This window comes from Streptomyces sp. NPDC104096 (assembly GCF_055584385.1).
The window spans coordinates 376,218-433,202 of record NZ_JBVJMD010000002.1 but is presented as its reverse complement, the minus strand read 5'-3'; the positions used below and the strand labels follow the sequence as shown (position 1 = coordinate 433,202).

Annotated in this window: 49 protein-coding genes and 1 tRNA gene (1 of these 50 cut by a window edge); 12 read left to right on the top strand and 38 right to left on the bottom strand. The window is 71.6% G+C overall.

Annotated elements, in window-relative coordinates; translation table 11 throughout:
• The 9 genes from ACZ60B_RS04375 to ACZ60B_RS04335 form a co-directional block, all read right to left on the bottom strand.
• Positions 1–61 carry the beginning of a cytochrome P450 gene (locus ACZ60B_RS04375; RefSeq protein ID WP_469384043.1) on the bottom strand. It extends 1,157 nt beyond the left edge of the window, so 61 of the gene's 1,218 nt are visible here — the first part of the coding sequence; its start codon is at positions 59–61; its stop codon lies off the left edge, out of view.
• Positions 62–163: 102 nt separating this feature from the next.
• Positions 164–829 carry a response regulator gene (locus tag ACZ60B_RS04370; RefSeq protein WP_469384042.1) on the bottom strand — a complete coding sequence of 222 codons (666 nt, stop codon included), beginning with the start codon at positions 827–829 and terminating at the stop codon, positions 164–166.
• Complete coding sequence (locus ACZ60B_RS04365; protein ID WP_469384040.1) at positions 826–2,202, bottom strand: sensor histidine kinase; 1,377 nt, start codon at positions 2,200–2,202, stop codon at positions 826–828. Before ACZ60B_RS04365 ends, ACZ60B_RS04370 begins: the two co-directional genes overlap by 4 nt.
• Before the next feature lie 114 nt (positions 2,203–2,316).
• On the bottom strand, positions 2,317–3,483 hold the full coding sequence (locus ACZ60B_RS04360) for an acyltransferase family protein (RefSeq protein WP_469384101.1): 1,167 nt from the start codon (positions 3,481–3,483) through the stop codon (positions 2,317–2,319).
• 55 nt (positions 3,484–3,538) lie between these two features.
• Positions 3,539–4,576 (bottom strand): alpha/beta hydrolase, encoded by a 1,038-nt coding sequence (locus ACZ60B_RS04355; protein WP_469384038.1) that lies wholly within the window; start codon positions 4,574–4,576, stop codon positions 3,539–3,541.
• 256 nt (positions 4,577–4,832) lie between these two features.
• Entirely contained in the window at positions 4,833–5,735 is a 903-nt protein-coding gene (locus ACZ60B_RS04350; protein ID WP_469384036.1) for an alpha/beta hydrolase, read from the bottom strand.
• A gap of 267 nt (positions 5,736–6,002) precedes the next feature.
• The gene (kynU, locus tag ACZ60B_RS04345; protein WP_469384034.1) at positions 6,003–7,223 is read right to left on the bottom strand and encodes a kynureninase; all 1,221 of its coding nucleotides are present in this window, start codon (positions 7,221–7,223) and stop codon (positions 6,003–6,005) included.
• Positions 7,216–8,055 (bottom strand): tryptophan 2,3-dioxygenase family protein, encoded by an 840-nt coding sequence (locus tag ACZ60B_RS04340; protein WP_469384033.1) that lies wholly within the window; start codon positions 8,053–8,055, stop codon positions 7,216–7,218. Before ACZ60B_RS04340 ends, kynU begins: the two co-directional genes overlap by 8 nt.
• 155 nt (positions 8,056–8,210) lie before the next feature.
• Complete coding sequence (locus tag ACZ60B_RS04335) at positions 8,211–8,624, bottom strand: DUF3151 domain-containing protein (RefSeq protein ID WP_450661248.1); 414 nt, start codon at positions 8,622–8,624, stop codon at positions 8,211–8,213.
• A 128-nt stretch (positions 8,625–8,752) separates the two neighbouring features.
• On the opposite strand from ACZ60B_RS04335, the gene ACZ60B_RS04330 reads away from it, so the two are divergent.
• The gene (locus ACZ60B_RS04330; protein ID WP_469384031.1) at positions 8,753–9,310 is read left to right on the top strand and encodes a hypothetical protein; all 558 of its coding nucleotides are present in this window, start codon (positions 8,753–8,755) and stop codon (positions 9,308–9,310) included.
• Here ACZ60B_RS04330 and ACZ60B_RS04325 read toward each other — a convergent pair.
• The 9 genes from ACZ60B_RS04325 to ACZ60B_RS04285 form a co-directional block, all read right to left on the bottom strand.
• The gene (locus ACZ60B_RS04325; protein WP_469384029.1) at positions 9,307–10,827 is read right to left on the bottom strand and encodes an MFS transporter; all 1,521 of its coding nucleotides are present in this window, start codon (positions 10,825–10,827) and stop codon (positions 9,307–9,309) included. The two genes, ACZ60B_RS04330 and ACZ60B_RS04325, sit on opposite strands and share 4 nt — an antisense overlap.
• A 74-nt stretch (positions 10,828–10,901) precedes the next feature.
• Positions 10,902–11,924, bottom strand: a complete 1,023-nt coding sequence (gene fbaA, locus ACZ60B_RS04320; RefSeq protein ID WP_469384027.1) for a class II fructose-bisphosphate aldolase — start codon at positions 11,922–11,924, stop codon at positions 10,902–10,904.
• Positions 11,925–12,126: 202 nt separating this feature from the next.
• Positions 12,127–12,675, bottom strand: a complete 549-nt coding sequence (pyrE, locus tag ACZ60B_RS04315) for an orotate phosphoribosyltransferase (RefSeq protein WP_469384025.1) — start codon at positions 12,673–12,675, stop codon at positions 12,127–12,129.
• A 143-nt stretch (positions 12,676–12,818) separates the two neighbouring features.
• On the bottom strand, positions 12,819–13,607 hold the full coding sequence (locus ACZ60B_RS04310) for an aldose epimerase family protein (protein ID WP_469384024.1): 789 nt from the start codon (positions 13,605–13,607) through the stop codon (positions 12,819–12,821).
• A 71-nt stretch (positions 13,608–13,678) separates the two neighbouring features.
• Entirely contained in the window at positions 13,679–14,569 is an 891-nt protein-coding gene (locus ACZ60B_RS04305) for an SRPBCC domain-containing protein (protein ID WP_469384022.1), read from the bottom strand.
• 75 nt (positions 14,570–14,644) lie between these two features.
• On the bottom strand, positions 14,645–16,282 hold the full coding sequence (locus ACZ60B_RS04300) for a polyamine aminopropyltransferase (protein WP_469384019.1): 1,638 nt from the start codon (positions 16,280–16,282) through the stop codon (positions 14,645–14,647).
• An 89-nt stretch (positions 16,283–16,371) separates the two neighbouring features.
• Positions 16,372–16,917 (bottom strand): DUF2617 family protein, encoded by a 546-nt coding sequence (locus ACZ60B_RS04295; RefSeq protein ID WP_469384018.1) that lies wholly within the window; start codon positions 16,915–16,917, stop codon positions 16,372–16,374.
• A 377-nt stretch (positions 16,918–17,294) separates the two neighbouring features.
• On the bottom strand, positions 17,295–17,618 hold the full coding sequence (locus ACZ60B_RS04290; RefSeq protein ID WP_469384015.1) for a hypothetical protein: 324 nt from the start codon (positions 17,616–17,618) through the stop codon (positions 17,295–17,297).
• A gap of 188 nt (positions 17,619–17,806) precedes the next feature.
• Positions 17,807–18,667 carry a hypothetical protein gene (locus tag ACZ60B_RS04285; RefSeq protein ID WP_469384013.1) on the bottom strand — a complete coding sequence of 287 codons (861 nt, stop codon included), beginning with the start codon at positions 18,665–18,667 and terminating at the stop codon, positions 17,807–17,809.
• Positions 18,668–18,848: 181 nt separating this feature from the next.
• Here ACZ60B_RS04285 and ACZ60B_RS04280 point away from each other — a divergent pair, with 181 nt between their 5' ends.
• Both ACZ60B_RS04280 and ACZ60B_RS04275 read left to right on the top strand, forming a co-directional pair.
• The gene (locus ACZ60B_RS04280; RefSeq protein WP_469384012.1) at positions 18,849–20,039 is read left to right on the top strand and encodes a pyridoxal phosphate-dependent aminotransferase; all 1,191 of its coding nucleotides are present in this window, start codon (positions 18,849–18,851) and stop codon (positions 20,037–20,039) included.
• Between the two features lie 204 nt (positions 20,040–20,243).
• Positions 20,244–21,404, top strand: coding sequence for a hypothetical protein (locus ACZ60B_RS04275; RefSeq protein WP_469384099.1), 1,161 nt, complete (start codon positions 20,244–20,246; stop codon positions 21,402–21,404).
• Between the two features lie 43 nt (positions 21,405–21,447).
• Here ACZ60B_RS04275 and ACZ60B_RS04270 read toward each other — a convergent pair whose 3' ends face one another.
• Positions 21,448–21,978, bottom strand: a complete 531-nt coding sequence (locus ACZ60B_RS04270) for a YbjN domain-containing protein (RefSeq protein WP_469384011.1) — start codon at positions 21,976–21,978, stop codon at positions 21,448–21,450.
• Between the two features lie 138 nt (positions 21,979–22,116).
• Positions 22,117–24,714 carry an ATP-dependent chaperone ClpB gene (gene clpB, locus ACZ60B_RS04265; protein ID WP_469384009.1) on the bottom strand — a complete coding sequence of 866 codons (2,598 nt, stop codon included), beginning with the start codon at positions 24,712–24,714 and terminating at the stop codon, positions 22,117–22,119.
• Between the two features lie 130 nt (positions 24,715–24,844).
• Here clpB and ACZ60B_RS04260 point away from each other — a divergent pair, with 130 nt between their 5' ends.
• Positions 24,845–25,258 carry a pyridoxamine 5'-phosphate oxidase family protein gene (locus ACZ60B_RS04260; RefSeq protein ID WP_469384008.1) on the top strand — a complete coding sequence of 138 codons (414 nt, stop codon included), beginning with the start codon at positions 24,845–24,847 and terminating at the stop codon, positions 25,256–25,258.
• 176 nt (positions 25,259–25,434) lie between these two features.
• On the opposite strand, the gene ACZ60B_RS04255 is transcribed toward ACZ60B_RS04260, so the two are convergent.
• Positions 25,435–25,770 carry a hypothetical protein gene (locus ACZ60B_RS04255; protein ID WP_338017542.1) on the bottom strand — a complete coding sequence of 112 codons (336 nt, stop codon included), beginning with the start codon at positions 25,768–25,770 and terminating at the stop codon, positions 25,435–25,437.
• A gap of 297 nt (positions 25,771–26,067) precedes the next feature.
• Between ACZ60B_RS04255 and ACZ60B_RS04250 the strand changes: the two genes are divergently transcribed.
• Positions 26,068–27,105: a helix-turn-helix transcriptional regulator gene (locus ACZ60B_RS04250; RefSeq protein WP_469384007.1), complete on the top strand. Its 1,038-nt coding sequence runs from the start codon at positions 26,068–26,070 to the stop codon at positions 27,103–27,105.
• 25 nt (positions 27,106–27,130) lie between these two features.
• Here the strand turns inward: ACZ60B_RS04250 and ACZ60B_RS04245 are convergent, their stop codons facing one another.
• A complete protein-coding gene (locus ACZ60B_RS04245; RefSeq protein WP_469384005.1) occupies positions 27,131–28,168 on the bottom strand; it encodes a helix-turn-helix transcriptional regulator in 1,038 nt (345 codons plus the stop codon).
• Between the two features lie 278 nt (positions 28,169–28,446).
• On the opposite strand from ACZ60B_RS04245, the gene ACZ60B_RS04240 reads away from it, so the two are divergent.
• A complete protein-coding gene (locus tag ACZ60B_RS04240; RefSeq protein WP_469384003.1) occupies positions 28,447–29,010 on the top strand; it encodes a DUF4352 domain-containing protein in 564 nt (187 codons plus the stop codon).
• Between the two features lie 84 nt (positions 29,011–29,094).
• Here the strand turns inward: ACZ60B_RS04240 and ACZ60B_RS04235 are convergent, their stop codons facing one another.
• The 6 genes from ACZ60B_RS04235 to ACZ60B_RS04210 form a co-directional block, all read right to left on the bottom strand.
• Entirely contained in the window at positions 29,095–30,192 is a 1,098-nt protein-coding gene (locus ACZ60B_RS04235) for a sugar ABC transporter substrate-binding protein (RefSeq protein WP_469384001.1), read from the bottom strand.
• Positions 30,193–30,571: 379 nt separating this feature from the next.
• Positions 30,572–31,024, bottom strand: coding sequence for a heat shock protein transcriptional repressor HspR (locus ACZ60B_RS04230; RefSeq protein ID WP_450661420.1), 453 nt, complete (start codon positions 31,022–31,024; stop codon positions 30,572–30,574).
• 5 nt (positions 31,025–31,029) lie between these two features.
• The gene (gene dnaJ, locus ACZ60B_RS04225; RefSeq protein ID WP_450661227.1) at positions 31,030–32,211 is read right to left on the bottom strand and encodes a molecular chaperone DnaJ; all 1,182 of its coding nucleotides are present in this window, start codon (positions 32,209–32,211) and stop codon (positions 31,030–31,032) included.
• A 36-nt stretch (positions 32,212–32,247) separates the two neighbouring features.
• Complete coding sequence (gene grpE, locus ACZ60B_RS04220; RefSeq protein ID WP_450661226.1) at positions 32,248–32,904, bottom strand: nucleotide exchange factor GrpE; 657 nt, start codon at positions 32,902–32,904, stop codon at positions 32,248–32,250.
• Positions 32,901–34,745: a molecular chaperone DnaK gene (dnaK, locus tag ACZ60B_RS04215; protein ID WP_469383999.1), complete on the bottom strand. Its 1,845-nt coding sequence runs from the start codon at positions 34,743–34,745 to the stop codon at positions 32,901–32,903. The genes grpE and dnaK overlap by 4 nt, the downstream gene beginning before the upstream one ends.
• Positions 34,746–34,839: 94 nt before the next feature.
• Entirely contained in the window at positions 34,840–35,859 is a 1,020-nt protein-coding gene (locus tag ACZ60B_RS04210; RefSeq protein ID WP_469383997.1) for an MraY family glycosyltransferase, read from the bottom strand.
• A gap of 239 nt (positions 35,860–36,098) precedes the next feature.
• Between ACZ60B_RS04210 and ACZ60B_RS04205 the strand changes: the two genes are divergently transcribed.
• Positions 36,099–38,375, top strand: coding sequence for a (Fe-S)-binding protein (locus ACZ60B_RS04205; RefSeq protein WP_469383995.1), 2,277 nt, complete (start codon positions 36,099–36,101; stop codon positions 38,373–38,375).
• Between the two features lie 331 nt (positions 38,376–38,706).
• On the top strand, positions 38,707–39,636 hold the full coding sequence (locus tag ACZ60B_RS04200) for a Yip1 family protein (RefSeq protein WP_469383993.1): 930 nt from the start codon (positions 38,707–38,709) through the stop codon (positions 39,634–39,636).
• Between the two features lie 98 nt (positions 39,637–39,734).
• Here ACZ60B_RS04200 and ACZ60B_RS04195 read toward each other — a convergent pair whose 3' ends face one another.
• Positions 39,735–40,250, bottom strand: a complete 516-nt coding sequence (locus ACZ60B_RS04195) for a phosphoribosyltransferase (protein WP_469383991.1) — start codon at positions 40,248–40,250, stop codon at positions 39,735–39,737.
• Complete coding sequence (gene dcd / locus ACZ60B_RS04190) at positions 40,247–40,822, bottom strand: dCTP deaminase (protein ID WP_162468433.1); 576 nt, start codon at positions 40,820–40,822, stop codon at positions 40,247–40,249. Before dcd ends, ACZ60B_RS04195 begins: the two co-directional genes overlap by 4 nt.
• A 587-nt stretch (positions 40,823–41,409) precedes the next feature.
• Between dcd and ACZ60B_RS04185 the strand changes: the two genes are divergently transcribed.
• A tRNA-Gly gene (locus tag ACZ60B_RS04185) sits at positions 41,410–41,483 on the top strand.
• A 318-nt stretch (positions 41,484–41,801) separates the two neighbouring features.
• On the opposite strand, the gene ACZ60B_RS04180 is transcribed toward ACZ60B_RS04185, so the two are convergent.
• Positions 41,802–43,904 carry a PKD domain-containing protein gene (locus tag ACZ60B_RS04180; protein WP_469384098.1) on the bottom strand — a complete coding sequence of 701 codons (2,103 nt, stop codon included), beginning with the start codon at positions 43,902–43,904 and terminating at the stop codon, positions 41,802–41,804.
• Between the two features lie 671 nt (positions 43,905–44,575).
• On the opposite strand from ACZ60B_RS04180, the gene ACZ60B_RS04175 reads away from it, so the two are divergent.
• Entirely contained in the window at positions 44,576–45,148 is a 573-nt protein-coding gene (locus ACZ60B_RS04175; RefSeq protein ID WP_469383989.1) for a DUF1963 domain-containing protein, read from the top strand.
• Between the two features lie 355 nt (positions 45,149–45,503).
• Here the strand turns inward: ACZ60B_RS04175 and ACZ60B_RS04170 are convergent, their stop codons facing one another.
• The 3 genes from ACZ60B_RS04170 to ACZ60B_RS04160 form a co-directional block, all read right to left on the bottom strand.
• Entirely contained in the window at positions 45,504–45,914 is a 411-nt protein-coding gene (locus ACZ60B_RS04170; RefSeq protein WP_469383987.1) for a PIN domain-containing protein, read from the bottom strand.
• On the bottom strand, positions 45,911–46,132 hold the full coding sequence (locus ACZ60B_RS04165; RefSeq protein WP_225808576.1) for a type II toxin-antitoxin system VapB family antitoxin: 222 nt from the start codon (positions 46,130–46,132) through the stop codon (positions 45,911–45,913). The genes ACZ60B_RS04170 and ACZ60B_RS04165 overlap by 4 nt, the downstream gene beginning before the upstream one ends.
• A gap of 81 nt (positions 46,133–46,213) precedes the next feature.
• Positions 46,214–46,687: a hypothetical protein gene (locus ACZ60B_RS04160; protein ID WP_469383985.1), complete on the bottom strand. Its 474-nt coding sequence runs from the start codon at positions 46,685–46,687 to the stop codon at positions 46,214–46,216.
• Positions 46,688–46,921: 234 nt separating this feature from the next.
• On the opposite strand from ACZ60B_RS04160, the gene ACZ60B_RS04155 reads away from it, so the two are divergent.
• Entirely contained in the window at positions 46,922–49,972 is a 3,051-nt protein-coding gene (locus ACZ60B_RS04155) for an FG-GAP-like repeat-containing protein (protein WP_469383983.1), read from the top strand.
• Between the two features lie 87 nt (positions 49,973–50,059).
• Here the strand turns inward: ACZ60B_RS04155 and ACZ60B_RS04150 are convergent, their stop codons facing one another.
• On the bottom strand, positions 50,060–50,953 hold the full coding sequence (locus tag ACZ60B_RS04150) for a hypothetical protein (RefSeq protein WP_469383981.1): 894 nt from the start codon (positions 50,951–50,953) through the stop codon (positions 50,060–50,062).
• Between the two features lie 428 nt (positions 50,954–51,381).
• Here ACZ60B_RS04150 and ACZ60B_RS04145 point away from each other — a divergent pair, with 428 nt between their 5' ends.
• On the top strand, positions 51,382–52,155 hold the full coding sequence (locus tag ACZ60B_RS04145; protein ID WP_469383979.1) for a polysaccharide deacetylase family protein: 774 nt from the start codon (positions 51,382–51,384) through the stop codon (positions 52,153–52,155).
• Positions 52,156–52,224: 69 nt separating this feature from the next.
• Here the strand turns inward: ACZ60B_RS04145 and ACZ60B_RS04140 are convergent, their stop codons facing one another.
• From ACZ60B_RS04140 to ACZ60B_RS04130, 3 genes are all read right to left on the bottom strand, one after another.
• A complete protein-coding gene (locus ACZ60B_RS04140; RefSeq protein WP_469383977.1) occupies positions 52,225–53,574 on the bottom strand; it encodes a COG1361 family protein in 1,350 nt (449 codons plus the stop codon).
• Between the two features lie 148 nt (positions 53,575–53,722).
• Positions 53,723–54,361 (bottom strand): hypothetical protein, encoded by a 639-nt coding sequence (locus tag ACZ60B_RS04135; protein WP_469383975.1) that lies wholly within the window; start codon positions 54,359–54,361, stop codon positions 53,723–53,725.
• 177 nt (positions 54,362–54,538) lie between these two features.
• Entirely contained in the window at positions 54,539–56,923 is a 2,385-nt protein-coding gene (locus ACZ60B_RS04130; protein ID WP_469383972.1) for an ATP-binding cassette domain-containing protein, read from the bottom strand.
• Positions 56,924–56,985 lie beyond the last annotated feature (62 nt).

Genomic DNA, 56,985 nt, shown 5'->3' with positions numbered 1-56,985 from the left:
AGGGGTCGGCGACGAACGCGGCGTCCCAGGGATCGAAAGCGAGGTCGGAAGCAGCTGCCATGCACGGACGCTAGCCCCATGACCCCCCGTCCGACCAGGGGTGCCTCCTCCGGCCGGGAGCGGCCGCCGGGCCCGGCGGCCGTTCCCGGGTGACCGGCCCGGCTCAGCCCGGGGTGACCAGCCGGGCCTCGTAGGCGAACACCGCCGCCTGGGTGCGGTCCCGCAGGCCCAGTTTCACCAGGATGCGGCTGACATGCGTCTTGACCGTGGACTCGGCGACCACCAGCCGGCCGGCGATCTCCGCGTTCGACAGGCCCTGGGCGATCAGCACCAGCACCTCCGTCTCCCGCTCGGTCAGGTCCCCGTGGGCCGCCTGCGCCGCGGGGGTGAGCCGCGGGCCCCCGGACAGCTTCGAGAACTCGGTGATCAGCCGCCGGGTCACCGAGGGCGCCAGCAGCGCCTCGCCGGAGGCCACCACCCTGACCCCGTCCGCGAGCTGCCGCGCCGACGCGTCCTTCAGCAGAAAGCCGGAGGCTCCCGCCCGCAGCGCCTGGTAGACGTACTCGTCGAGGTCGAACGTCGTCAGCACCAGCACCTTCGCCGTGCCGTCCGACGCGACGATCTCCCGGGTCGCCTCGATGCCGTTCACCTCGGGCATCCGGATGTCCATCAGCACGACGTCCGGGGCCAGTTCCCGCACCCGCTCGACCGCCTCCCGCCCGTTGACGGCCTCGCCGACGACCTCGATGTCCGGCATCGCGTTCAGCAGGACGGAGAAGCCCTCGCGCACCATCATCTGGTCGTCCGCGACCAGTACCCGGATGGTCATGCGTCGCTCTCGATCCCCGCGCCGGCCGTGGTCACCGGCAGGAACACGGTCACCTCGTAGCCGCCCTCGTCCGTCGGGCCGGCCGTCATCTCGCCGTTCAGCATGGCGACGCGCTCGCGCATCCCGGTGACGCCGTGCCCGGCGCCGGGCGAGGGCTTCACCGACGACGGGTCGGGCACCGGCCCGTTGACTATGCGCAGCCCCAGCCCGCCGAGCACGTAGCCGATCTCGACCCGGGCGTCGGACCCCGGCGCGTGCCGCAGGGTGTTGCTCAGCGCCTCCTGGACGATGCGGTACGCCGACAGCTCCACGCCCTGCGGGAGTTCACGGACCGCGCCGGTCACCACCTTCGCCACCTCCGGCCCCGCCTCCCGCACGTTGGCCAGCAGCGCGTCCAGGTCGGCGAGCGTGGGCTGCGGGGCCTCCGGCGCCTCGTAGTCCTCGGCGCGCACGACGCCCAGCACCCGGCGCAGCTCGGTCAGCGCGGCCACCGCGTTCTCCCGGATGACGGCGAAGGCGCGCTCCAGCTCCGGCGGCGGGTTCTCCACCCGGTAGGGCGCGGCCTCCGCCTGGATGGCGACCACCGACATGTGGTGGGCGACCACGTCGTGCAGCTCGCGGGCGATCGTGGTGCGCTCCTCCAGCAGGGTGCGCCGGGACCGCTCGTGCGCGGTCACCGTCTGCTGGGCGCTCACCACCTCCTCGGCGTCCCGGCGGATGTGCCAGACCGTGACCACGAGCAGGATCAGCGCGGAGAGGACCAGCACGGGGGCGGTGTCGCTGCTGCCGAAGGGCCCGACGCCGAAGAGCGCCTCCGCGAAGGCGCCGTAGCCCGCCGTGAACAGCCACATCCAGGCCGCCGTGCGCGGCCGGGTCCGGACGGCCACGACCGTGAGGACCACCAGATGGGAGATGGCGCTGCACTGCGTCCACGGCCGGTCGCCCCACGGCCAGCTCAGCACGCTCACCACCAGGGTCGACGCCAGCGACAGCCAGAAGGCGCCGACCGGCCGGACCAGCGTCAGCGCGACCGGGGCCACGGCGAGGAGGCCGCACAGCAGGCCGGTCACGGTGCTCCCGCCGAACGAGGCCGTGGCGGCCGTCATCGCGAGCAGGCCGCCGAACGCCACCGTCGCGTGCGGGGCCCAGGCCGCGTACTCGCGCGCCCGGCCGGACAGCCGCCGGATCAGCTTGCGGTCGGGGCCCAGCCGGGGCAGCGAGCGGTAGGCGAAGGCGTCGTGGAAGAGGTCCTGCCGCATCCCGCGCACGGCGTCGGCGGCCAACCGGAACTCCGGGCTGCGCGGCTTGATCGCGCTGAAGGTCTCGTCCGCGCCCTCCGGGGGCGTCGGCTGCGTCTGGGTCGTGTCGGTCACGTTCAGAACCGTAGGCGCAGGGGGCGGCGCGGTCGTCACCAGTGAGAGGGGTCCTTGCGGGTCCGTCTCAGGTACTACGGGTGTCGGCGCCACGGGGATCAGGGGCCGCGGCTGTCAGGCTCTGCGGGCAGGGGGCGAGGCCGGTCGCCGGCGGGGCGCGCCGGGTCCGACCCGCGAGGGCGGGCGACGGGTGCCCCGTTCGTGGCGGCGGAACGCGGTCCAGCACAGGGCCAGGGCGAGGGCGAAGGCCGGCAGCCAGGCCAGCCGGGCCGCCACCCAACCCAGGCCGTCGGGCGGGGTGTGCAGGCCGGGCAGCCGCCCCACGGTCAGCGCGGTGGCCGTGGCCGCCATCAGGGCCGTCTGGTGCCAGAGGAAGACGGTCATCGCGGAGAGGTTGACCAGCGCCACCGCCGCCCAGGCCGTCGGCCGCCGCATCGCGTGGCGCAGCCGGTCGCGCAGCAGCAGCGCCAGACCGCACTGGGCCAGACCGAAGGTCACCGCGGCCAGGGTCGGCGGGTCGAGGTTGGAGACCTCGGCGCCCGGCACGCCGACCATCGACGCCGGGTAGCCCGCGAAGGCCACGAGCAGCGCCGTCGCCACCGCTCCGCCGGTGAGCAGCACCCAGCCCGCGCGCGGCCGCTCCAGCTCGCCGCGGGTCCAGGCGGCGCCCAGGGCGAAGGGCACCAGCCAGCCGGCGGCCACGTTCACCCAGCCGAGCCAGGACGGCCCGCCGAGGCCGAAGCGGACCAGGTCCACGTGCAGGACGACGGCCAGCGGCCACAGCGGGTCGAGCCGGGCGACCAGCGGGGTGAGCGCGGTCAGGCAGGCGAAGACCACGAGGAACCACAGCGGGGAGAGCGCCAGTTCGACCAGGGTGCGGACCGTGCCGGTGTCCGCGCCGGCCGGCAGGAGGGCGAGCGTGACCACCGTCCACAGGCCCAGCACGGCGGCCACCGGGCCCAGCAGCCGGGACAGCCGGGCGCGCAGCCACCGCCCGTAGGTCACGCCGTCGGCGCGGGCACGGGCGTGGCTCCTGGTCGCCACGTGCCCGCCGACCAGGAAGAAGACCGCGAGCGTCTGGAAGGCCCAGGAGACGGGGGCCAGCCAGGGCATGTGCTGGAGCGGGCTCGCCGTGTGCAGTGCCCCGCCGTCCGCGACGAGCGCCGTCACCAGCCAGTGGCCGAGGACGACACCGAGGATGGCGAAGGCGCGCAGGGCGTCGACGGCCCGGTCGCGCGACGCGGGGGTCGAGCGGTCGATCCGGTCGGCGCCCCGCCGTATGCCGTCGAGCGCGTCACGCGGGCCGGGCGCTCGCCGTAAGGGCGTGCGGGCGGAGTCAGTCACGGGTCACCTCCGAGGTCTCGCCCAGGACGATCCGGGTCAGGTTGGCGAGGGAGACCGAGCCCGGGGTGAAGTAGGCGCTGTGGCCGCCGGGGCCCGCCGCGAAGAGGCGGGCGCCGAAGACCGGGGACACCGGGTCGGTGCCGAAGCCGACGGTCGTGCCGAACAGGTCGGTGCTGAGGTGCGGGACCTCGGCCACCCAGTCGTCGGCGCCGCGGGCCGCCCACACCCGGGCCCGGGTGCGCAGCCCGCTCACGGATCCGGCGCCGGTGCCGGGGCTGCCGACCAGCACGATGTCGTCGACGTCCAGGCCTGCGGCGGCCCGGCCGCAGACGACCGAGCCGTAGGAGTGGCAGAGCAGGGAGAGGTGCGCCCCGGGGCCGGCGAGCGCGCGCAGCTGCCGTACGAACGCCCGCAGCCGCGGGGCCGCCTGCTCGGCGCGGCCCGTGGTGGTGACCGCGGCGCTGACCGTGCCCGGCGTGCGGTAGCCGAGCCAGGCCACGACCGCGGTCCGGGTGCCCTGCGGGACCTGCCGGGCGAGCTCCGCGCGCAGGACCACGGCGGTCGCGCGGAAGCGTCCGTAGGTGTCGAGGGAGGTGTCGGAGCCCGGGACCAGGACCGCCACCCGGTCCGCCCCTGCCAGGTCGCCGACGACCTCCGTCACCAGGCCGGTGCCGCGCCCGTCGAAGGCGAGGAGGTGCCGGTCGGGTCCGGCCAGGGCACGGTCGGCGGCGGCCCGGCGACGGTCGCCGTGGGCGGCGGCCATGCGGGCCGCCTCGGCGGCGTCGTCCCGGTTGGCGGCGTACACCTCGTCGAGCGAGGCCGCCGTCACCCGGCCGAGGGCGGCGGGGGGCGGGGCGGGGATCTCCGGCCGGGCGGCGGCGGAGAGCGGCACCACCACGGCCGCGGCGACGAGAGCGGCCAGCAGACCGCGCCGCCATCGGCCCGGGTGCCGCCGGGCGGCCGTCCACCCGGCCGTCGCGCCCGGGGCGGGCCCTCCCCCGGTGTCCGCCGTCTCCGTGTCACGGCCCATGGCCGCCCCCTCCCGGTCCGCCCCGTGGTCCGGCCGTCCGGCCTTCGGGCTGGTGTGGAGGGGAAGTTACGGATCCGCGCGCGTCGTCCGCGTCCCGCCGGGGAACGCTTCCGCGGCATGGTTCTCAGGTACTACGGGTACTACGGGACACCGTTCGGAGGTGCGGCCGGGCGCGGGCCGGCACGTCGTCGGACGGTCACGCCACCGCCCCGACGGACCGTCGCGCCCTGGCTCGACGCTTCGTCAAGCCCGCTGTTCACCAGGCCAGTTGGGCGATCTCCTCCGCCACCACCGCGCAGGCGTCCGCCGCCGGGTCGATCAGCGGGAAGTGGCCGACCTCGGCCAGCAGCGTCAGTCCCACCACCTCGCCGGCCTTCGCCGCCGCGTCCGCGAACGCCTCGGCGACCGCCTGCGGGACGTCGAGGTCGTCGCGGCCCTGGACGAGGGTGGTCGCGATGCCGGTGGGGAGCAGCAGCGCCGGATCGGCGTACGGCTGCCGTATGCCGAAGTGCTCCTCGCCGCCCAGGAGTTGTCCCGCCGCGCCCCCGCACACCGCCAGCTTCCCGGAGACCGCGAAGTCGGCGATCGGGGCGAGGGCGACCACCCCGCGCAGCGGGGCGGGGCCGTCGAGCCGCCAGGGGGCGTCGGCCGGCAGGACGTGCCGGGCCGCCGCCCACAGGGCGAGCTGACCGCCCGCCGAGTGACCGACGACGACCGTACGGCGCGGGTCCGCCTGCGGGAGGGCCTCCCGGACGAGCGCGGGGAGGGCGTCCAGCGCGGCGGCCACGTCGTCGAAGGTGTCCGGCCAGCGCCCGGCGACCGGGGCGGTGCCGTCCTGCGCGGGGACCGCGGAACCGCGTCGGTACTCGACGTTGGCCACGGCGAAGCCCCGGCGGGCGAGGAAGTCCGCGAACGGGGTGATGTGCCGCCGGTCGTACGGGGCGCGCCAGGCACCGCCGTGCAGCAGGACGACCAGGGGGGCGGAGGCGTCGCCGGCGGTGTCCGTGCGCGGGAGGTAGAAGTCGATCACCTGGTCGGGGTGGTCGCCGTACGCGGCCGTGCGGTCGGGGTCGACGGCGGGGTGCGAGAAGGCCGACTCCTCTTCCGCGGCGGCACGGGCCGCTGCCGCGGCGTCAGGGGCTGCTGCGTCGTCCGGCATGCTCCAACCTCTCAGCGACGAAACGGACTTGCCGGCCGGGACCGGGCACACCGAGGGGATTCGGCCGTTTGCGGGGACGGTATCAGGCCAGCGACATGGGCGGACACACAGATGTCACCCTCGGTGAGAGCTCGGGCCCGCACTTCGTCCGACCCCGGGGACCGGTCCGGCGCCCCGCCCGGGAAACACCCCGGGCGAGGTGCCGCACAACGGCCCGCTGCCTGTCGCCTGTCGCCTGTCGCCTGTCGCCTGTCGCCTGTCGCGGCACTAGCTCTGCGCGAGCACCTCGTCCAGCACCTCGGCCAGCACGCGTGCCGCCCGCTCCGCGTCCGCGAAGCCGACGTACAGGGGCGTGAAGCCGAACCGCAGGACGTCCGGGTGCCGGAAGTCGCCGACGACCCCGCGCTCGATCAGCCGCTTCATGACCTCACCGGCACCGTCGCAGCGCAGCGCCACCTGGCTGCCCCGCTCCTCGTGCGCCTCCGGGGTCACCGACAGCACGCGCCCCTCGGGCACGTACGCGTCGACGCACTCCAGGAAGAAGTCCGTCAGGGCCAGGGACTTGGCGCGCACCGCCTCGACGGTGACACCGTCCCAGACCTCGAGGGCCGCCTCCAGCGCGAGCATCGACAGGATGTCCGGGGTGCCCACCCGGCCCCGCACCGCACCCGCGGCGGGCTCGTAGGCGCCGCGCATGCCGAAGGGCTCGGCGTGCGAGTTCCAGCCGGGCAGCGGGGAGTCGAAACGGTCCTGGAGGTCGTGGCGCACATAGAGGTACGCCGGTGAACCCGGGCCGCCGTTGAGGTACTTGTAGGTGCAGCCGACCGCGAGGTCCACCCCGTGCTCGTCCAGGCCCACCGGCAGCGCGCCCGCGCTGTGGCACAGGTCCCAGACGGCGAGCGCGCCCGCCGAGTGCGCCGCGGCGGTGAGGCCGGGCAGGTCGTGCAGCCGGCCCGTGCGGTAGTCGACGTGGTTGAGGAGCACCGCGGCGGTACGGCCGGACAGCGCGCCCGGCACCTCGGCCGGGGCCACCGGGCGCAGGGTGCGACCGGTCATCCGGGCCGCCGACTCGGCGATGTAGCCGTCCGAGGGGAAGGTGGTGGCGTCGACGAGGATCTCGTCCCGCCCCTCCCCGGCCATCCGCACCGCCGCCACCAGGGCCTTGAAGACGTTGACGCTGGTGGAGTCGCCGACCACGATCTGCCCCGGTGCCGCGCCCACGAGCGGGGCGATCAGGTCGCCGATCCGCTCGGGCGCGGTCCACCAGCCGCCCTCGGTCCAGGAGCGGATGCGCAGTTCGCCCCACTGGCGGCCGACCACGTCCGCCATCCGGCCGGGGACGGCCACGGACAGCGCGCCCAGCGAGTTGCCGTCCAGGTAGACGGTCTCGTCGAGGACGAACTCCGCGCGCTTGGAGGCCAGTTCGTCGACGGCGTCGAGCTTCCGCGCGCGCGCCGCGTACTCGGTGGTACCGGTCGTCTCAGACATGGGACCTCGCCGTCCACAGCTCGGGGAAAACGTTCTTGCGGGCACGCTTCTCCAGCCAGGCCACCCCGGCCGAGCCGCCGGTGCCGGCCTTGGCTCCCATCGCGCGCCGGGTGGCGACGAGGTGGTCGTTGCGCCAGCGCCACACCAGTTCGGCGACGTCCGTGAGCGCCTCGCCCAGCCGGGCGACCTCGTCGCCGGCGTCACCCGAGTAGACGGCCGTCCAGACCGCCTCGACCTCCGGGGACGGCTCGTAGCGCAGGGTGACGTCCCGCTCCAGGACGGCGGCCGGGACGGCGTGCCCGCGGCGGACGAGGAGGCGCAGCACCTCGTCGTACAGGCTCGGCTCGTGCAGCGCCTTCTCCAGCTCGGCGTGCACGCGCGGCGCGCCGCGGTGCGGGACCAGCATCGACGCGGACTTCTCGCCGAGCAGGAACTCCATCCGCCGGTACATCGCCGACTGGAAACCGGAGCCCTCGCCGAGGGCCGCGCGGTAGGAGTTGAACTGGGCCGGGGTGAGCTGTCCGAGCGGCCTCCAGGAGGCGTTCAGCGCCTCCAGCTCGCGTACGGACCGCTTCAGCGCGTCGATCGCCACCGGCACCCGGTCCTCGCGCAGGGCCCGCGCGGCGGTCTCCCACTCGTGGACGACGACGGTGAACCACAGCTCCATGACCTGGGTCGTGACCAGGAAGACCATCTCTCCGGGATCGTCCGAGAGGGTGTGCTGGAGGTGGGTGAGCACGTCCGCCTTGACGTAGTCCTCGTACGGCGTCGTGCCTGCGAAGTCGAGATGCGGGGTCTCGGGCTCTTGAGCCTGGCGAGCCTCGTGGGACATCGCTGTCTCCTGTTGTGTACTCCGGGTAGCGGTCCGCCCCTGCCATTGTCGACACGGGGGCCCCGGTCCCCAACGGGCATCCTCCGCGATCGTCCCGCGAAAGAGCAAGGCCCGCCTGGTCACAGGCGGGCCCTGCCCCATGAGAGCCGGGAGCCCTAGCCGAGCGTCTGGGCCGCCGTCGGCGAGGAGTCCTTCAGGAACTGCGAGCAGCGCTCGTACTCCGCCTGCTCACCGATCGCCTGTGCGGCGCGGGCGAGGGCGTGCAGGGCGCGCAGGAAGCCGCGGTTCGGCTCGTGCTCCCAGGGGACCGGTCCGTGTCCCTTCCAGCCGTTGCGGCGCAGGGCGTCCAGACCGCGGTGGTAGCCCGTACGGGCGTAGGCGTACGACTCCACGACGCTCTCGCGCTCGTACGCGTCGTCCGCCAGCCGGGCCCAGGCCAGCGAGGACGTCGGGTACTTGGCGGCGACATCGGCGGGTGCGGTGCCGGCGGCGAGCAGCTCGCGCGGCTCGGGCTCGTCGGGGAGGTGGGTCGGGGGCGGACCACCGAGGAGGTTCTCGTGCATCGTCATGGACTCCAGTCTGCTGCATTGTCCTTGATCGGTAACGGTTGCGTACGGCTCTGCCGAACGGGTGCCTCCGGGTGCACGCTCCTGCCTGACCGCCCAGTCGATCATGCGCACATCAACGGGGGTTCCGGATGTCCACGCCGAACGCCGCCCGCGCTCGCCGACGCGTCCTGCTCGGCGTACTCGCCGCGGCCACGACGCCGGCGGCGACCGCCTGCCGCCCGGACGGCGCCGACGCCGCCGGACCGGCCTCCGCGCCCTCCGCCACCGCCACGCGCACCCCCGCCGCCGACGCCTCCGGCGGGCCGGGCTCCAGCGGCTCGACCGGTTCGTCCGACCCCGCCTGCGCCGGGGACCGGGGTCATGTCGACGTCCGGGTGTTCGGGCACACGATCGCCCAGGACGTCATCCGGCTGACCGTGCAGGAGGGACGCTGGACCTGCCGGACGCCCGGCACCCCGGTCTGGCAGACGATCGGCCCGAAGCACGGCATCCGGCTCGCCGAGAGCGCGAGGATCCGGGTCGGCGAGCCGTTCCACGACTCCGCCGCGAACAGGCCCATCGGCGTCCAGGCCTTCCTCGACCGGCTCGACGGCGCGGCCGCCCAGCCGGGCGGTCCGCTCGTCTTCGGCTACCGGCAGGACGCCGACGGCACCGTCGTCCAACTGGAGCAGCGCGGGAAGTTCTAGGGCCCGGCCGCCCTGCCGGGTCCGCCCGGACCGGCCGTTCCCGTCCGGGGGCGGCTCGGTTCCACCGGCGGCGAGGTCACGCAGCCGTGCGTACGGCACTCGGGGCGGCGGCAGTCCGGGGCCGGGCGGCGCACGGTCGTGAACGCGATCGCCGCCCCGACCACCAGCACGCCCGCGCACAGCGGCATCGCCCGCCGGAACGCGGCGTCGAAGGCGTCCGCCGAGCGGTAGGCCTCCGGCCCCATCCCGGCCAGCAGCGGCAGCGCGGCCACCGCGACCAGCCCGGCCGCGCGGGCCGCCGCGTTGTTGACCCCGCTGGCCAGGCCCGCCCGCGCGGTCTCCACGGAGGCGAGCACGGTGGCGGTCAGCGGGGCGACGAGCGCGACCATGCCGAGGCCGAGGACGAGCAGCGCGGGCAGCACGTCCGTGACGTAAGCGGCGCCCGGTCCGACGCGCAGCATCAGCAGCATCCCCGCCGCGCACAGCAGCGGGCCGACGGTGAGCGGGATGCGCGGGCCGATCCGCTCGCCCAGCTCGCCCGAGCGGGCGGACAGCAGCAGCATCAGGGCGGTGGTCGGCAGCAGTGCCGTACCGGCGCCGAGGGCCGAGTAGCCGACCACGACCTGGAGCTGGAGCGCGGTGAGGAAGAAGAAGCCGCCGAAGGCCGCGTACACGCACAGGGTGACCAGGTTGACGGCCGTGAACTGGCGGGACGCGAAGATGTCCGGCGGCAGCATCGGGTCGGGGCTGCGCTTCTCGACGTACACGAAGGCGACCGCCGCGAGCACGCCCAGGACCGCGCTGAGCGCCACGGCGAGGGAGCCGCTGCTCGCCTCGACCAGGGCGTACGTCACGAGGGCGAGCGCGAGGGCGCCGAGCACCGCGCCGGGCACGTCGAAGCGGCCGTGCGCGCGCCCGTCGGAGGACTCGGGGACATGGCGTACGGCGACGGGGGCGCAGACCAGCGCCAGGGGGACGTTGAGGAGGAACACCCAGCGCCAGCCCGGCCCGTCCACCAGCCAGCCGCCCAGGAACGGGCCGACGGCCGCGCCGATGCCGCCGAAGCCGGACCACAGACCGACCGCCCGGCCCCGGTCGTCGGGGTGGAAGGACGCCTGGATCAGGGCGAGCGAGCCCGGGGTCAGCAGGGCGCCGCCGATCCCCTGGAGGGCGCGGGCGGTGATGAGGACGCCGCTGTTCGGGGCGAGACCGCACAGGAGCGACGCGGCGGCGAACCAGACCACGCCGAGGACGAAGATCTTGCGCCGGCCGTAGTGGTCGCCGAGGGAGCCGCCGAGCAGGATCAGCCCGGCCAGCGTCACCATGTACGCGTTGACGGTCCACTGGAGGGCGGCGAGGTCGGCGTCCAGGTCGCGGCCGATGGTGGGCAGCGCGACGTTGACGACGGTCGAGTCCAGCATGGCCATGCTGGATCCGAGGACCGTGGTGAGCAGGATCCAGCGGCCGGTGGGGCTGGAGATCCTGACGGCGGGAACGTGCTGTGCGGGGACAGCCATGGAGAGATCATCCCTCCGCGGCCGCCCCCGGGCCACCCCCGGCGGGACCCGCGGGTCCCGCCGGGGAACGCCGGCTACTTGATGCGGGTGCCCGCCGAGCGCAGGTTCTGCGTGGCCTCGACGACGCGCTTGGCCATCGACGCCTCGGCCAGCTTGCCCCAGGTGCGCGGGTCGTAGGTGGACTTGGAGCCGACCTCGCCGTCGACCTTCAGCACACCGTCGTAGTTGCGGAACATGTGGTCGACCACGGGGCGGGTGAACGCGTACTGCGTGTCCGTGTCGATGTTCATCTTCACGACGCCGTTCTCCAGCGCGGTGGCGATCTCCTCCTCGGAGGAGCCGGAACCGCCGTGGAAGACGAAGTCGAACGGGGACGCCTTGCCGAACTTGGCGGCCACGCCGTCGTTCAGCTCCTTGAGGAGCTCCGGGCGCAGGACGACGTTGCCCGGCTTGTACACACCGTGCACGTTGCCGAACGACGCGGCCAGCAGGTAGCGGCCCTTCTCGCCCAGGCCCAGCGCCTCGACCGTGCGGATCGCGTCGTCGACGGTGGTGTAGAGGGAGTCGTTGATCTCGTGGGAGACGCCGTCCTCCTCGCCGCCGGTCGGGGTGATCTCGACCTCGAGGATGATGTTCGCGGCGCGGGCCTTCTCCAGCAGCTCCTGGGCGATGGCCAGGTTGTCGGCGAGGGTCTCCGCCGAGCCGTCCCACATGTGGGACTGGAACAGCGGGTTGCGGCCGGCCTTGACGCGCTCCTCGGAGACGGCGATCAGCGGACGCACGTACCCGTCGAGCTTGTCCTTCGGGCAGTGGTCGGTGTGCAGCGCGACCGTGACCGGGTACTTCTCGGCGAGGATGTGCGCGTACTCGGCCAGGGCCACCGCGCCGGTGACCATGTCCTTGCTGTACTGACCGCCGAGGAACTCGGCACCGCCGGTCGAGATCTGGATGATGCCGTCGCTCTCCGCCTCGGCGAAGCCGCGCAGAGCCGCGTTCAGGGTCTGGCTCGAGGTGACGTTGATGGCCGGGTAGGCGAACTTGCCTGCCTTCGCCCGGTCGAGCATCTCGTTGTAGACCTCGGGGGTTGCGATGGGCATCTGTCCGCTCCTTGTATGTGCGGGTGGGGTTCTGCGTTTACGGCCCTGACCTAGACCTTGGGTGTGACGTCGTCGTCGGCGACATCTTTCCAGACCTGGGCCGATGCTGGGTGCAGCGCGTCCCGCCCTGTGGACAACTTCCGTCCGACCGTCGAACACCCTGTGGACAACCCCGTACGACGGTCGAACGGAAAGCCGGATCTCAGTCCAGACCCAGCTCGTCCTTGGAGAACGCGAAGCGGTAGGGCACGCCCGCGCCCGCCTCGATCTTCTCGGCGGCGCCGGTCGCCCGGTCGACGATGGTCGCCACGGCGACCACCTCGGCACCGGCCTCGCGCACGGCCTCGACCGCGGTGAGCGGGGAGCCGCCGGTGGTGGAGGTGTCCTCGACGACCAGCACGCGCCGCCCGGCGATCTCCGGACCCTCGACCCGCCGTTGCAGACCGTGCGCCTTCGCGGCCTTGCGGACGACGAAGGCGTCCAGCTTGCGTCCGCGCGCGGCGGCCGCGTGCAGCATGGCCGCGGCCACCGGGTCGGCGCCCATGGTCAGACCGCCGACCGCGTCGAAGTCGAGGTCCGCCGTCAGGTCCAGCAGCACCTGGCCGACCAGCGGGGCGGCCGCTCCGTCCAGGGTGATGCGGCGCAGGTCGACGTAGTAGTCGCCCTCCAGACCCGAGGAGAGGGTCACCTTGCCGTGCACCACGGCCTTGTCCTTGATCTGCTGCAACAGCTCGCCACGTACGTCCGTCATGCCAGCCAGCTTAGAGCTCCGGACGAAAGCGAGGCCCGGCGGGCGGCGCCCGGCACGCGCGCTCGCCGCGTTGCCGGAAGGTCCTTGCGATCACACGCACCGGACACCGCCCGCTGATCGGACCCCACTTGCGTCCGGAACTCTCAGCTGCGCCGCCAGCTCCAGGTGGTGGTGGCCTCCAGCGGCTCCAGCGGGGTGACCAGGCGCGGGAGGGTGTTGAGCCCGTTCGGCGGACCGGTCTGCGGCTCGACGCACACCGCGGCCTCCTGCTCGTCGTACACGACCACCCACTCCTCGGGGCTGGTCACCTTCAGCTCCAGCTGCTCCGGCCAGGTGAGCGTGACGTCGACCCCGCCGGGCATGCCGAAGCAGTCGTCCCAGGGGCCCGGCCGGGGCTCGACGCGGTTCCCGGTCGGCAGATGGTCCTCGCCGCGCTCCTCCTGCCAGGCCGGTTCGAAGGCGACCCGGACGTCCTGGCCGCCGAGGTTGCGGTGGAACCAGGGGTGCCAGCCGATCTGCGCCGGGAAGGAGGACGCGTACGTCTCCACCGACATGGTGAGCGTGAGGGCGTCCGGGGTCAGGGCGACCGCCTGGGTGACCCGGCCGGTGAAGGGCCAGGGCTCGACCAGGTCGTACGTGATGACGGCCTCGTCCGCCGCCTTGCGCGCCACCCGCCAGGCGCCGTCGCGGGCGGTGCCGTGGATGGCGTGCGGCGGGGAGTTGAGCGGCATCTGGTGGAGGGTGCCTCCGTCCCGGAACGCTCCGCCGCGGATCCGCCCGCACCAGGGGACCATCGGGAAGCAGCCGAACCGCTCCCCCTGCCGGAGCAGTTCGACGCCGCCGATGCGGAGCCCGCCGATCCGGCCGCCGTTGCCCGGCTGTACTACGACTTCCGCGTCTCCCGCGGTCAGCGTGATCTCTTCGTTACTCACGGAACGACCCTACTGGGCGGATCAAGGGGGCCGCCGGGGCACGGGTCGTCGCGCACCCGGCCGCTCGGCGCTCAGCGTCGCTTGCGCAGGGCCCGGCCGACCACGATGGCGGAGGCCACCACCAGGGCCGCCGCGGGCGCGGCCCAGCGGAGGGTGGAGTTCGGGGCGATGGTCTGCGGCGCGGGCACGGGCGCGTACCGCCCGCGCGGCGGCGCGTGGTCCACCTCCTCCGCGCTCCGCCCGATCATCGTCCGCCGGGCGTGCGCGGCCTCGGCGGGAGGCTCCATGGAGTCCATGGGCGGCGTCACGGGTTCCAGGGGCGCCACGGGTTCCAGGGGCGCCACGGGTTCCACGGCCTCTTCGGGCTCCACGGGCGCCGCGACTTCCTCGGGCTCCGTGGGTTCCCCTGGTTCCTCGGGCTCCACGGGGTGCTCCGACCGGACGGGCTCCACCGGCTCGGCGGTCGGCTCCTGCGGCGCCACCGCGCCGGGCTCCGCTCTGCTCGCCTCGTCCACCGGGCCCGTCCCGGCCGTCTCGTCCGCCTCCTCCGCCCCCAGACCCTCCGCGAAACGGTTCAGCAGCCGGGTCACGGCCGCGTCGACCGCCGTCCTGGGCAGTTCGGTGACCCGGCCGTCCGCCGCGGCCGTGCCGCCGAAGGCCAGGGTGGCACCGCCGTCCGTGTCGGTCACCCGCAGGACGAGGGCGAACGTCACCGCCCCCGGGCCGCGCGCCTCGGCCGCCTCGCCCTCGACGGCGTACGAGCCGTCCGCGCGTCCCGAGACCCGGACGGAGCCCCGGTAGGTGATGCTGTGGCTTCCGATCCGGACCTTCAGCCGTCCACTGCCGGGCTCGCCGCCGACGTCCTGCTGGAGCCCGGGGACCGCGCGGGCGACCCGCGCGGGGTCGGCCAGCGTCGCCCTGAGCCGCTCGGCGGGAACCGGAACGAAAACCTCATGCTCCATGTCGTCGGAGCCTACCCAGGGGCCGCCCCGAATACCTCCCGCTCGGCCGGAGTGGTCCGCGCGTACCGGGGCGATTCAGTAACGCGGATGGACCAGCGTCGAGGCCGGCAGCCCCCGGACCCGGGTCCGGTCCGCGGCCCGCGCGTCCGCCGCGAGCCCCGCCGCGGTCAGGGTGCGGGGCGGGCGCTCGTCCCGGTCCAGGCCCAGGACCGGACGGGCGTCGGCCCGCGCCAGGACGAAGCCCCAGTCGCGTGGCGCGCGGCCGGCGGTGGCGGACCGGCCGGGACCCGCCCCGGAGCCGTCGTCGCGATCCGCCACCCGGTAGGGGGCGGTGCGCAGACCCGCGGCCCGCACGGTGGAGTCCACCGTCCAGAAGGCGCGCCGACGGCACGAGACCTGCCCGGCGTGCACCACCAGCCGGCCGCCGCTCGCCAGGACGCGGCGGGTCAGCCCGTAGAACTCCAGCGAGTACAGCTTCGTGCTGGCGGTGACGGCCGGGTCCGGCAGATCCGAGACGACGACGTCGTACGCCCCGCGCGGGGCCTGGCGCAGCCAGCGGAAGGGGTCGGCCGTCGTCACATGCACCCGCGGGTCGCCGTACACATGGCCGTTCAGCGCGGACAGTGCCGGGTCGGAGCGCGCCAACCGCACCACGCCCGCGTCGAGTTCGACGATGTCGACCCGGCGCACCCCGGGGAGGCGCAGCACTTCGCGGGCGGCGAGTCCGTCGCCGCCGCCGAGGATGAGCACGCGCGTGTGCGGGCCGTTCATCGCGGGGTGGACCAGGGCTTCGTGGTAGCGCCGCTCGCCACGTCCGTCGACCCGCAGCCGGCCGTCGAGGAAGAGGCTGACGGGACGGCCGTGGACCCCGCCGGTGAGCACCACCTCCTGCACCTCGGTGCGCACCGCCACCCGTACGTCGTCGCCGTACACCGCGCGCCGTGCCGCCTGTTCGAAGTCGCCGACGAGTACGGCGGCCGTGCCGAGGACGCCGAGCACGACGAGGTTGGCGACCAGCAGCACCCAGCGGGCGCGGCGGGTCAGGTCCCGGCGGAACAGCCCGAGGACGAGGGCGCCGCCGGCCAGCACGTTCACCGTGCCGGTGCACAGGACGCCGGTGAGCTGGCCCAGGACGGGCAGCAGCAGGAAGGGGAAGGCGAGGCCGCCGACCAGGGCACCGACGTAGTCGGCCGCGAACAGGTCGGCCACCGCGCCGCCCGCGTCCTGCCGGTGGATGCGCTGGATCAGCTCCATCAGCAGCGGCACCTCGGCGCCGATCAGCAGGCCGATGACGAGGGAGAAGACGACCAGCAGGCAGCGCGGGCCGTCGACCCACAGACCGCCCCAGTCGCCGGTCCAGGCGAACACCGCGTACAGGGCCATGGCGCTGCTGCCGCCGACGAGGGCGAGCGCCGCCTCGACCGCGCAGAAACCGGCGGCCGCGTGCCGGCGCAGCCGTTTGGCGGCGAGGGAGCCGATGCCCATCGCGAAGACCATGACGGACAGCACGACCGAGGCCTGGGTGACCGAGTCGCCGATCAAGTACGAGGCCAGGGCGACGAGTTCGAGCTCGTACACCAGCCCGCAGGCGGCGCAGACGAAGACACCCGCGAGGACCAGGAACCGTCCGGTGCCCGGCCGGACCGGCAGCCGCGCGGGGCCGCCCCAGGACGGCGAGGTGCCGGGCGGGGCGGGGGCGTGCGAATCGATCACAACTGCGACGTTACGTGACGATCCCGGTACGCTTCGTCACCCACACGTGTGGAAATCCGCGCTGTTCGAGTGCCTTGTGTTTACCGGCGTCAGACCCCGGACCGGCTGAGCCGGCCGCACCGGCCCGCCGGGGCCCGCATCCCGACCCGGGTCCGGGTCGCCACCAACTGGCCGTCCTGCGGGTAGGCGTGCCAGGTGCGCCAGTGCACATGACCGTCGTGGCGCTGGGCGAGCATGGCCGTGAACGCGTGCGGGCTGCCGGGGAAGACGCCCGCGAGGCCGTTCGGGTGGTCGCAGACGAGGGCCAGCAGTTCCTGGGCGCGGCCCGCGAACGAGCCCGGCGAGAGGACCTCGACGCGCGCGGCGAACTCGTACTCCCAGTCGTCCACCCGTTTGGCGACGCCGAGCGGGAGGGGTGTGCTGCTGCCGGGGATGCAGGCCACCGTCTCCGAACAGCGGCCCTGCTCCTGCTCCACCAGCACCTGGTGGGACGCGCCGAGCAGTCTCAACTGGAGCTTGGCACCGTCCAGTTCGAGGTCGAGTGTGGCCAGGGCGGGGAGCGGCTCGCGCCCCAGGGCCCAGGCGAGGTCCGCCGCGCGCGTGTCGGTGTAGGAGGTGTTCAGGGTCGTGAGCATGGATCGGCTCCGCAAGCACGCAAAGAAAAAGGGGGTGTTGGTCCGGCGCACCCCGGTCGCCCCCCGGCCGACTCCGGTCGGCACCGGTCGACGGCGGGAATTCGACCCGGTCAGCCCGGTCGGGAGGGGTGTCCGCGCAAGACGTCCGAGGGGCTGCGACGGTGGTTTAGAGGGAATCATGAACTGTGGTGCTGCCACAGCGTTTTTACCCAACTTCGTGGGGTTTCCATCCCTCAGAGGGCCCGACAGCTCAACTGTTCAACCACGGCGTGCGCCGGAGCCCCACGGCGCACACCCGCGCGTGACAGGGCCCGAACGAATGTCCGGACCCTGTCCGTCGGATACGGCTCCCCCTGCTGGAGCTCGGCTGCCCCGTGTCAGCTGCCTCCGCCGCATCCGCCCCCGCCGCCGCAGGACGACCCGCCGCCGCAGGAGGAGCCGCCCCCGCAGGACGACCCGCCCCCGCACGAGTGACCACCCGAATGCCCGCCTGAATGGCCACCCGAGTGGCCACCGGAGTGACCGCCCGAGGACGAGCCGGAGTCTCCCCCGCCGGCCCACCAGCTGCTGCCGCTGCCGCCGCTGCCGCCGCCGCGCCGACGGCCGCCGCCGTACGCCCGCGCGCCGTCCCTGCGCGCCGCGGACGCGGCGGCACCCACGAACAGGACCACGGCGACCGCCAGGATGATGCCGAAGACCATGGCGTCACCCTCCTTCCGATTCCCCCGAAGCGGCCCCCCGTGGGCGCCTCGTGCCTTGCGTGGACTGGGGATGCCCGGTCGCCTCCGCCGCCAAAGCAGAGTTGAGCAACTTCTGAGGGTCCGACCGAGAAAAAGGCCCCTGACCTGCACCGGAGTGCAGATCAGGGGCTGTTCGCACCTCAGGGCCGTCAGGCGCCCAGGTAGACCGGGGCCTTCTGGACGGACCGGCCGTGGATGTGGCTGCTGAGGGTGCCGTCGGGGCCCAGGACGACCAGGGTGACGTCGTCCTGGAGGACGACCGGGCGGCCCTTGGCCCACGAGACGGGGAACGTGCCGTGGCCGGTGGTCAGCTGCGCCCCGTACACGCCGTCGCGCTTGACGATCTTCACGGTCGCGCCGTTGACCAGCTTGTAGCGGCCGAGCCGGGGCGCGGGCGCGGTCTCGGACCCGGTCCAGGTGGCGGTCGTGCCGTCCGGGTTCAGCACCAGCGTGCGGCTGCCGTACAGGGCGGCGCCGGAGCGGCCGTGGGCGTCGAGGAAACGCACCAGCCTGCCGTCCCGGAAGACGCGGGCCTGGTAGTGGCCGGCGGAGACCTTGAAGATCTGCGCGGTCGTACGGGAGTCGAGGCGCAGGGTGCGCACGAGCTTGCCGCTCAGGGTGCAGTCGGCGGACAGGGCCGGGAAGGCGGTGCTGCGCCAGGGGGTCGGCCCGCCCTCGCTGCGCTGCCCGAAGACGGGCTTGGCGCCGAGCACTCCGGTGATCCTCAGGCCGTCGGCCAGGTCCGTGGGCTTGCTCTGGTCGACGGTCGCGACGACGTGACCCTTGGAGTCCAGGAGCTTGGCGGACGCGCCGCTGTGCGCGCTGTTGACCAGCTGGACCTTCATCCCGCCGAAGACGGAGGGGACGGTCTTGGCCGCGACACAGGCGCTGCCCGCCGACGGCGCGGCCGGGGTGGCGGCACTGGCGGTGGCACCGGCCGAGACGACGGAAGCCGCGGCCGTCCCGACGAGGGCGAGGGCGGCGAGGGTGGTGCGGAGTGCGGTGCGCATATCTGCTCCTGGCGACGTTGCTTCGGCCGTGCCGACCTCTCCGACCGGCGAGAACAACGCTAAAGATCACTCGTGCCGGACTCGTCGATCTTGCGTCACAGGCATGTGACAGCCGGCCGTCCACCGACACAGGGAACCTTCGGCGAAGGTGAGTTGAACAACTCCGGAGATTCGGCGCAGGATGGCCCGCATGACCTCCAGCGCACGCCCCTTCCTCAACCGCCGGCTCGCCGAGTTCGGGACGACGATCTTCGCCGAGATGTCGGCGCTGGCCGTGCGGACCGGGGCGATCAACCTGGGCCAGGGCTTCCCCGACACGGACGGTCCCGAGGAGGTCAGGGAGGCCGCGGTGCGCGCGCTGCGCGACGGCCTCGGCAACCAGTACCCGCCGGGCCCCGGCATCCCCGAGCTGCGCACCGCCGTCGCCGCGCACCAGCAGCGCCGTTACGGCCTGTCCTACGACCCCGACACCGAGGTCCTGGTCACGGCCGGCGCCACGGAGGCCATCGCCGCGGCCCTGCTCGCCCTGCTGGAGCCGGGCGACGAGGTGATCGCCCTGGAGCCCTACTACGACTCCTACGCGGCCTGCGTCGCGATGGCGGGCGGCACCCGGGTGCCGGTCACCCTGCGCCCCCACGACGGCGCGTTCCGCCTGGACCTCGACGAGCTGCGCGCCGCGGTCACCGACCGCACCCGTCTGCTGCTGGTCAACACCCCGCACAACCCGACCGGCACGGTCCTCACCCGCGAGGAGCTGACGGCGATCGCGGAGCTGGCCGTGGAGCGCGATCTGCTGGTGGTCACCGACGAGGTGTACGAGCACCTCGTCTTCGACGGGGCCGAGCACCTGCCGCTCGCCGGTTTCCCCGGGATGCGCGAGCGCACGGTCACGATCGGGTCGGCCGGCAAGACCTTCTCCTTCACCGGCTGGAAGGTCGGCTGGATCACCGCGCCGACCGGCCTGGTCACGGCGGTGCGCTCGGCGAAGCAGTTCCTGACGTACGTGTCGGCCGGACCGTTCCAGTACGCGGTCGCCGAGGCGCTGTCGCTGCCCGACTCCTACTTCCACGCCCTGCGCGCGGACCTGCTGGCCAAGCGCGACCTGCTGGCTTCCGGTCTCGCCGAGGCGGGCTTCGAGGTCTTCCGGCCGGCCGGCACCTACTTCGTCACCACCGACGTCCGCCCGCTCGGCGAGAGCGACGGCTTCGCCTTCTGCCGCGCCCTGCCGGAGCGGGCCGGGGTGGTCGCCATCCCGAACGCGGTCTTCTACGACCACCGCGAGGCCGGCGCCCCCTTCGTCCGCTTCGCGTTCTGCAAGAAGACCGAGGTGCTGGAGGAGGCGGTGCGGCGCCTGAAGTCCCTGGCGGCCTGACGCCCCGCGGGCCGGGCGACAGCACGTCCGGACCCCCGGGTCACGCCGCCGCGCCGGGCGGCGGGCGAGCGCACCCGTCCGGCCGCGCCCTGCTCGCGCACCCCTGCGGCGCTCTTGCAAGGTGCGGGTGTGACTCACACCAGCGCCACCACGCTCCGCCTCGCGGTGCCGGAGCCCGAACGACGGGGCCGGGCCCGTCCGCGGCTGCCCCGCCCCCGGCTGCCGGACCCCCGGACACTCCCGCCGCCGGGGGTCGGCGTCGCCGTGGGCCTGTTCGTGGCCGCGCGGCTGGCCGGTGCCGCCGTGCTCGCCACGACCGCCTGGACCTGGGACAAGCAGCCGCTCGCCCTGCTCGGACGGTCCTGGGACTCCCTGTGGTACCTGGGCATCGCCGCGAACGGCTACGGCCGCGTCCTGTATCCGCAGCCGGGCGTCGTCCAGAGCGACCTGGCGTTCTTCCCGCTCTACCCGGCCCTCGTGCGCGGGGTGACGGCGCTCAGCCCGCTCGGCGGGGGCGGGGCGGGCCTGCTGGTGTCGTGGCTGGCGGCCGTCGCCGCGGCCTGCGGGATCTACCGGTGCGGCGCCCTGCTGCACGGCCGGGCCGTCGCCTGCACGCTGGTGCTGCTGTGGGGACTGCTCCCGCACTCGGTCGTGCTGTCGATGGCGTACACCGAGCCGCTGCTCACGGCGTTCGCCGCCTGGTCGCTGTACGCGGTCCTCACCCGCCGCTGGCTGTGGGCCGGCTCGCTGGCCGCGCTCGCGGGACTGTCCCGGCCCAACGGCTGCGCGGTGGCGGCGGCCGTCGTCGCGGCGGCCGCCTGCGAGGTCTGGCACGAGCGCCGCCGGCTCGGCCGGGTCTCCCCCGGGCTGTGGGCGGGCGTGGTGCTCGCCCCGCTCGGCTGGAGCGCGTACCTCCTGTGGGTGGGCCGGCGGACCGGGGACCTGTTCGGCGGCTACTTCACGGTGCAGGCGGGCTGGGGGTCCCGCTTCGACCTCGGCCACGACGCACTGCGGTTCACCCGGATCCTCCTGCTGTACAAGGCCCGGTTCGTCTTCCCGATGTCGCTGGTGATCGTCGCGGCGGCGGTGCTCCTGTACGTCCTGCTGCTCCTGGACCGGCCCCCGCTCCCCCTGGTCGTCTACACCAGCGCCCTGATGGTGGTCGCCCTCGGCGGCGCGGGCTTCTTCGAGTGCAAGCCGCGCTTCCTGCTGCCCGCCTTCCCGCTGCTGCTGCCACCCGCGCGGGCCCTGGTGCGTACGGCGAGAGCCCGGCCCTGGCACGCGACCGCGGTGGTCGGCGCCCTGGCCGGGCTCTCGTTCGTCTACGGCGCGTACCTGGTAGCGATCGCGCACGCACCGCTGTAGGACCCGGGGACGGGCTGCCCCGCCCCGAGGACCCGGAGGCGGACTACTCCTCGCCTTCCTCGGGCTCCTCCGTGTCGTTGACGTCCTGCTCCAGGCCGAGCTGCTCCACGAGCCACTTGTCGAACTCGATGGCGGCCCGCACCCAGCTCACCGTCGACGACACGAAGTGCTCGAGGGCGACCCCGGTGCCGATCAGCATCTGGGCCTCGCCGATGAGACGGACCGTGCCGTCGTCGTGCGTGTGCGTGTAGACCTTGGGCCACAGCGTGCGACGGTTCCAGTCGTCGATGGACTCCAGCAGCTGGGGCTTCTCGTCGATCTTGTGCGGACGGTCGTAGAAGGTCCGCACCGAGAACACCTGCTGGTCGGCCTCGCCACGGAACATGAAGTACGTACGGAACTGCTCCCAGGGCGCCGCGAGGTCGCCCTCCTCGTCCACGACGTACTTCAGCTCCATCTGGTCGAGGAGCTGCTTCACGAGGTCCTGATCCGGGACGACGGGGCCCGCCGGTCCCTGCGGCTGCGGCTCGGGCTGGCCCCCGAAGTTCGGAATCGAGGACGGGTCGATGGTCACCGTGAATTTCCCTTCGTACGGATGCTGCCATCCTCTCCCATCCGGCACGGGGAGTGGCAACCCCGGACGGGCCTGTCGCGGCGGTCCGTCCGCCGCCGTACCGGACGGCACCGCGTCGGGCGCGGTGCCGCCCGTGCGTCACAGCGTCTTGCCGGTCGCCGGACCCACGATCAGCCCGTCGCCGAAGGCGTCCACGCGGACCGTGTCGCCGTCCTTGACCTCGCCGGACAGGATCTCCCTGGCCAGCCGGTCGCCGATGGCCGTCTGGACCAGCCGGCGCAGCGGCCGGGCGCCGTAGGCGGGGTCGTTGCCCTCGTCGGCGAGCCAGGCCAGGGCCTCGTCGGTGATCTCCAGGGTCAGCCGCCGCTCGGCCAGCCGCCGGGCGAGCCGGTCGATCTGGAGGCGGGCGATCCGGCCCAGCTCCTCCTTGGACAGGGCCGAGAAGACCACCAGGTCGTCGAGCCGGTTGAGGAACTCCGGCTTGAAGGACGCCCGGACCACCTCCAGCACCTGCTGCTTCTTCTCCGCCTCACCCACCGTCGGGTCCACCAGGAACTGGCTGCCCAGGTTGGAGGTGAGCACCAGGATGACGTTGCGGAAGTCGACCGTCCGGCCCTGGCCGTCGGTCAGCCGGCCGTCGTCGAGGACCTGGAGCAGGACGTCGAAGACCTCGGGGTGCGCCTTCTCCACCTCGTCCAGCAGCACGACGCTGTACGGACGGCGGCGGACCGCCTCGGTGAGCTGGCCGCCCTCCTCGTAGCCGACGTAGCCGGGCGGGGCGCCGACCAGCCGGGCCACGCTGTGCTTCTCGCCGTACTCCGACATGTCGATGCGGATCATCGCCCGCTCGTCGTCGAAGAGGAAGTCCGCCAGCGCCTTGGCCAGCTCGGTCTTGCCGACCCCGGTCGGGCCGAGGAAGAGGAAGGAGCCGGTGGGCCGGTCCGGGTCGGAGATGCCCGCGCGGCTGCGCCGCACCGCGTCGGAGACGGCCCGTACGGCCTCGGACTGACCGATGAGCCGCTTGCCGAGCTCGTCCTCCATGCGCAGCAGCTTCTGCGTCTCGCCCTCCAGCAGACGGCCCGCCGGGATCCCGGTCCAGGAGGCGACGACGTCCGCGATGTCGTCGGAGCCGACCTCCTCCTTGACCATGGTGTCCCGGGAGACCTCCTCCTCGGCCTCGGACGCGGCCTCCAGGTCGCGCTCCAGGGCCGGGATCTCGCCGTACAGCAGCTTGGAGGCGGTGTCGAAGTCGCCGTCGCGCTGGGCCCGTTCGGCCTGGCCGCGCAGGCCGTCGAGCCGCTCCTTCAGTTCGCCGACCCGGTTGAGGGACTGCTTCTCCTTCTCCCAGCGGGCGGTGAGCCCCCGCAGCTCCTCCTCCTTGTCGGCGAGGTCGCGGCGCAGCTTCTCCAGCCGTTCCCGGCTGGCGGCGTCGGTCTCCTTGCCGATCGCCAGCTCCTCCATCTTCAGCCGGTCCACGACCCGCTGGAGCTCGTCGATCTCGACCGGGGACGAATCGATCTCCATGCGCAGCCGGGAGGCCGCCTCGTCGACCAGGTCGATGGCCTTGTCGGGCAGGAAGCGGGAGGTGATGTACCGGTCGGACAGGGTGGCCGCCGCGACCAGCGCGCTGTCGGCGATCTGGACCTTGTGGTGGGCCTCGTAGCGTCCCTTGAGCCCGCGCAGGATGGCGATGGTGTCCTCGACGGTCGGCTCGGCGACCAGCACCTGCTGGAACCGCCGTTCCAGGGCCGGGTCCTTCTCGATCCGCTCCCGGTACTCGTCCAGCGTGGTGGCGCCCACCATGCGCAGCTCACCGCGGGCGAGCATGGGCTTGAGCATGTTGCCCGCGTCCATGGCCGAGTCGCCGCCGGCGCCCGCGCCCACGACGGTGTGCAGCTCGTCGATGAAGGTGATGACCTGCCCGTCGGAGTCCTTGATCTCGGCGAGGACCGTCTTCAGCCGCTCCTCGAACTCGCCCCGGTACTTCGCCCCGGCCACCATGGCCCCGAGGTCCAGCGCGACCAGCCGCTTGTTCTTCAGGGACTCGGGCACGTCCCCCTTCACGATCCGCTGCGCGAGCCCCTCCACGACGGCGGTCTTGCCGACGCCGGGCTCGCCGATGAGCACCGGGTTGTTCTTGGTGCGGCGGGACAGCACCTGCACGACCCGCCGGATCTCGTGGTCCCGTCCGATGACGGGGTCGAGCCTGCCCTCCCGCGCGGCGGCGGTGAAGTCGGTCCCGAACTTCTCCAGCGCCTTGTACTGCCCCTCGGGGTCCGCGGTGGTCACCCGGCGCCCTCCTCTCGACTTGCGGAAGGCCTCCTGGAGCTGGTCCGCCCCGGCCCCTCGCCGGGAGAGCACCTCGCCGGCCGCGCCGCCCTTCGCGGCGGTCCCGATCAGCAGGTGCTCGGTGGAGACGTAGTCGTCGCCGAGGTCCTTGGCGCGCCGCTGGGCGTCGGCGAGGACGGCGAGCAGTTCGCGGTTGGGCTGCGGGGGCGCGACGGTGGAGCCGGTCACGCTGGGCAGCTGGGCCAGCGCCCGCTCGGCGTCGGCGCGCACGGTGGCCTGGTCCGCGCCGACGGCGGCCAGCAGGTCGATGATGTTCTCGTTGTCCTGCCCCGCGAGCAGCGCGAGCAGCAGATGGGCGGGGGTGAGGTCCGGATGGCCCTCGGACACGGCCCGGCTGCCGGCCGCGTTGATCGCGTCCCGGCTCCTGTTGGTCAGCTCGGCGTCCACGTTCGCGTTCTCCTCCCAGCGTCGGCGTACTGCCCACGTCTCCCGGTCCTGACTCAACCAACGTACACAAAGTTGAGTCTATTCCGCTCAAGAAGCGACTGGGAGCTCGCGGGGGACTAAATTTCCGGGCATGGCCGCATATCCGCAGAACCCGGGCAGCCCGGACCGGTCGTATCTCGCCTTCTGGCGGGAACGGCACCTGTGCACGCTGACGACGACACGCCAGGACGGCACCCCGCACGTCGTACCCGTCGGAGTGACATACGACCCCGAGGCACGATTGGCTCGGGTGATCACGAACAAGGCGAGCGCGAAGGTGGCGCACGTGAGTGCCGCGGGGGCGGCGGGCGCGCCCGTGGCGGTGTGCCAGGTCGACGGCCGCCGCTGGGCCACGCTGGAGGGCCGGGCCTTCGTGCGCACCGATCCGGAGCGGATCGCGGAGGCGGAGCGGCGTTACGCCGAGCGCTACGAGCGGGTGCCCGCGCCCAACCCGTCCCGCGTCGTGATCGAGATCGAGCTGACCCGGGCGATGGGGCGGGGCTGAGGAGGCGGGACGGACGCCGGGGGAGCACCGGCGGACGATCCTTTTCGGTCACCCGTGGAACACGTCGATTCCCGGAAATGTCCCGCAAAACTGCAGCGGCGTCACCGTGTTCAGGTCACGGTGACGCCGCTGCGGGGGGAAGTACCTGCGCGATCTTTTACGACGGGGGAATCGCGTCAGGCACTGCGGGGGGTGGCCGAGATGGTCCTGATGTCAGGAACGTCCGGCTCCGCAAGCCGGTGGTCCCGCCGATCCAGGTTCACAAAGATCATTCCGTACCGGATGGCACACCGCACGGGCTGCGGCGCACCGCGAGGCCGCCGCAGGCACCGGTACGCCCGTACGTCCTCGTCCTCGTCCCGCGTGACGACGACCGGCTCACCGAAGACGGTCACCATCAGCGAGTCGCCGCTGTGGGGGATGGCGGTGACCAGGTCGATGAAGTGCCAGCCGGAGCGGTAGGCGGTGGCCATCTCGCGTCGGAAGGAGCGGTCGTCGGGTGGGGTGGTCACGTCAACTCCACACGGTGTCATTCGGTGTGACGACGGTGTCGCCGTCGCCGGCCGCGTCGTGGGCACCGGGCACTGACCAGACGGTGTCCGCCCGTGCGTCACCCTTCGCACCAGAGAGGCCACTCAGCGTTCCGAAGGCCACAACGGCGGAGAAGGCGGCGACAAGCACCGAGCGAAGCATTCTCTTACGCATAGTCGGCTTCGTCCTCACTTGAAGGTCCCCTCTTCCCCCGTCGAGTAAGACGATGGCTCATTCGGGCACGTCATGGCCACACAATCAATGCATCATGTTCCTGCATGTTCAGGACCCTGGGGGGTGGAGATTTGGCAACGAATCGGACTAACGAGACGCATCCCCACGCCTTGACGGAATTGTGCGAGGACGGCGGACGCCTCTACGCGAACGCCCTGCGCACGGGGCGTATCGCCCGCGCCGAGGTGGCGGCCGCTCCGTGTCTGATGGAGTTCGCCCTGCTGCACCCCGACCCCGACGAATCGAACTGGCTGCTGCCGGTTCCCCCCTCGGTCGTCCTGGCCCAGCGTCTGAACGCCATAGAGCGCGAGATCAGCGAGCGGCGGCGGCTGTCCACCGACCTGGCCGGGGCCTTCGAGCCGTTCATGGCCCTGAGCGCCCAGGTGACGGCGGCCACGGACTCCGTCCGGGTGCTGGAGGGACTCGACCGGATCAACGCGGCACTCGACCTGGCCACCGCCCAGTGCCGGCACGAGGTGCTCACGGTCCAGCCGAGCGCCCGCCACCCGGAACGCCGGCTCATCGAGGGACTGGAGCGCGACCGGCCGCTGATCGAACGCGGGGTGCGCATCCGCACCCTGTACCAGCACACCGCGCGCTACAGCCCCGAAAGACTCGCCTACGTCGACCAGTTCGCCGACGGCAAGGCGGAGTACCGCACCATCGACGAACTCGTCGAGCGGCTGATCATCTGCGACGAGACCGTGGCCTTCATCCCGGTCCGCGAGGACCGGCAGGTCGCCCTGGAACTGCGCCACCCCGGTCTGGTCAGCTACCTGGTCAAGGTGTTCGAGTTCATGTGGAACCGCGCGGTGCCGCTGAGCGCCGGAGCCCCCTACGAGACCGCCCCGGACGGCATCACCGACATCCAGCACTCCATCGCCAAGCTTCTCGTGGAGGGCCATGTGGACGAGGCCATCGCGCGCCGGCTGGGCATGAACGTACGCACCTGCCGGGCCCACATAGCCAAACTGGCCACCGCCCTGGGCAGCGGCAGCCGTGCCCAACTCGGCTATCTGATAGCCCAGTCGGGGATCCTCAACCAGGACCACCCGGGCGTGGCCGACGACGGCGGGGCGTGACCCGGGGCGCCCTCGCCCGGCCCCCTCAAAGGGCGGTCGGGGACCCCTGATCGGGCAGGGCGACCTGCGGCGCACCGGGGGTGGGCGCGGAGCTGTCCAGGCCGACCTGGGCGATCCTGACGCCCAGTTGGGTGCGGCTCGCCGCGCCCAGCGTCTCCGACAGCCGCGCGATGTGCGCCCGGCAGGTGCGGACGCTGATGCCGAGGCGCTCCGCGATCACCGCGTCCTGGTGCCCCTCCGCGAGCAGCGCCGCGATGGACTGCTCGCGGTGCGAGATGCCCTCGATGCCGGTGTCGGGCAACGGGGCGGTGAGCGGGATCGCCAGCCGCCAGAACCGCTCGAAGACCGTGGCGAAGTAGCCGACCAGGGCCGGGTGTCTGAGCTCCAGGGCCATGGTGTGATCGGCGTTGGCGGGGATGAAGGCGACCGTGCGGTCGAACAGGATGAGCCGGTCGACGACCTCGTCGAGGGTGCGCGCCTCGACCGTGTCGCCCATCAGCTCCAGGTAGTTGAGCAGGCCCTGCCCGTGCCGGGCCACATGGTTGTACAGGTCGCGCATCCGCACCCCGCGCCCGCGCAGCGTCAGCGCCCGGTGCAGCCCCTCGGACAGCTCGGCCTCGCGGCGGATGCCGCCCGGCTGCACCGTCAGCACCTCCGTCGTGCAGGCCTCGGTCGCCTCGTCCATCGCCGTCTGGATCCGGGACAGGCCCTCCAGGACGCGGATCGAGCTGCCCTCGGTGCCGGAGGACGGCAGCCGGCCGCCCAGGCCCGCGTACCACTCGACGGCCGCGACCGCCGCGCCCACCCGGTGCCGGCTCGCGCTGACCTCGTCGTGCACCGCGCGCAGCAGCCGCGTCATGACCTCCTGCGGCGCGGTCGGCACCAGCCAGTCCATGTCGTCGGGGTCCGGGTGCAGCAGGGCCAGTTCCAGGAGGCAGGGCACCGGATCGGCGTCACGACGGCGCACCCGCCCGCGCCGTACGGCCCGGGAATACACCCGATCCCCGGCCTCGCACAGTCGGTCGGCACCGTGTGGATGCTGCTCCGTCCCGTGCCCGGCCATCGCCCGTCCCACCCCCGGTTCCAGCCTCTTCCGCAGGCGCCACTATGCGCGGACCCTACCTGCTCCGCAACACGGCTTCCCTCGGCCCGACCGTGGGAAACAGCCGGTTCGCCCCGCTTTCCGCCTACCTCCGCTCATGGCATCGCCACAAGCTGACGGTGGTGTTCCGTACCCGGCCGGTACTCGGCGGAATCCACTCCCCCGGGTGACGGACGCCCACGCCTTCCCGTCGTGTCCGCCCCCTCCCTTTTCGGCCCCGACGGCCCGACACTTCCCGTATGCCGAGAGGGCGCCTGCCGAAGGCACTGATGTGGACGACGCTGGCCGCGCTGACGCTGCCCGTCACGGGCTGCGACGCGGGTGGCGGGGGTCCGGCGGGCCCGTCGGCCTCCGCGGCCGTCCAACGGCCCTCCAGGGCCCACAAGGACGGACACCTCACGTTCACCCTGCTGTCCCTGCGTTGTGGCCTCACGGCCGTCTCGGGGTCGCACAGTGAGGCGCAACCGGACGGTCAGTTCTGCGCGGTCCGGCTGCGGGTGGAGAACAAGGACCCCGAGTTCCACACGTACGTGGTGGCGCGGCAGCGCCTGGAGGGCGTCGCCGGCCGGCGCGGACGGGCGGACACCTTCGCGATGGCGGTACGACGCCAGCACGACCAGGTCGAGATCGGCGGCCACGATCTCGTCGAGGTCGAGATCTGGTACGACGTGCCGCGCGACGCGAAGGTCACGGGCGTGCGCGTCTCGGGCGACCGCGACCGGGCGGGCTTCATGGACAGCCGTCCGGTGGAGCACGCCCCGGAGGGCGTGCTCATCCCGATGAAGCCACTCGTGGGCTGGTGAGCCGTGCGTGGGGCGGTGAGGCGGCCGGCCCGTGAGCCGTCACCCGGCCCGTGAGCCGTCACCCGGCCCGTGCGGCGCCGAGCCCTACTTGAGCCCGAGGGCGGAGCAGGCCGCCTTGTAGTCGGCCGTGCAGATGTCGGACACCTTGTAGATGCCGTCCGCGACGACGGTGTCCTTGATGTTGTCCTGGGTCAGCGCGACCACGCTCACCAGCAGCGAGGGGATGTTCTTGTTCGTGGGGCTGTCGACCTTGTCGCGGGTCAGGGCGTCGAACTGGATGTCGTGACCCTGGATCTTGGCGACGGCCATCTGCGCGGCGGCCTCGGCCTCCTCCGGGTACGACTTGTAGACGCTCATGTACTGCTGACCGGCGACGATCCGCTGGACACCCGCCAGCTCCGCGTCCTGGCCGGTGATCGGCGGCATGTTGGTGACACCCGCGGCCTTGAAGGCCTTGATGACACCGCCGGCCATACCGTCGTTGGCCGCGTAGACGCCGGCGATGTTGCCCTTGCCGATCCGCTCGATCGCCTTGGTCATCTTGGCCTGGGCCACGTCGGGGTTCCAGTCCTTGGTGTCCCAGGTGTCGGCGATGACCACCTTGCCGTCGAGCTCGGCGAGCGCGCCCGCCTTGAACTGCTTGGCGTTCGGGTCGGTGGGCGAACCGTTGACCATGACGATCTTGCCGGAGGAGTTGTCCACCTGCTCGGCCAGCGTGCGGCCCTGCACCTCGCCGACGAGCTCGTTGTCGAAGGAGATGTACGCGTCGATCGGGCCCTCGGCCAGACGGTCGTAGGCGATGACGGGGATGCCCGCGTCCTTGGCCTTCTTCACCATGCCCGCGATGGAGTGCGAGTCGACGGCGTCCAGCAGGATGATGTCGACCTTGTCGTCGATCATCTTCTGCATCTGGGTCGCCTGCACGTCCGCGTCGGCGGCGGCGTTGGCGTACGCGGTCCGGCCCTGGTTGTTGGTCAGGGAGGCGACCTTCGCCTTGATGATCGGATAGTCGAAGTCCGCGTAGCGCGTGTTCGTCTTCTCCGGCATCAGGATGCCCACCGTGACGTCGTTGCCCTTCGTCGGGCTCGCTTCTGCGGCGTCCCCCGATGCGTCGAGCATGCCGCAGCCTGCCAACGAGAGGGTCATGGTGGACGCGGCCACGGCTATGGCGATACGGCGCATTCGGGGGCTCACTTCAAGTGCGATCCGGACATGGGTACGGCATGGTGACCCAGGTGTCTGAAAAGCCAACGCGTCAACAACGGTCGCCGTCAAGCCGAGGCACTTAACGAGATAGCAACATCATGCTCCGCTTCGCTCACAGTCGGTCGTGAACGCCCTGCCCATTCTTCGCCAAACGCCCTTTTACGGTCCCTTCACCCATGGGAAGTTCATGGAAAAGTAAAGTTTCACACAATCCATCGCCGCTCCGTCGAACCATGATCACGAAGGGTGTCGGCGTCCGCCGGGGCCCGCCACCGGCCGCACGCGAAGGGGCCCGGGAGGTCTCCCGGGCCCCTTCACACACGTGCCGTCGCGCCGTACCCCCGCGTCGCGGCCCTCAGTCGGAGGACCCCGGCCGCTTCGGCCGCCACACCACCAGCGCGCTGGTCTGCTGGACCTCCTGGTACGGGACCAGGTCCCGCCGGTAGGAGGCGTGCACCGCGGCCTCACGCTGTCGCATCGCGGCCGCCGCGCCCTCCAGCGCCGCCTCCATCTCCGCCACGCGGGACTGGAGCGCCGCGACCTGGTTCTCCAGTTCGATGATCCGCTTGATACCGGCCAGGTTGATGCCCTCGTCCTGCGACAACTGCTGGACGGTGCGCAGCAGTTCGATGTCGCGGGCCGAGTAGCGCCGGCCCCGTCCGGCCGTGCGGTCGGGGGAGACCAGACCCAGACGGTCGTACTGACGCAGCGTCTGCGGATGCAGACCGGAGAGCTGGGCCGCCACCGAGATGACGTAGACCGGGGTCTCCTCGTTCAGTTCGTACGGGTTGCGCCGACGGCCGTCCATCACGCTCAAGCTCCCTTCGCGGCCTCGAACAGCTCCGCCCGCGGGTCCTCCCCCGCGGTCGCCTCGCGATACGCCTCCAGTGCGTCACGAGCATTCCCCGACAGATCCTTCGGAACACTCACCTCGACGGTGACCAACAGGTCGCCGCGGGTGCCGTCCTTGCGGACCGCCCCCCTGCCACGGGCGCGCATGGTGCGCCCGTTGGGGGTGCCCGGGGGGAGCTTCAGCGTCACCGGCGGACCACCGAGGGTCGGGACCCGCACCTCGCCGCCGAGTGCCGCCTCCGTGAACGTCACCGGGACGGTGACGGTGAGGTTGTCGTCCTTGCGGCCGAACACCGGGTGCGCGTCGACGTGCACGACGACATACAGGTCGCCCGCCGGCCCGCCCCGCTCACCGGGCGCGCCCTTGCCGCGCAGCCGGATCCGCTGCCCGTCGGTGACGCCCGCCGGGATGCGGACCTGCATGGTGCGCGAGGACTTGGCACGGCCGCTGCCCTTGCACTCCATGCAGGGGTGCTCGGCGATCAGGCCGCGCCCCTTGCAGTCCGGGCAGGGGTCCGTCAGCGAGAAGCCGCCGCCGGAGCCCCGCGCCACCTGTCCGGTGCCGACGCAGGTCGGGCACACCCGCGGGGTGCCGTTCTTGTCGCCGGTGCCGGAACAGGCCTTGCACGCCTGCTGCGAGGTCATCCGCAACGGGACCGTCGCGCCCTCGATCGCCTCCGTGAAGCTGAGCGTGACCTCGGTGTCGATGTCCTGTCCGCGCCGGGGCTGGGTGCGCGTGCCGGTGCCCGCGCCACCCCGGTTGAACAGGCCCCCGAAGACGTCGCCGATGCCGCCGCCGAAGCCGCCGGCACCACCGCCGCCCTGCGGGCCGCCGCCGAAGAGGTCGCCCAGGTCGAAGTTGAAGTTGCCGCCGCCCGCGCCCGGTCCCGGGCGGAACCCGCCGGCACCGAAGAGGGCGCGGGCCTCGTCGTACTCCTTGCGCTTCTTGGGGTCGCCGAGGACGTCGTTCGCCTCGGAGATCTCCTTGAACCGCTCCTCGGCCTTGTCGTTGCCCTTGTTGGCGTCCGGGTGGAACTCGCGGGCGAGCTTCCGGTACGCCTTCTTGATCTCGGCCTCGGTCGCGTCCTTGGGGACGCCGAGAACCTTGTAGTAGTCCTTCTCGATGAAGTCCTTGGTGCTCATCCCCGACGCCCCTCCTTCCGCTTCCGTGTCTGAGCGTCAGCCCTCGTCCGGGCCACCGCTCTCCTTGTCGTCACCCGTCTCGGCCGAGTCCTCGGCCTTGACCGTCTGCGCCCCCGGCTGGGGCTCGGCCACCGCCACCCGCGCGGGGCGGATGGTGCGCTCGCCGAACCGATACCCGGGCTGCAGAATCGCCACGCACGTCGTCTCGGTGACGTCCGGTGCGTAACTGTGCATCAGGGCCTCGTGGATCGTCGGGTCGAAGGGCTCGCCCTCCTTGCCGAACTGCTGCAGACCCATCTTCGCCGCGACGGTCTCCAGCGACTCCGCGACGGACTTGAACCCGCCGACCAGCTCGCCGTGGTCCCGCGCGCGCCCGATGTCGTCGAGCACGGGCAGGAGCTCGGTCAGGAGGTTCGCGATGGCGATCTCCCGGACCGCGATCCGGTCCCGCTCGACCCGGCGACGGTAGTTCTGGTACTCGGCCTGGAGCCGCTGGAGGTCCGTCGTGCGCTCGCCGAGCGCCGTGCGCACCTGGTCCAGCTGGGCCACCAGGGCCGCGGTCCGGTTCGCGTCCCCGGCCGGGGCCGCCGCCTCCTCCGCGGAGGGAGCGGCGGCCGTCGGCTCGGCGTCGTCAGAGGTGGCGCCGGAGGGGACGTCGGGCTTCTCTTCAAAGCCCGGGGTCTCCTCCGTCACGCGACACCGTCCCGGCGCTCGTCGTCGACGATCTCGGCGTCCACGACGTCGTCGTCGGCGCGGGCCTCACCGGCACCGGCGGACGCGCCACCGGCGGCCTGCCCGGCCTGGGCGTCGGCGTACATCGCCTGGCCCAGCTTCTGCGAGACGGCGGCGACCTTCTCCGTGGCGGTGCGGATCTGGGCGGAGTCCTCGCCCTTGAGCGCGGCCTTCAGCTCCTCGACGGAGGCCTCGACCTCGGTCTTGATCTCGCCCGGGACCTTGTCCTCGTTGTCCTTGAGGAACTTCTCCGTCTGGTAGACGAGCTGCTCGCCCTGGTTGCGGGCCTCGGCCGCCTCGCGGCGGGCGTGGTCCTCCTCCGCGTACTTCTCGGCCTCCTGGCGCATGCGGTCGACCTCGTCCTTCGGCAGCGAGGAGCCGCCGGTGACGGTCATCTTCTGCTCCTTGCCGGTGCCGAGGTCCTTGGCCGTGACGTGCATGATGCCGTTGGCGTCGATGTCGAAGGCGACCTCGATCTGCGGCACGCTGCGCGGGGCCGGCGGCAGACCGGTCAGCTCGAACATGCCGAGCTTCTTGTTGTACGCCGCGATCTCGCGCTCGCCCTGGTAGACCTGGATCTGCACGGACGGCTGGTTGTCCTCGGCGGTGGTGAAGATCTCGGACCGCTTGGTCGGGATCGTCGTGTTCCGCTCGATGAGCTTGGTCATGATGCCGCCCTTGGTCTCGATGCCGAGGGACAGCGGGGTCACGTCGAGGAGCAGGACGTCCTTGACCTCACCCTTGAGGACACCGGCCTGGAGCGCGGCGCCGATGGCGACGACCTCGTCCGGGTTCACGCCCTTGTTGGCCTCGTTGCCGCCGGTCAGCTCCTTGACGAGCTCGGCGACGGCGGGCATACGGGTCGAGCCGCCGACGAGGACGACGTGGTCGATCTCGGACAGCTGGATGCCGGCGTCCTTGATGACGTTGTGGAACGGCGTCTTGCAGCGCTCCAGCAGGTCGGCGGTCAGCTGCTGGAACTGGGCGCGCGTGAGCTTCTCGTCCAGGTGCAGCGGGCCCTCGGCGGAGGCCGTGATGTAGGGCAGGTTGATCGAGGTCTCGGTGGACGAGGACAGCTCGATCTTGGCCTTCTCGGCGGCCTCGCGCAGACGCTGCAGGGCCATCTTGTCCTTGGCGAGGTCCACGCCGTGACCGGAGCGGAACTGCTGCACCAGGTAGTCGACGACGCGCTGGTCCCAGTCGTCACCACCGAGGTGGTTGTCACCGTTGGTGGCCTTCACCTCGACGACGCCGTCGCCGATCTCCAGGAGGGACACGTCGAAGGTGCCGCCACCGAGGTCGAAGACGAGGATCGTCTGGTCGTCCTTGTCGAGGCCGTACGCGAGCGCGGCCGCGGTGGGCTCGTTGACGATACGAAGGACGTTGAGACCGGCGATCTCACCGGCTTCCTTCGTCGCCTGGCGCTCGGAGTCGTTGAAGTACGCCGGGACGGTGATGACCGCGTCGGCCACCTTCTCGCCCAGGTACGCCTCGGCGTCGCGCTTCAGCTTCTGCAGGATGAACGCGCTCATCTGCTGCGGGTTGAAGTGCTTCCCGTCGAGCTCGATCTTCCAGTCGGTGCCCATGTGGCGCTTCACCGAGCGGATGGTCCGGTCCACGTTCGTGACCGCCTGGCGCTTGGCGACCTCGCCGACCAGCACCTCACCGTTCTTCGCGAAGGCGACGACGGACGGCGTGGTCCTGGCACCCTCGGCGTTGGTGATGACGGTGGGCTCGCCGCCCTCCAGAACGCTGACGACGGAGTTAGTCGTGCCCAGGTCGATGCCGACCGCACGTGCCATGGTGATTTCCTCCAGCTGACTTGAGTGGAACGGACTCAAGTGTGCACGACCACCACCCCGCGGTCAACAGAGCTGAGCCGTGGAGGCTCAACTCTTATCCGTTCCTTACACGCAACTGGGCTCTGACCTGCGTGGATGCGGGGCGTCGCGACCCGTTCACCGGAAATCGAAGTACCCCCCACACACCGATCAGCGCCACCACCGCCACCCAGAGCGCGGCCTGCGCGCCGATCCATCCGGTGTGCACCAGCACCCCGACGAGCACCGCCGGGAACGCCGCGGCACCGAGCACCACGGTCGCCCCCTGCGGGGTGAGCCCGAGCCGGCGCAGCCGGTGGCCGAGATGGTCGGGCCCGCGGCGCAGCAGCGGGCGCCCGGCGATCCGCCGCGCCAGGACCACGAGGACGGCGTCGGCGACGGCGACCGCGGTGAGCGCGAACAGCACGCCCACGCTGGAGCCGAACCCGTACCCGGCGCGGACCTGCACGGCGGCCGCGGCGAGCACGAAACCGGTGAACAGCGAACCGCAGGCGCCGAGGCCGACCCGCGCGGGATGCCAGTTGTGCATGAGGAAGCCGGTCAGCGCGGCGGCCAGCACGCTGAGCAGCACCGCGAGCCCGTCCATGACCTCGGCGGCGGCGCAGGCGCCCGCCCCGAAGGCGGTGACGACCCCGACGGTGCCCACCAGCCCGTCGGCGTGGTCGAGCCCCTTGAAGGCGACCGTCACGCACACGATCCAGCCCACGGCCGACAGCCCGGCCGCCACACCCGTCTCCGGGTACGGCACGACACAGGCCGCCGCCACGGCCGTACCGACGACGATGAACCGCGTCTTCAGCCGCCACACGTCGGCGACCAGCCCGAGCGCGGCGACCGCGGCGCCCGCGCCGAGCAGCTGTCCGATCCCGGTGCCGAGCGGCGCGACCCCCGTCCAGTCGCCCACCGCCGCGACGGCACAGGTGGCCACCACCACCGCCACTCCGCCCAGCAGCGGCAACGGCCGCTGCCGCCGTCGGTCGACCACCCCGCGCCGGCGGGCGGGGGCCCGGAGCAGCGCCGTGAGGACGGCGGCGAGGAGGAGGGCGGCGGTGGCGGCGGCGATCCCGTAGAGCACGGATATAAGTTAGAGGTAAATGTACCAATTTGGTACGAGTAACACGATCGGATCGCGACCGCTCCGGACCGCCCCCGACCGGCTCCGCGACCCGGACCGTGAGGCAAGCCTCAGCGACACAGATCACCGAGCGGCTGACTACAGTGCGGCGGAGGATGCGGGTAGTCTCAGACGGACTGCATAAGTTACCGCTTAGTAATCTCGAACGAGAATCCCTCGCAGGCCCGAGGAGCCCCGAAATGCAACTCGCCGCGATCATCGTGTCGCTGGTCCTGACCGTGGTCGGCGTGGCGCTGCTCGCACGCGCCGTCGGCCAGTTCGTCCGGTACTTCAAGCTGGGACAGCCCGTGCCCGCCGGAAGCCGGACCGACAACCCCTACCAGCGCAGCGTGACGCTGGTCCGGGAGTTCCTCGGCCACACCCGGATGAACCGGTGGGGCATCGTGGGCTTCGCCCACTGGTTCGTGGCCGTCGGCTTCCTGACGCTGCCGCCGACCCTGGCGCAGGCCTTCGGACAGCTCTTCCAGGCCGACTGGACGCTGCCGGTCATCGGCGACTTCCTGCCGTTCGAGATGTACACCGAGTTCATCGGCGTGATGACCATCCTGGGCATCGTCGTCCTGATGGCGATCCGGCTGCTGAACCTGCCCTCGCGACCGGGCCGCAAGTCCCGCTTCGCGGGCTCCAAGTCGGGCCAGGCGTACTTCGTCGAGTACGTCATCCTCACCATCGGCCTGGCCATCTACACCCTGCGCGGCCTCGAGGGCGCCATCCACCACGTCGACGGCTACGAGGCCGGCTACTTCGCCTCGTACCCGCTGGTCCTGGCCTTCAAGGGCCTGAGCGTCGCCACCCTCCAGAACCTGGTCTACCTGGTCGCCATGATCAAGATCAGCGTCTCCTTCATCTGGATGATCGTGGTGTCGCTGAACACCAACATGGGCGTCGCCTGGCACCGCTTCCTGGGCTTCCCGAACATCTGGTTCAAGCGGGACGCGACCGGCGGCACGGCCCTGGGCGCACTCCAGCCGATGACCTCCGGCGGCAAGCCGATCGACTTCACCGACCCCGGTGACGACGACGTCTTCGGCGTCTCCCAGGTCGAGCAGTTCTCCTGGAAGGGCCTGCTCGACTTCTCCACCTGCACCGAGTGCGGACGCTGCCAGTCGCAGTGCCCGGCCTGGAACACCGGCAAGCCGCTCTCCCCGAAGCTGCTGATCATGTCGCTGCGCGACCACGCGCACGCCAAGGCCCCCTACCTGCTGGCCGGCGGCGGCAAGACGACGGAGGGCGACGAGAAGGCGTCCGAGGAGCAGCTGGCGGGCGTGCCCGCCGCCGCCCTCGCCGAGGCCGAGCGCCCGCTCATCGGCACCGCGGAGGAGAACGGCGTCATCGACCCGGACGTCCTGTGGTCCTGCACCACCTGCGGCGCCTGCGTCGAGCAGTGCCCGGTGGACATCGAGCACGTCGACCACATCGTCGACATGCGCCGCTACCAGGTCATGATCGAGTCCAGCTTCCCCTCCGAGGCGGGCACGATGCTCAAGAACCTGGAGAAGAAGGGCAACCCCTGGGGCCTGGCCAAGAAGCAGCGCCTGGAGTGGACGAAGGAACTCGACTTCGAGGTGCCGGTCGTCGGCCGCGACATCGAGGACCTCACCGAGGTCGAGTACCTGTACTGGGTCGGCTGCGCGGGCGCGCTGGAGGACCGGGCCAAGAAGACCACGAAGGCGTTCGCCGAACTCCTCAACATCGCGGGCGTCAAGTTCGCGATCATGGGCGGCGACGAGAAGTGCACCGGTGACTCCGCCCGCCGCCTCGGCAACGAGCCCCTCTTCCAGGAGCTCGGCATGGAGAACGTCGCCGCGCTGAACATGGCGTTCGGCGAGGACGACGAGGACGAGTCGACGAAGAAGCCCAGGTCGGCCAAGAAGATCGTCGCAACCTGCCCGCACTGCCTCAACACCATCGGCAACGAGTACCCGCAGCTCGGCGGCGACTACGAGGTCATCCACCACACCCAGCTGCTCCAGCACCTGGTGGACGAGGGCAAGCTGGTCCCGGTCACCCCGGTCGAGGGCATCATCACCTACCACGACCCCTGCTACCTGGGCCGCCACAACAAGATCTACACGCCCCCGCGCGAGATCATGACCGCCGTCCCGGGCCTGCGCCAGCAGGAGATGCACCGCCACAAGGAGCGCGGCTTCTGCTGCGGCGCCGGCGGCGCGCGGATGTGGATGGAGGAGCGGATCGGCAAGCGCATCAACAACGAGCGCGTCGACGAGGCCCTTTCGCTGAACCCGGACATCGTCTCCACCGCCTGCCCGTTCTGCCTCGTCATGCTGACCGACTCGGTCAACGGCAAGAAGAACGAGGGCAAGGCCAAGGAGTCCGTCCAGGTCGTGGACGTCGCCCAGCTGCTCCTCGAGTCCGTCAGGACGCCGGTCGCGGACGAGCCCCCGGCGGGCGAGTCGCAGTCGGAGAGCGAGCCCGAGCCGGAGCCGGTGAAGTAACACCGCCGTTCCCACCCGCCGACGCCCCCTGACCCGCCTGCCGGGCAGGGGGCGTCGGCGCACACGCCACGCGCACCCGCCGTACGGTCCTCAGGTGCCGTACGCGCCCCACATGCCGTACGCGCCCCACGTGCCGTCACGCGCCTCACGTGCCGTCACTCGGACGGAGGACACCTCCGCCGCGCCCCGCCGGTCCCGCGCGCGAAACCTCCCGACCCCTCGGAAAAGCCCCCGGGACCCCCCTTAGGGGATGTCACAGCTCGGCAGCAAAGCCCGGCCCTGAACCCCCGTCCCCGCCCCTCACCCTCCGGGACCAGGTACGTTCGAAGGCGTGGCTGGATTCAGGAACGGACGCGGCGGCCGGGACGACCGCGCCCCGCAAGCGCGACCGCACAACCCTCCGTACGGGCAGCAGGCACCCCAGGGACCGCCGTCCTACGGCTACCCGTCGGCTCCGCAGCCGTACCCGCAGCAACCGCAGTACCGGGGCAGCCAGCAGCCGCCGCACGGCGGCTCCGGCGGGGCCCAGTGGCCGCAGGGCGGCCAGGGCGGCGGCGAGCCGGAGTACTTCGGCGCGGCCGACCCGTACGGCGCCCCGCACGACCCGTACGCGGCGAACCAGCCGGGGCACACCCAGGCGTTCTCCATCGACGAGCACGCCTCCTACAACCAGGGCGGCACCTACCACGCGGGCGCCGCGCAGCCCTCGGCCCCGGTCGGCCCGCCGCTGCACTGGAAGGCGCTGCTGAGGGGCATCGTGACCGCCCCCGACCAGACCTTCCTGCGGATGCGCGACTACACGATGTGGGCCCCGGCCCTGATCGTGACGTTCCTCTACGGCCTGCTCGCGGTCTTCGGCTTCGACGGCGCCCGCGAGGACGCGATCAACGCCACCCTCTCCAACGCCATCCCGATCGTCCTGATGACGTCGGTCGCGATGGTGGTCAGCGCCTTCGTCCTCGGCGTGGTCACCCACACCCTGGCCCGCCAGCTCGGCGGCGACGGCGCCTGGCAGCCCACCGTGGGCCTGTCGATGCTGGTCATGTCCCTCACGGACGCGCCGCGACTGCTGCTGGCCATGTTCTTCGGCGGCAACGCGACCTTCGTCCAGGCCGTGGGCTGGGCGACCTGGGTGGCCGCCGGAGCGCTGCTGACCATGATGGTCCGCCGCTCCCACGACCTGCCCTGGCCCAAGGCGCTGGGCGCGTCGGCGATCCAGCTCGTCGCGCTGCTGTCGATCGTGAAGCTGGGCACGTTCTAGCGTCCGGCCCCACCGGCACCTGAAAGAAGGGGCTCACCGTCCACACGGACGGTGAGCCCCTTCTCGCGTCTCGGTCGTCCCGCCGGGGCGGGACCGGGTCAGAGCGCTTCCCGGTTCGGCCGGGCGGCCTCTCCCGACCTGTGGACAGGGGGCAGAACGCTCCACGGGAAGTTGATCCACGCGTCCGTGCGCTTCCACACGTACTCGCAGCGGACGAGCGACTGCGGCTTCTCGTAGATCACCGCGGAGCGCACCTCGGCGACATGCTCGACGCAGAAGTCGTGCACGAGCTTGAGGGTCTTGCCGGTGTCGGCGACGTCGTCGGCGATCAGCACCTTCTTGTCGGTGAAGTCGATCGCGTTCGGTACGGGCGCCAGCATGACCGGCATCTCCAGCGTCCGGCCCACACCGGTGTAGAACTCGACGTTCACGAGGTGGAGGTTCTTGCAGTCGAGGGCGTAGGCGAGACCGCCGGCCACGAAGACGCCCCCGCGGGCGATGGAGAGCACGATGTCCGGCTCGAACCCGTCGTCGGCGATCGTCTGCGCGAGCTCGCGGACGGCGACGCCGAACTGCTCGTAGGTCAGGTTCTCCCGCTCGTCCGCGACGCTCATACCTGCGTCCGGTGGAAGTCGATGAAGGAGCGGGAGGCGGTGGGACCGCGCTGCCCCTGGTACCGCGAGCCGTAGCGCTCACTGCCGTACGGGGACTCGGCGGGCGAGCTGAGCCGGAACATGCACAGCTGCCCGATCTTCATGCCCGGCCACAGCTTGATGGGAAGGGTCGCGAGGTTGGACAGCTCCAGCGTCACGTGACCCGAGAACCCGGGGTCGATGAACCCCGCGGTGGAGTGGGTGACGAGGCCGAGCCGCCCCAGCGAGCTCTTGCCCTCGAGCCGGGACGCGAGATCGTCGGGCAGCGTGATGACCTCGTACGTGCTGGCGAGCACGAACTCCCCGGGATGGAGGATGAACGGCTCGTCGCCCTCGGGCTCCACCAGCCGGGTCAGGTCGGCCTGCTCGACGGAGGGGTCGATGTGGGGGTACCGGTGGTTCTCGAACACCCGGAAGAACCGGTCGAGGCGTACGTCGATGCTGGACGGCTGCACCATGGATTCGTCGTAGGGATCGATCCGTACCCGCCCGGCGTCGATCTCGGCCCGAATGTCCTTGTCTGAGAGAAGCACGTCCCGAGGATACGCAAGGCGCGCGGACCCACCACCATCGTGGCGTCTCCGCGCGCCTGCCCTCACGATCCGTTCCGGCCGTCACGTCGCCGGCCGGCTGCCGACACCCACGAGCGCCGCCACGGCCGCACGGTCGCGGCAACGGCCGCTGCCACTACCGCCGCTGAGGCACGAGGCCGACGGGCACGGAGCTGCGCAGCCGCGCGCAGCGCGGGCACCGGACGAGCCGCCCGGGACCGAGTCGCCCGGCCTGCTGCATCGGGAACGAAGTGGTGTTGAACACGTGCCCATCGGCACAACGGACGACGGTGCGCTCCATCAAGTCCTGGAGTCCTTCCCCAAAGAGCCGCGTCTGGCTGGGATGCTGACGACGAAATCCACAATACGGGATGAAAGGGACGCCACTCCAGACGGCACTCCGCCCTGCCGGGGCCCTCACCCGCCCCTCCACGGTACGCCCCAACTCCCGTTGCCCACAGCCCTGCCACCTCCCCCGGAAGCACACAGGCCCCACGGCTTCAGCGCCGGGGGCCTGGCATGAGGTACAGTGAGCGAGCATTCGGACACCGGATCAATCGGCGTCTTACGCGGGTGTAGTTTAATGGTAGAACATCAGCTTCCCAAGCTGAGAGCGCGAGTTCGATTCTCGTCACCCGCTCCACGAAGAAGGCCCAGGTCACAGACCCGGGCCTTTCTGCTTTCCATCGTGATCAGTTGTCGCGTGCCAGATCCCGCCCAAAGTCGCTACGCCGACCGCGTGGGCGACCCAGCCGGTGTCCGCACCTGTCGCTGGCATCGCGGCAGTCTCTGGGGAGGAAGCGATCGCAGACCCTCGAAAGCGTGGAGTGCAGCTCGCTCCGAGCCTGACATGAAGGGGGGCCGGACGGTCTCCCGTCCGGCCCCCACCCTGTGTTCTCGTTCGGGCAGCCCAGTCAGACTTCACGTCGTTCCGGTCCCGGCAGAGCCGGGATTGCCTCGCTTACTTCCTGACGGTGAAGTACTGCCAGGAGCTCCAGGTGTTGAGGTTGGTGTTGTCCTTGGTGCTGTGGGCGTATTCGGCGGCCATCCGGTATTTGCCGTTGATCGCGCCGCTGGTGAGGGTCAGCTTCAGGTATCCGGTGCTTGTGGAGCTCAGGGTGCGGCAGGAGGAGGTGGACTGGGTGTGCCAGGCGCCGCTGTAGTACTTCTGCAGCCGGAAGATCAGGCACTGGCGGGCCTTGTTGGGCGTGACCGCGGCGTTGAACTGGGCCTTCGCGGTGCGGTGGTAGACGCGGTAGCGGGTGCTGCCGTAGTAGGTGCTGGTGTAGTAGCCCGACTGCGACTCCGTCACCCTCGCATAGCCGTAGGCGGTCCTGGACGCCGTCGCCGGGGCGTACTCGAGGTCGCCGGAGAAGGCGGTGGTGAAGACGGTGTTCCGGGTGACCTTGTACGAGGCCGCCAGGTTGCCGTGGCTGTCCACCGTGCCCGTCTTGACCAGCGTCTTCGTACCGCCGTACGGCTGAGCGTAGATCGAGACGGTGCGGTTGCTGTACGTCGCGCCGAGGTGCGCAGTGACCGTCGCCGTCGCGCCGTACGCATACGAGGAGGCCTTGGTGGTCAGCGACAGGGCCGTGCTGAAGCGGACCGTCGGGACGGTCATCGAGGTGGTCGTGGACGCGGTGTTGCCGGTCCAGTCCGTCTCGGTGAGCCTGACCGTGTAGGTGCCGGGCTTGGCGTAGGTGTGGGTGTCCGTGGTGGCGGTGCCCTCGTCGACGGGCACGCTGCCGTCACCGAAGTCGATCTTGCGGTTGGTGATGGCCCACGCATCGGTCGAGGCGGAGGTGTCCGCCGTAACGGTCAGCGAGCCGATGGCAGAGGGAGGTGTGGTCAGCTTCAGCGCCGGTACCAACGGAGCGGGCTCGTTGACCAAGACGTAACCGATCCGGGGCACTAGCGTCCGGGTGGCGGTCGTGGCGATCACGCTCACCCTGTAGTAGCTGCCGTCGGCAGGCCGCGCGGTGTAGGTGTGCCGTGCGCTCGGCGTGGTGGTGACCACCGGTGCGCTGCCGTCACCGAAGTCAAAGGTGTAGGACTCCACCGGCGTGGACCACGGGTTCAGCTCCACGGCGGTCGCCGTGACCGGCAGCGGGTACGGCCCCTGATCCGGAGTGACCGTGACCGAGCTGATGTTGTACGGGTCCTGGAACTCGCCGGCGCCGCGATCCCGGAAAATGACGGTTCCCGCCCCCGTGTCCGCCACGAGCGGGTCGTCGACAGAGGTGTATCCGTACATGTCGGTGGGCAACTCGCCGGGAGCGTCGGCATCAGCCGAGTCACGGGCCGGACTAGTGTCCGACGACAAGTCTGGCTGCGCCACGAGGTCGTGGCCGCCCTGGCCGGTCGCCGCCAGCAGCGATTCAGGGTCGGCGTACGAGACTCCGGCCCAGTCGTACGGTGCGGCGCCGGACCCCGGCGGCTGGATCAGGTTGTAGTCACTGATGGTCTGCGGGGCCGAGTCCGACGAAATCGAGATCTTCGCGTGTGCTGCGGGGGCCGACGCACACAGTTTGTCGTCGCCGATGCCATCCGCCAGGATGTTGTTCTCGAGGGTGGAACCTGTCGAGGCGCCAGCCAGTGCGATCTGGGGAGTGCAGTCGCCGGAGATGCTGTTGCTGGTCACCACAGTGCCCGGCGCGTCCGTCGCAAGTACGGCGCTGCCCCCGTAGCCGCTGAGCCAGTTGGTCGTGATCACCGTACCGGTGACGCCGGGCGCGACAATGACCTCCTCCGCCGCGGAGCCGTGCATCTGGTTGCGGCTGACCGTAACGTCACTGCTCTGACCGGTGATCCTGATGCCGGGGGTTCGGCTCCCGGTGCCCTGGATGTCGATACTGGGGACCCGGTTCTGGTCGATCGTGATGCGGCTCGAATCGGTGACGACTACGTCCTCGGCATTGCTGGACATGGAGAAGCCGCGGATGACAACGTCGTGTGCTCCTGAGACCGTAAACGCGTGAGGGTCGCCATGGGCGAACGCCGCCCCCCTCTTGGCCGCAGTAAAGGTGATCGGCGCATCCGGGGTACCCGACCGTGTGATGTCCACCTCGCCCTTGTACGTACCGCCCGCGACCTCGACGGTCTGTCCCGGCTGTACGGCCGCCGCGGCGGTCTGCAGAGTGCAGTAGGGCTGATCCTGGGTGCCAGACCCGGCGTCTGAGCAGTTGGCCCGAGTTGCGTTGTTCACGTAAAGGGTGTCCGGGGCCGCGACGGCGGGCTGCACGCACACGGCCGTCCCGCCGGCCAGGGCAATGACAGTGAAGGCCGCCAATGGCCGTATTCGCACGAAGAACTCCAGAGCGCAGCGTTGATCATTACGGGTAGCGGGCACCCTACGCCCACGCACCGCAGCGCCACCACAAGCGCAGCCACTGACAACGATCTTGTACGTGGTTGACCGTTGAGCAGTGCGTGTCTGACTGCGTGACAACGCCGACGGACACCGGCGGACGAGCACGGACGTCTGCGGACCATCGCCGCAGGTGAGGAGCACACCGCCCCAAGGCGGCGCCCCCGTGCAACTTGCTTCGGGACGAAGAGGTCATCGTGCAAGGTGCCTTCGATACGTTTAGGCCGTCGTAGCTTGCTCCGGTCGACGGCCGACAGCGTGGCTTGGGCCGCTGGGTGCTCTGGCCCGCCGATGAACCCTGGCCCTCCTGCAGGCAATCAGGGCACTGGGCCTGGCCCAACGAGAAGACGCCGGCCGGGACGGTTCCTATGGTCCCGGTGGTCCAGCTCTTCGCGCGTGACGTACCCGAGCTGCCGTTCCCTGAAGGCATGGACGTACTCCAGCTGGTCTGGTGCCCGTTGATCCATCCTCACGACCAAGCGTGCGCCGCTCTTCCGAGGCTGTACTGGCGCAACGAGGCAGACGTGCTCACCACCGGCCGGCTCCAGGCGATACCCGCCCCCCAGGAAGGCGAGTACGAAGAAGAGTTCATGCCCAATCCGTGCACGGTGTCCCCCACCTCAGTGGTGGAGTACCCGAACTGGGACCTGCCACGGAAACTTCGTCAGACCTTGCAGCCCCGCATCGAGGAGCTGGAAGAGCGCTTCGGCATGGAGTACACCCAGTTGGCGTGTGCGCTGCAGAACAAGGTCGGCGGCTATCCGGCCTGGGACCAGCCACCGGACTGGCCATCTTGCGATAGCGGCCACCGTATGGAACATCTGCTCAGCGTCACGCCGGAGGAAGACCTGGAGATGGTCATGGGAGACCTCGGCGGCATCTACGTGTTCCTCTGCCGCCAGTGCCCCGAACTCCCCTACGCCCACCGCTACGACTGCTGAAGCACAACCATCGACGACAGGCGTGCCAAATCCGTGCCAGATCACGCGGGGAATGACGGGGAACACCGGGGAACCAGTCGACCGCCCACCACGCCTCGACACTGCTCACCCACAGGTCAGCCATGAAGCAATCCTGAATACCCGCAGCTTCCCAAGCCGAGAGCGCGAGTTCGATTCTCGTCGCCCGCTCCACGAAGAAGACCCAGGTCACAGACCCGGGCCTGTTTGCTGTCACTCACCGGGTCTCCCGGACGTGCCCGGCGGCGACGCGTGCTGCCGAAGTCCTCTTCGACGGGCGGGACTTCGATCCCGGAGAGCCTTGTCACAGTGTCCACGACCTGTGGGGAAAGGCACCTCAGGCGACGTCGTGGACGTTGTGCTCGAGCAGGTCGGACGCATGCCGCGCGATGGCGCGGTGGTCGGCGTCGTCGTGGAGGACGGCGAGGCCGTGGTGCGCGGTGGTGGCGGCGATGACGAGGTCCACCGCGGAGGCGCCGCGATGCTCCCCGGCCCGGGCCATACGGTGTTGCACCGCGCTGATCCAACGCCCCGCGTTCTTCGGCACCGCCACATCGGGAAAGAGGTCGTCGAACATCTCCGCGATCTCGTCGTACTCGCGGCCGTTCCTGGCGCTGCACAGGAACTCGGCTCGCTGCGGGTAACAGGATGCGACGGCCCCGGCGTCGATCGCGTCGTACCGGGCCACTTGCAGTTTCGGGTCCCGGAGCAGCCGGACCAGCGCGGACGTGTCGAGCAAGTAGATCACCTGCTGTGCTTCTCCGCCCTGTGCAGACGCTCGGCGTCCTCGACGGCGCCCCATTCACGCGCACGCTCGAAGTGACGGCTGATGCGCGCCGCACGTTCCTGCTGTTCCGCGTAGAAGTGCAGCGCGAGATCGACCGCCTCCTTCTTGGTCCTGACCTTGGCCAGAGCCATGGCCCGTTCCAGGGCGTCGTCATCGATGTCGATCTGGGTCACAGACATCGGCGCCTCCCGCGCAACGTTGGTGATGTACATAGAAAAATACGTCGCCAACATTGGCGCTGCCAGGTCGCCGGACCGGCCCTAGTCGCCCGAGAAGCCGAAGATTCCCAGGTGGGTGGGCTTGCCGTCGGAGTGGAGGACGACGTAGTAGCCGGTCCATCGCATCCGGCACTCGCCGAACAGGCTCCGCTCGTGCTCCTCGTGGCTCGCGGTCGCGCCGGCGGCGGCGGCGAGCCTCTCGTACTGCTCGACCGTGGGCCGGTCCGTGCCGAAGTGGTGGACCACGCGGTCGAGCGCCAGCGGGCGCAGGGTGCTGTAGTCGGAGGCACGGAGCTTCTTGGGCGGATCGTCCGTGGCGACGACCCTGTCGATGTCGAGGATCGTGTGGGTGCCCTCCTCCGCCATGAAGTCCTCGTCCGCGTACAGCTCCTCCAGGCTCCGGTACTCCGAGCCGTCGCCGTACTCCTCCTGGAAGACCCTGGCGTGCAGGGCCTCCAGGGCCGCCGCGGCATCCCCGTCGTACTCGGTCACGTAGTCCCACCCACTGGCACCCATCGAGCTCCCCTCCCTGCCGGTTGCGTACGGCCGGAACGGTAGTGGTGGGGACTGACAGCGCCCCTCGCCCCGCTCAGGGCAAGGACAGGTCATGCACAGGTAAAGTGCTATGCTCCGGCCACTCGCCTGGGGGGGTGCCCGAGCGTCATCCGCATCGCATGTCCGTGACCTGCGGTGCGACGGCCCGCGCACACGTCTCTCCACGCCTTCGCCTACCGTCCGGAGAGATCCCGCATGGGCAGACGTGCGCTCGCACGAGGCGCCACCGCCGTCGCTGTTTCCTTCACCCTGGCCGTCGGCCTCGACGTGCTGGCCCTGGGCGGCGCGCACGCGGCGCCGGTCACCGGAGAGGTGGTCGTGCCGGCCACCACGTCCCCGGTCCCGCGGACGGGTCTGCTGAGCGCGGGGCCCTCGGGATTCCTCCGGTACGAGGAGGGCCGCGGCCAGCTGTGGACGACGTACGACGGGGTCGACACGGTCGTCGACGCCTCGGGCACGGACGCGTACGGCGTCACGAGCGCCGGCGCCGGTTCGGACGTCGTCGCGCACTTCGACAGCTCCGCCAGGGTCGTGACGCTGCGGAACATGACGTCCGGTCAGACCGGTACGGTCGCGCTGCCCGACGGGCACTTCTACTTCAGCACGCTCGGGTCGACGGTCGTCACCACGACGGGGACCCCGGGCGACTCCCAGTGGCACCTGCTGGACGCCCGGGACGACGGCTCCGTCTCGGACCGCCCGGTGGAGGGCGTGCCCTCCGGCGTCTACACGCAGTCCGCCGCCGGGCTGGGCGACGCGCGCGGACAGGTGGTGCAGTACCGCAAGGGCGACGACTACGTCACCGGGTGGCTCGACCTCGAGCAGGCGCGCTTCACCGCCCTGCCGTACACCGTGCAGGCGTGGTACCACCTGGTCGCGCTCAGCCCCACCCACCTGGTGTGGTACTACGACGGCACCCTGTACGTCGCCTCCCGCCAGAACCCGGCCGCCGCCCTGCGGAAGGTCGCGGTCGGCGACATCATGCAGGTGCTGGGCATGGTCGGCGACAACGTGATCGTGTCCCGGTACGACTCCTCCCTGGGCCGGCGGGACACCTATCGCGCGGTCTCGCGCGTCGAGGCCGTCCCGCTCGACGGCTCGGCACCGCGGACGCTGCTGGCCCGGACGTCACGGCAGGCCGTGGCCACTCCGGACGGCGGGCTCCTGGTGGCGGGCGGCGCCGACCCGGACCACTGGGGCGTCTCCCTCGTCGAGGCCGCCGCGGGCGGCGGGGTCACCGTGCGCCGGATCGCGGACGCGTACCCCCGGCAGGCCGCCCACACGGTCTCCCGTCTGACGCTCGCGCAGGGCCGGCTGACGACCGTCGAGCAGGACCCCGTGGGTGACTGGACGTATCTGCGCACCCGGGAGACCGGCGTGGCCGACTCCCCCACGGCGGGGGCCGCCGTCACCCGCGGCCGCATCGTGACGGAGAACTACACGGCGGGCCGTCCGTATGTCCTCGACACCGGCGACGGCCGGACGGTCCTCCACGGCTTCGGCACGGAGCCCGGCGACCAGCCCCAGCTCCTCCGGGCGGGCCGGTCGCTGCCCGGCACCCGGATCGACGGCTCCCGCACCTATCAGACCGCGGTCGCGGCGGAGGGCCGCTTCGCCGCCCTGACCAGGCCGTACGACAGCACGGGCAAGGCGGAGACCCGGGTCGTCGACGTCGACTCCGGGCGCACGGTGTTCACGACGACGGAAGGTGTGGCGGCGATCTGGGGCACCACCGTGTGGGTGATGTCCGGCCATGACGGAGTGGACGCGTACGACCTGCTCACCGGCAAGCAGGGCGAGTCCGTGTGGTTCGGGCGCGGCTGTCTGCTGAACGACTTCCAGGCGGTCGGCCGGTGGCTGCTGTGGAACTGCGTCCGCGACTCGGAGGGCACGGGGGTCTACGACACCGTCACCAAGCGGAACCTGAAGCTCGCGGACGGCTCGTTCCCGGCACCGGCGCAGCTCGGCGACGGCTTCGTCGCGACGGCCGAGGCCGGTCAGCTCAAGGTGATCGACGTGCGCGGCGGGACGCCCGTGACGCACACCGCGGGGGCCTTCGAGGGCAACGCCTGGGACGTCGACCCGTACACCGGGGTGATCGCCCAGCTCCGGTCCGACAACTCCGTCCGGCTGACCGCGAGCGACGTCCCCGTCTCGGCCCTGGTCCAGCGGGACGCCACCGTCGCCGCCTCGGTGGACGTCAAGGGCGGCGCCGTGTCGTGGAGCCCGAAGTGGTGGCTGAACAAGCCCGCGGCCTCCTGGACCCTGGTGATCGCCGACCGGGCCGGCAGGGCCGTGCGCACGCTCTCCGGCGGCCTGGCACCCGGTGTGGTGAGCCCCGCCTGGAACGGCAAGGACGGCTCGGGCCGGCTGGTGGCGAACGGCTCCTACACCTGGAAGCTGACCGTCACCCCCGCGGACGGGCAGGGCGCGGCGCTGACCAGGACCGGCTCGGTCAAGGTCACCGGCGCCGCCGCGGTCCACCGCGACTTCGTCGGGTCGGACGGCTTCGGCGAGCTGCTGACGCTGAACGGCTCGGGCGGGCTGACGTACCAGTACGGCACGGGGAAGGGCACGTTCACCGGGAAGCTGACGGGCTCCGGGTGGCCGACGACCGTGAAGGCGGTGCCCTTCGGCGACCTGAACGGCGACCGCTGCAACGACGTGCTGGTGCGGTTCAGCAGCGGAGCCCTGCGCGCCTACCGGCCCGCGTGCGGGTCGGCGCCGACGCCCGCCACCGCGTACACCTCGCTGGGCACGGGCTGGAACCAGTACGACGTGCTGACCTCGCCCGGGGACCTCAGCGGTGACGGCCGGGCCGACCTGATCGCCCGCCAGGCCTCCACCGGCGACCTCTACCTGTACACGGCGACCAGCACGGGCAAGCTCGCCGCCCGGGTGAAGATCGGGTCCAAGTGGACGGCCTACAAGAAGATCGTGGGCGCGGGCGACCTCGACGGCGACGGCCGCGGCGACCTGCTGGCGCAGGACAGGTCGAACGACGTGTGGCGCTACGACGGCACCGGGACCGGCAGGCTCGAGAGCCGGGTGAAGGTCTTCGACAACTGGGGCTCGTCGTACAACGTGATCGTGGGCGTCGGCGACATCACCGGGGACGGCCGCGCCGACCTCGTCGCCCGCGACACCTCCGGCGCCCTCTGGCGCAACAGCGGCAACGGCAAGGGCTCCTTCGGCGGCCGTACGCGGATCGCCACCGGCTGGCAGGGGTACAAGGGCCTGTTCTGAGCCGGCTCTTCCCCGCACCGCCCCGACGGGCCCGGACGCCCTGTGCGTCCGGGCCCGTTCCCTGTCCTGGGGCGGTTCGGCCGTGGCTCAGCCCGAGCAGTTCGGGACGGGGACGTCGCTGCCCGCGCAGTTGGTGGGGGCGTTGCCGCGGACCCGGGAGTTGATCAGGTTGACGATGCCGCCGGTGTTGAGGACACCGCCGGGGGCGAGGGTGGACGAGTTGTTGTTGACGTTGCTGTTGGTGATGGTCGTCGAACTGGTGCCGAAGGAAGCGGTGAAGTTGGCGACGCCTCCGGCCCGTCCTGCGGTGTTCTCGTTGACGTTGGTCCGCACGATGCGCAGGGTGCCGTCGTTGGCCGCGCCGCCGCCGACGGCGCCGGCGTGGTTGTCGATGATGCGGCTGTCGGTGATGGTCATGTCGCCGTCGTTGGCGACGCCGCCACCGTTCACGTTGGCCATGTTGTCCATGATGTTGGTCCGCTGGATCACGGTGACGGACCCGGAGCCGCCGCCGATCCCGCCCGAGAAGTTGGCACGGTTGTCGCGGATGGCGCTGCCGGTGACGGTCAGCCGGCCGTGGTTCGCGATGCCGCCGCCGAAGTCGGGCGCGGCGCCGTTGGTGATGGTGGCGTCGCTCAGCATGAGATTGCCGCTGGTGCCGACGGAGAGAATGCCGAAACCGGCCGCGGAGTCGCGGGTGATGGTGCTGTTGCGGGCGTTGATGACGATCGTGTTGGTGATCTCCGGCAGGGGCGCGGTGAGCGCGTAGGTGCAGCCCGGCGACAGCACCAGGGTTCCGCCTCCCACGTTGGCGGCGGTGATGGCGGCGGCCAGGGCGCTCTCACTGCACGGGACATTGGGCTTCGGCGCGGTGGGGGCGGCCGTGGCCGGTACGGCGGGGGAGGCGGTGGCCAGCAGTGTGGCCGCCGCTCCGGCACACAGCGCCTGCGCTACACGTGCCGACGGCTTGCGGATGGACATGAACAGGTGGCTCCTTCGGAAGTCCCGCATCTCACGGGGCGCTCCCGGCGCCGAGTTCGACGGCGCCGTGGCTGGCTCGGGGGGCAGGGCCGATGCTGCCCCCGCCGACACCCGCGGCAGCGGATTCGGGCGCGTGGTCCCCTCGGACGGTGCAGCCGTTTCCACCCGACGGCCGATGCCCGATGACCGGTGGCTGACGACCGACGACGGCCGAGGTGAGCAGCCGGTACCCGCCGGCCGTACAACGTGGCACGGCGACCCGTTCCCCCTCGGCGCGGCACGGCGACCCGGCCCGGTTGTCCGCGAACTCCCCCGGGATTGTCCGTGATCGGTAACGGACGGATCCTCTGGCCGGCTTTCTTCGTCCTGCCAAGTGGTCGCACGGCGACCGGGGATCCGACGAGGCACTGGGCGAAAGCGGGGCGGACATGGCACGGCACGGCGGGGTGCGCGGCTGGTACGGCAAGATGATCGGGGCGGCACTCGGGGTGACGATGTTCGCCGTCGGTGCCTCGCTGTGGACCGCGCAGGCCGACGCCGTGCACGACCCCTCGTCGAAGGCGACCGCCTCGGCGACGCCGAGCGATGCCGTCAAGTCGGTCGCGATCACCATCGCGCACGCCTCGGACAAGGGCGCGCACGGCGTCAACATCACCATCGACGACGGCCCCGACCCCGTGTGGACGCCCCAAGTGCTCGACGTGCTGCGGGAGTACGGGGTGAAGGCCACGTTCTGCATGGTGGGGACGCAGGCGCAGGCCCACCCGGACCTGGTGAAGAAGGTGGTCGCGGCCGGGCACCGGCTGTGCGACCACACGGTGTCGCACGACACCTCCATGGACAAGAAGCCCTTCGCCTACCAGTCCCAGCAGATACTCGACGCCGAACGCATGATCACCGAGGCGTCCGGGGGCGTCCGGCCGATGTACTACCGCGCCCCCGGCGGCGCCTTCACCCCCGACAGCCGCAAGCTCGCCGCTTCCCGGGGCATGCGCCCGCTGGGCTGGAACGTGGACACCAAGGACTTCGAGCAGCCGGGCGCGGACGCCATCGTCGCCACCGTCCAGCGGGAGCTCCCCAACGGGCCGACGATCCTCTTCCACGACGCGGGCGGCGACCGCGCCCAGACCGTCGAAGCCCTGCGCCGCGTCCTGCCCTGGCTCAAGGAGCAGGGCTACTCCTTCGGCTTCCCGGTGCGCTGAACCACCGCCGGGTGCCGGACGGATCCAAGGGGGCGAGCCGCCGGCTCGCCCCCTTCCCCGTCTCCGCTGTCAGGCGGCCGGGGCGACGACCACCTCGGCCGTGTTGTTGTCGGTGTTCGGGTCGAAGGGCAGGGACGTGCCGTAGTACGGCTGGACGACGACGCGGCCCGTCGCGCCGGGGACGACCCGGTCGATGCGCAGCTCGAACGGGAAGGTGACGTCCAGGCCCGGCTGGGTCCAGATGGGGAGGGTGCAGGCGTAGTGGGTGCCGGCCGGGTCGTCGCCGGACGGCCGGCCGTTGCGGCAGGCCCCGGGCACGGACGTGGCGGTGGTGCCCTCCGGCAGGTAGAAGTGGACCACGGCGACCGGGTCGCCGGAGCTGACGTTGCCGACCCAGGCCGGGCCCAGGTCGGCGAAGCCGACCGTCGCGGTGACGGTGTCGCCGGCCGCGCCGCTCACCACGGTGCCGCGCGCGGCGAAGTCGGCGGTGTTGTCGACGGCGATGTTCCAGGACCGGTAGTTGTCCGAGGTGTCGAGGTCGCCGGCGCCGTCGCCGGGCTCGACCGCGTAGTCGAACCGCTCGGTCAGCGCGCGGTCGGTGACGGCGAGCCGCAGCGGCTCCGGCAGCTCCACGGTCGCGCCGGGCGCGACGTCGGTGTCGAAGGAGCAGGTCGCGCGCGTCATGGGCGGGGCCTCACCACTGACGTCGGGCTCGGTGTAGGCGCACTGCGGGTAGCGGGTGACGACGTCGAGGCCGTACGTCGCCCACAGCCGCACGCTGAAGCCGTGGGCGGTCTCGTCGCCGGTGTTGGTGACGGAGAACGGCACGGTGAGCTCGGTGCCGGGTGCGACGCCGGTGGTGTTCCTCGGGGCGTCGAAGCCGAGGTCCGGTCCCGAGCCGACGGTGACGGAGGTCGTGAGACCCCACGGGCGGGCGAGTGCGCCGTCGGGTCCCCCGGTGGCCTCCGCGGAGTACCCGATCGTCCCCTGCGCTCCCAGGGCGGCGCCGGCGACGGCCCGCACCTTCAGCGACAGCTGGGTGTCGGGGCGGGTGGGCACGTCCCCGATGTCGCACACGGCGACCGTGCCCGCCTCGTCCGGGACGCAGTTGTCGGGCCAGGCCACCTCGGCGACCCCGGCGAGCCCGGAGACGTCGACGCTCACCCGCCCGTCGGTCACGGCGAAGTTGCCGTTGTCGTGGTACAGGCCGAGCTCGAGCGACCGGTACCGCGCCGTACCGTCCTGCGGGGCGACGGTGACCGCGTGCTCGTACGGCGCCTCGATCCACAACTGGTCCGTCTGTTGCGGCTCGTCGTCGGCGAAGGCGGCCCCGCTCCCGAGCCCGGCCGCGACCAACACGCCCACCACACCGGCCCGGACCCCGCGGCGCAGCACGCGCCCGGCGGAGACAGAACTCATGACATCTCCCGTCTTAGACAGCAATGATTCCGGCAACTACCTTGTGCCGAACGGGAGTTGGACGATCTGTCGTGAGGAAGGGTTGTAGGTGGGCGCGTGCGGCGAGTGTGTTCCCGCTCTCTTCTCGATCAAGCGGTTACGAGGATCCTCAGGGGCCGAGCGTGCAGTTGTGCCAGGCCTTGGCCAGGGCCTTCGGGATCTCCGGGATGTCGCCGCAGCCGTGCGCGCTCCTGGGGAAGCCGTCGGTGGCGAGGTAGGCCCAGCCGCCTCCGGCGGCGACGCGGAAGTACTTGGTGGCGCTGCCCTCGTCCTGGAGGTTGACGAGTTCGGCGTCGGTGGCCCCGGCGGTGGGCTGGAAGCCGGTGGCGGCGTAGCGGACGGAACCGCACTGGCCGTAGAAGAACTGCCCGGGCTCCGGCTCCAGATGGGTGAGGACGGGCACGGTGCGCCGGTAGGCCGCCGTCACGGCGGACTTCACCTCGGCACCCGCCGCCAGGTTGCGGCAGCCGGCGAAGGCGGGGGCCGTGACCTTGGCCGGGACGGCGGGAGCGGTCGTCGGCTCGGTGGTGGACGCGGCCGGTGCGGTGGACGCGGCCGGCGCGGTGGGCGCGGCGGCGGAGTCGGACGGGGCACCGGCGGCCGGGGCGCCCGAGGCGGTGGCCGTCGTGGCCGAGGCGTGCGGGGCGGACGAGTCGGCGGCACCGGAGTCCGACGCCCCCTGACACGCTGTCAGCAGCAGGAGGCCCCCCAACAGCGCTGCCACCGGTATGCCTCTGGGAGCGGGCATGGCGAATCCCTTCTTCGACCGAAGAACATCGTGGTCACGACCTGGGTGACCGGGATGTGCGGCGGGCGCGTGACGGACCGCCGACCTGCCCCCTACGACCACCGGGGGCGGCCCGGTGGTTGCATGAGCCGCCCCTCGGAACCGTCTCGGTTTCACATACGCGGCCGGCCGCCGCGGTCAGCCGCCGACGTACGCGGAAAGGTGCTCGCCGGTGAGGGTGGAGCGGGCGGCGACGAGGTCGGCCGGGGTTCCCTCGAAGACGATCCGGCCCCCGTCGTGGCCCGCGCCGGGGCCGAGGTCGATGATCCAGTCCGCGTGCGCCATGACCGCCTGGTGGTGCTCGACGACGATGACCGACTTGCCGGAGTCCACGAGCCGGTCGAGCAGGCCGAGCAGATGCTCGACGTCGGCGAGGTGGAGGCCCGCGGTCGGCTCGTCGAGGACGTAGACACCGCCCTTGTCGGCCATGTGGGTGGCCAGCTTCAGCCGCTGGCGCTCGCCGCCGGACAGCGTGGTCAGCGGCTGGCCGAGGCTGAGATAACCGAGGCCGACGTCGGCGAGCCGGCCGAGGATGCGGTGCGCCGCCGGGGTCTTCGCCTCGCCCTCGCCGAAGAACTCCTCGGCCTCCGTCACGGACATCGCGAGCACCTCGCTGATGTCCCGGCCGCCGAGGCGGTACTCCAGCACCGCCGCCTGGAACCGCCTGCCCTCGCACTCCTCGCAGAGGGTGGCGACCCCGGCCATCATCGCCAGGTCGGTGAAGACGACGCCGGCCCCGTTGCAGGTGGGGCAGGCGCCCTCGGAGTTGGCGCTGAACAGGGCCGGCTTGACGCCGTTGGCCGTGGCGAACGCCTTGCGGATCGGGTCGAGCAGTCCGGTGTACGTCGCCGGGTTGCTGCGCCGGGAGCCGCGTACCGGCGCCTGGTCCACCGACACCACGCCCTCGGAGGCGGGGACCGAGCCGTGGATCAGCGAGCTCTTGCCGGAACCGGCGACACCCGTGACCACGCACAGCACCCCGAGCGGGATGTCGACGTCGACGTCGCGCAGGTTGTGCGCCGAGGCGCCGCGGATCTCCAGCGCGCCGGTGGGCTTGCGCACCGTCTTCTTGAGGGAGGCCCGGTCGCCGAAGTGCCGTCCGGTGATGGTGCCGCCGGAGCGCAGCCCCTCGACGGTGCCCTCGAAGCAGACGGTGCCGCCCGCCGTGCCGGCGCCGGGGCCGAGGTCGACGACATGGTCGGCGATCGCGATCGTCTCGGGCTTGTGCTCCACGACGAGCACCGTGTTGCCCTTGTCCCGCAGCCTCAGCAGCAGGCCGTTCATCCGCTGGATGTCATGGGGGTGCAGACCGATGGTGGGCTCGTCGAAGACGTAGGTGACGTCGGTGAGCGAGGAGCCGAGGTGGCGGATCATCTTGACGCGCTGCGCCTCGCCGCCGGACAGGGTGCCCGAGGGCCGCTCCAGCGAGAGGTAGCCGAGGCCGATCTCCACGAAGGAGTCGAGGGTCTGCTGCAAGGACGCCAGCAGCGGTGCCACCGACGGCTCGTCCAGGCCCCGCACCCACTCGGCGAGGTCGCTGATCTGCATCGCGCAGGCGTCGGCGATGCTGACGCCCCCGATCTTCGACGACCGGGCCGCCTCGGTGAGCCGGGTGCCCTCGCAGTCGGGGCAGGCGGTGAAGGTGACCGCGCGCTCCACGAACGCCCGGATGTGCGGCTGCATCGCCTCCTTGTCCTTGCTCAGCATCGACTTCTGGACCCGCGGGATCAGCCCCTCGTAGGTCATGTTGATGCCCGCGATCTTCATCCGGGTCGGTTCGAGGTACAGGAAGGCGTGCAGTTCCTTCTTGGTGTACTTGCGGATCGGCTTGTCCGGGTCGACGAGGCCCGACTCGGTGTAGAGCCGGTAGTTCCAGCCGCCCGTCTTGTAGCCGGGGACGGTGAGCGCGCCCTCGTTGAGCGACTTGGAGTCGTCGTAGAGCTGGGTGAGGTCGAGGTCGGTGACCGAGCCGCGGCCCTCGCAGCGCGGGCACATCCCGCCGGTGATGCTGAAGGAGCGGCGCTCCTTCACGGTCTGCCCGGCGCGCTCCAGGGTGACCGCGCCCGCGCCGCTGATCGAGGCGACGTTGAAGGAGTACGCCTTGGGCGAGCCGATGTGCGGCCGGCCGAGCCGGCTGAAGAGGATGCGCAGCATGGCGTTGGCGTCGGTGGCGGTGCCGACCGTGGAGCGCAGGTCGGAGCCCATCCGCTGCTGGTCGACGATGATCGCGGTGGTCAGTCCGTCGAGGACGTCGACCTCGGGCCGCGCCAGGGTCGGCATGAAGCCCTGCACGAAGGCGCTGTAGGTCTCGTTGATCAGCCGCTGCGACTCCGCGGCGATCGTGTCGAACACCAGGGAGCTCTTGCCGGAGCCGGAGACACCGGTGAACACCGTCAGTCGGCGCTTCGGGAGCTCGACGCTGACGTCCTTGAGGTTGTTCTCGCGCGCTCCGTGCACGCGGATCAGATCGTGGCTGTCGGCGCCGTGCGGCGCGGACGACTGCGCGTCCGTCCTCCTGGCCATGCTCGTCCTCTCTCCATATTGTCGTGCGGGCCGTCTTCGCGGTCTCCCTGTCTACCTGATCG

Coding starts and splice junctions, on each gene's coding strand:
- ACZ60B_RS04370 (WP_469384042.1), bottom strand. CDS start 829: ATGACCATCCGGGTACTGGTCGCGGACGACCAGATGATGGTGCGCGAG.
- ACZ60B_RS04355 (WP_469384038.1), bottom strand. CDS start 4,576: ATGGGCCGTGACACGGAGACGGCGGACACCGGGGGAGGGCCCGCCCCG.
- ACZ60B_RS04350 (WP_469384036.1), bottom strand. CDS start 5,735: ATGCCGGACGACGCAGCAGCCCCTGACGCCGCGGCAGCGGCCCGTGCC.
- kynU (WP_469384034.1), bottom strand. CDS start 7,223: ATGTCTGAGACGACCGGTACCACCGAGTACGCGGCGCGCGCGCGGAAG.
- ACZ60B_RS04340 (WP_469384033.1), bottom strand. CDS start 8,055: ATGTCCCACGAGGCTCGCCAGGCTCAAGAGCCCGAGACCCCGCATCTC.
- ACZ60B_RS04335 (WP_450661248.1), bottom strand. CDS start 8,624: ATGACGATGCACGAGAACCTCCTCGGTGGTCCGCCCCCGACCCACCTC.
- ACZ60B_RS04330 (WP_469384031.1), top strand. CDS start 8,753: ATGTCCACGCCGAACGCCGCCCGCGCTCGCCGACGCGTCCTGCTCGGC.
- ACZ60B_RS04325 (WP_469384029.1), bottom strand. CDS start 10,827: ATGGCTGTCCCCGCACAGCACGTTCCCGCCGTCAGGATCTCCAGCCCC.
- fbaA (WP_469384027.1), bottom strand. CDS start 11,924: ATGCCCATCGCAACCCCCGAGGTCTACAACGAGATGCTCGACCGGGCG.
- pyrE (WP_469384025.1), bottom strand. CDS start 12,675: ATGACGGACGTACGTGGCGAGCTGTTGCAGCAGATCAAGGACAAGGCC.
- ACZ60B_RS04305 (WP_469384022.1), bottom strand. CDS start 14,569: ATGGAGCATGAGGTTTTCGTTCCGGTTCCCGCCGAGCGGCTCAGGGCG.
- ACZ60B_RS04295 (WP_469384018.1), bottom strand. CDS start 16,917: ATGCTCACGACCCTGAACACCTCCTACACCGACACGCGCGCGGCGGAC.
- ACZ60B_RS04290 (WP_469384015.1), bottom strand. CDS start 17,618: ATGGTCTTCGGCATCATCCTGGCGGTCGCCGTGGTCCTGTTCGTGGGT.
- ACZ60B_RS04285 (WP_469384013.1), bottom strand. CDS start 18,667: ATGCGCACCGCACTCCGCACCACCCTCGCCGCCCTCGCCCTCGTCGGG.
- ACZ60B_RS04280 (WP_469384012.1), top strand. CDS start 18,849: ATGGCCCGCATGACCTCCAGCGCACGCCCCTTCCTCAACCGCCGGCTC.
- ACZ60B_RS04260 (WP_469384008.1), top strand. CDS start 24,845: ATGGCCGCATATCCGCAGAACCCGGGCAGCCCGGACCGGTCGTATCTC.
- ACZ60B_RS04250 (WP_469384007.1), top strand. CDS start 26,068: ATGTTCAGGACCCTGGGGGGTGGAGATTTGGCAACGAATCGGACTAAC.
- ACZ60B_RS04245 (WP_469384005.1), bottom strand. CDS start 28,168: ATGGCCGGGCACGGGACGGAGCAGCATCCACACGGTGCCGACCGACTG.
- ACZ60B_RS04240 (WP_469384003.1), top strand. CDS start 28,447: ATGCCGAGAGGGCGCCTGCCGAAGGCACTGATGTGGACGACGCTGGCC.
- ACZ60B_RS04235 (WP_469384001.1), bottom strand. CDS start 30,192: ATGCGCCGTATCGCCATAGCCGTGGCCGCGTCCACCATGACCCTCTCG.
- ACZ60B_RS04230 (WP_450661420.1), bottom strand. CDS start 31,024: ATGGACGGCCGTCGGCGCAACCCGTACGAACTGAACGAGGAGACCCCG.
- dnaJ (WP_450661227.1), bottom strand. CDS start 32,211: ATGAGCACCAAGGACTTCATCGAGAAGGACTACTACAAGGTTCTCGGC.
- dnaK (WP_469383999.1), bottom strand. CDS start 34,745: ATGGCACGTGCGGTCGGCATCGACCTGGGCACGACTAACTCCGTCGTC.
- ACZ60B_RS04205 (WP_469383995.1), top strand. CDS start 36,099: ATGCAACTCGCCGCGATCATCGTGTCGCTGGTCCTGACCGTGGTCGGC.
- ACZ60B_RS04195 (WP_469383991.1), bottom strand. CDS start 40,250: ATGAGCGTCGCGGACGAGCGGGAGAACCTGACCTACGAGCAGTTCGGC.
- ACZ60B_RS04175 (WP_469383989.1), top strand. CDS start 44,576: ATGGTCCCGGTGGTCCAGCTCTTCGCGCGTGACGTACCCGAGCTGCCG.
- ACZ60B_RS04165 (WP_225808576.1), bottom strand. CDS start 46,132: ATGTCTGTGACCCAGATCGACATCGATGACGACGCCCTGGAACGGGCC.
- ACZ60B_RS04160 (WP_469383985.1), bottom strand. CDS start 46,687: ATGGGTGCCAGTGGGTGGGACTACGTGACCGAGTACGACGGGGATGCC.
- ACZ60B_RS04155 (WP_469383983.1), top strand. CDS start 46,922: ATGGGCAGACGTGCGCTCGCACGAGGCGCCACCGCCGTCGCTGTTTCC.
- ACZ60B_RS04150 (WP_469383981.1), bottom strand. CDS start 50,953: ATGTCCATCCGCAAGCCGTCGGCACGTGTAGCGCAGGCGCTGTGTGCC.
- ACZ60B_RS04145 (WP_469383979.1), top strand. CDS start 51,382: ATGGCACGGCACGGCGGGGTGCGCGGCTGGTACGGCAAGATGATCGGG.
- ACZ60B_RS04140 (WP_469383977.1), bottom strand. CDS start 53,574: ATGAGTTCTGTCTCCGCCGGGCGCGTGCTGCGCCGCGGGGTCCGGGCC.
- ACZ60B_RS04135 (WP_469383975.1), bottom strand. CDS start 54,361: ATGCCCGCTCCCAGAGGCATACCGGTGGCAGCGCTGTTGGGGGGCCTC.
- ACZ60B_RS04130 (WP_469383972.1), bottom strand. CDS start 56,923: ATGGCCAGGAGGACGGACGCGCAGTCGTCCGCGCCGCACGGCGCCGAC.